The following is a 55774-nucleotide window of genomic DNA, read 5'->3' as shown; positions in this document are numbered from 1 at the left end:
GGCACCGGCGCCATTGCCATGATCGAGCGCGCGCTGGCGCTGACCATCGACTACGTCAAGGAGCGCAAGGCCTTCGGCAAGGCGATCATCGATTTCCAGAACACCCAGTTCAAGCTGGCCGAACTGAAGACCGAGGCAACCATCGGCCGCGTCTTCTACAATGACTGCGTGGCCCGCCACATCGCCGGCGGTCTCGATCCCGTCACGGCTTCGATGGCCAAATACTGGCTGTCGGACCTGCAAGGGAAAGTGGTCGACGAATGCCTTCAATTGCATGGCGGCTATGGTTACATGAATGAATATCCGATCGCCCGCATGTTCCGCGACGCCCGCGTCCAGCGCATCTACGGCGGCACCAACGAGATCATGAAATTGCTGATCGGACGCTCGCTCTAATGCATGTCGCCCCAACCCGGTTTTGGGGGATCGACATGCATCAGTCCAGAGCCGTTCGATAAACCCAAGGAGCAACAGAATGTCCGAAGCTTATGTCTACGATGCCGTGCGCACGCCGCGCGGCAAGGGCAAGAAGGATGGCTCGCTGCACGAAGTGCCGGCGGTGCGGCTGGCCGCCAAGACGCTCGAAGCGCTGCGCGACCGCAACGGGCTCGACACCGGCACTGTCGACGACATTATCTTCGGCTGTGTCGATCCGGTCGGCGAAGCCGGCTCGGTCATTCCGCGCGCCGCCGCCTTCGAGGCCGGCTATGACACCAAGGCGCCGGGTATGCAGATATCGCGCTTCTGCGCCTCTGGTCTCGACGCCATCAATTTCGGCGCCGCCAAGATCGCGCAAGGCGCAGATGACATCGTCATCGCCGGCGGTGTTGAGTCGATGTCGCGTGTCGGCATGGGCGCCTCTGGCGGCGCCTGGTTCATGGACCCCTCGGTGGGCCTGCCCGGCTGGTTCGTGCCGCAAGGCATTTCCGCCGACCTGATCGCGACGAAGTACGGTTTTTCGCGCGATGACGTCGACGCCTACGCGGTCGAGAGCCAGAAACGCGCCGCCCATGCATGGGAAAAAGGCCGGTTCAAGAATTCGGTCATCCCGATCAAGGACCAGAACGGCCTGACCATCCTCGACCATGACGAGCATATGCGGCCGTCGACCGACATGCAGTCGCTGGCCTCGCTCAATCCGTCCTTCGTCATGCCGGGTGAAATGGGTGGCTTCGATGCGGTCGCGGTGCAGAAGCATCCGGAGGTCGAAGAGGTCAACCATGTCCACCATGCCGGCAATTCGTCCGGCATCGTCGATGGCGCGGCGGCCGTGCTGCTCGGCTCCAAGAAGGCCGGCAAGGCGATGGGCCTGAAGCCCCGCGCCCGCATACGGACCTTCGCCAATATCGGTTCGGAACCGGTGTTGATGCTGACCGGCCCGGTCGACGTCACCGAGAAGCTCCTGAAGCGTGCCAAGATGAAGCTCTCGGACATCGACCTGTTCGAGCTCAACGAAGCCTTTGCCTCGGTGGTGCTGCGCTACATGCAGGCTTTCGACATTCCGCACGACAAGATCAACGTCAATGGCGGCGCCATCGCCATGGGCCATCCGCTCGGCGCCACAGGCGCGATGATCTTCGGCACTGTGCTGGACGAACTCGAGCGCCGTGATCTCAACACCGCCTTGGTGACGCTCTGCATCGGTGCCGGCATGGGCACGGCAACCATCATCGAACGCGTCTGACGGGGAGAGAGAAGATGACCTACACCAATTTCACCCTCGACATTGATGCGGACGGCATTGCGCTGGTCACCTGGAACAGCCCGGACCGATCAATGAACGTCTTCACCGAGGAGGTGATGCGGGAGTTGAACGCCATCGTCGACAAGGTGGCCGGCGATGCCGCCATCAAGGGCGCGGTGATCACCTCCGGCAAGGACACGTTCTCCGGCGGCGCCGATATCACCCTGTTGCAGAAGATGCTGACCACCTTCGCCACTGACAAGGGCAAGGATATCGAAAAGGCGACCAAGGCGCTGTTCGACAATGCCGGCACCATGACCGGCCTGTTCCGCAAGCTTGAGACGTCCGGCAAGCCGTGGGTGTCGGCGATCAACGGCACCTGCATGGGCGGCGCCTTCGAGATGTCGCTGGCCTGCCACGGCCGTGTCGCCGCCGATAGCGACAAGGTCAGGATGGCGCTTCCCGAAGTGAAGATAGGCATCTTCCCCGGCGCCGGCGGCACGCAGCGCGTGCCGAGGCTGACCGATCAGCAACAGGCGTTGCAGATGCTGACCTCCGGCCAGACGCTGTCGCCACAAAAGGCCAAATCCATGGGCCTGATCCACGAAATTGCCGAGCCGGCCAAGCTGGTCGAGACCGCCAAGGCAATGATCAGGAACGGTCTTAAGCCTGTGGCGCCGTGGGACGAGAAGGGTTTCAAGCTGCCCGGCGGCCAGATCTATTCGCCCGCTGGTTTCAATCTGTGGCCGCCGGCCATCGCCATCCTGCGTCGCGAAACCTATGGCAACTATCCGGCCGCGGCCGCGATCCTGAAATGCGTCTATGAAGGCCTGCTGGTACCGTTCGACACGGCGCTCAGGATCGAGCAGCGCTATTTCACCGAGATCATGCAGACCAGGGAAGCGGCGGCGATGATCCGCTCGCTGTTCGTGTCGCTGCAGGAACTGAACAAGGGCGCGCGCCGCCCGGCCGGCGTGGCGGAAACCAAATTCAAGAAGATCGGCATTCTCGGCGCCGGCTTTATGGGCGCCGGCATCGCCTATGTGACGGCCAAGGCCGGCATTCCGGTGGTGCTGCTCGACCGCGACCTGGAGTCGGCCCAGAAGGGCAAGGCGCATTCCGATGGCTTGATCTCGGATCAGGTCAAGAAGGGGCGTGCCAAGCCCGAGGAGAAGGACAAGCTGCTGTCGCTGATCACGCCGACGGCTGACTACGCTGACCTTGCCGGCTGCGATTTGGTGGTGGAAGCCGTGTTCGAGGATTCGGCCGTCAAAAAGGCCGCGACCGAACAGGCGGAAGCCGTTCTGAAGGCGTCAGCGATCTTCGCCTCCAACACCTCGACGATCCCGATCACCGGTCTTGCGAAGAATTCCACCCGGCCGAAGAATTTCATCGGCATCCACTTCTTCTCGCCAGTAGACAAGATGATGCTGGTCGAGATCATCCTCGGCAAGAAGACCGGCGACAAGGCGTTGGCTACGGCAATAGACTTCGTTCGCGCCATCAAGAAGACGCCGATCGTCGTCAACGACACGCGCGGCTTCTACGTCAACCGCTGTGTGCTGCGCTACATGTCGGAAGCCTACAAGATGCTGATCGAAGGCGTACCGGCACCCATGATCGAGAATGCGGCGAAGGCCGCCGGCATGCCGGTCGGTCCGCTGGCGCTGACAGATGAGACGGCCATCGACCTCGCCCAGAAGATCATGAAGCAGACCATCAAGGATCTCGGCGACAGTGCGGTCGACCCGAAGCAGATGGCGCTGATCAACACGATGGTCGACGACCACGGCCGCTTCGGCCGCAAGAACGGCAAGGGTTTTTACGATTATCCGGCGAAGCCCGCCAAGAAGAAGCTGTGGCCCGGCCTGAAAGACCTTTATCCGCAGCTGGCGCCTGAGAAGGTCGACTATGAGGAGCTGCAGCAGCGGCTGCTGGTCACCATCGCGCTCGAAGCGGCCCGAGTGATGGAAGAGGGCATCGTCACCGATCCGCGCGAGGCCGATGTCGGCTCGATCCTGGCCTTCGGTTTCGCACCCTTTACCGGCGGCGCCCTGTCCTACATCGACGGCATCGGCGCGAAGGAGTTCGTGAAGATAGCCAAGCGTCTGCAGAAGAAATACGGCGCCGAGTTCAAGGCACCCAAGCTTTTGCTCGACATGGCCGAGAAGGGCGAAACATTCTACCAGCGCTTCGATCCCTACGCGAAGGGCGACGTCAAGCAAGCCGCCTGACGCCGGCCGATGTATGTCTGGGCGCGCATGGCGCGCATGATGGCCACGGCGCGCAGCCGTGGCCCCTACGTGATGGGCGGCGAAAGCCGGCTGGCCTTTCGCTGCCTGCCGACCGACATCGATTTCAATGTCCATCTCAACAATGCGCGTTACATGATGCTGGCCGATCTCGGTCGCATCGACATCTTCCTGCGCGCCGGCCTCATCACGCTGGCGCGGAAGAACGGCTGGGCGCCGATGATGGGCGGGCTGCAGTCGGTCTACGCGCGCGAGATCAGGCTGTGGCGCCGCTTCGAAGTGGTGTCCTCGATCGAGACCTGGGAAGGCACCCAGGTTATCGGCAAGCATCGCTTCGTCCTCGACAATGGCGAAACGGCAGCCCTGATCCTGACGACGGCTGGCGTGTATGACCGCGGGGCACGCCGCTTTCTCGGCATTGACGAGGTCGTCGCCGCGCTTGGCCGTTCTGCTCAACCGCGCCCGCCTACCGAGGTCGAGCGGATGTTCATGGCCTCGCAGCGGGAACTGCGTGCCCAGGCCAAGCGACATTGATCAAGCTTTCGAAGGCTGTCTTCTTCTCTGTGACATGCGCTGATGTTAGATTAGCTATCGCTAACAAAAATGTTGGCGGAGGGAGGAAACGTCATGCGTACAATGCTGAGGATTTCTATTCCGACCGAGGAAGGCAATAGAGCGATCAGGGACGGCAGCATAGGAAAGTTCATCGAGCATACCCTGTCCGAACTCAAACCGGAGGCGACATATTTCACCGCCGAGAACGGCCGCCGGACGGCCTATTTGTTTGTCGACGTCAAGGACAGCTCCGAATTGCCCTTCTATGCGGAGCGGTTCTTTCTCGGGTTCAATGCCAGCCTCGAAATGATCCCGGTGATGAACGTCGAGGAACTCAAGAGAGGGCTGCCCAAGGCAATGGCGGCATTGCAATAGGCTCGCTTCAGGTCATGTAAGTTACCGGCGCGTCGGCGTGGTCGATGCCGGGTGCTCTGCACTCCGCGTGTGCCTCCGTGCTTGCGTCGCCCTGTCACTTTGTTGATGATCCGCCGCTCCGCCGGTGGACAAGCAGGCGGTCGCGCGTTAGACAGGGCAGAGGCATTTTTTCCTGTTTCGAAGGAGAGCGGACTTGCTCTCACACGACCGCGTATGGGCCGCCATCGACGCTCTTGCCGAGCGCTATTCGCTCTCGGCGTCCGGCCTGGCCAGGCGCGCCGGTCTTGATTCGACTGCTTTCAACAAGTCCAAGCGACTGTCCTCCGACGGCAGGCCGCGCTGGCCCTCCACTGAATCACTGGCCAAGATCATAGAGGCGACGGGCGCTTCGCTCGACGAATTCACCGGGCTGGTCGAGGGCAGGGGCGGCCTTGGACACGCAGTATCTCCCTCTCGCCGATCCTCGGTCCCGCTGCTCGGCTTCGCCCAGGCTGGCGCTGGCGGTTTCTTCGACGATGCCGGCTTTCCGGCCGGCCAAGGTTGGGATTTGATCGAGCTTCCGGCACAATCGACCGAAAGCTCCTATGCCTTGAAGGTGCAGGGCGATTCCATGCTGCCGCTCTATCGCAACGGCGATGTTCTGATCGTTGAACCCGGCGCCACCACTCGCAAGGGCGACCGGGTCGTGGTCAAGACCAATGGCGGCGAGGTGATGGCAAAGGTGCTGGAGCGCCAGACGACGACGTCGATCGTGCTGGTCTCACTCAATCCCGATCATCCGGACCGCGATATTCCGACGAGTGATATCGAATGGGTGGCGCGGATTGTCTGGGCAAGCCAGTAGGAGGCGCCGGTGATGCGTCCGCTTCATGCCGCCGTCGCGATTCTGGCGATCGTGACGATGGGAGCACTGGTTGTCGCCGGTGGCCGTGCCGTCCAGCGTGGCAGCGATGCCAGCGGCGATGATCAGCTTCAGGCCATTGCCGAGCAACCCATCGACGCCCCGGTCACGTCAGCCATTCCTCCGTCTGACAAGGCAACGAAATCCGCCCCGCCGTCGAGAGCGGTCGACCCTGAGGCCATCGATCCGCCGTCGCCGCGGTCCGAAGAACTCGAACGGGTCGACCCACGGCCGCCTTTAAGCAAGCTGGCGCTGGCCATGCCGCCAAAGCCGAAGATGCCTGACGGCTGGGACGGGACAAAGCTGTTCAACCCGGTGGCCTCCGCGGCCGGCCTGATTGAAGCCAAGGGCTATTCGGTCGCGATCTCTGGCGTCGACATCGTCAGGCAGGATGAAACCTGCTCCGACAACGACAAGTCGTGGGCGTGCGGGGTGCGGGCGCGAACGGCGTTCCGTGCTTTCCTGCGCGGTCGCGCGGTTATCTGCAAAGTGCCTCCCGAAGGCGGCCGCGACGTGATCGCCGCCGAATGCCGGATCGGCAAGCAGGATGTCGGTCAATGGCTGGTCGAAAACGGCTGGTCGCGCGCGGCCAAGGGCGGTCCTTACGAGGACGCTGGCGAGAAGGCACGTACAGCCAAGAAAGGTATTTTCGGGCCGGCGCCGGATCTTTCCGGCCTGTCGCCGGTGCCTGAGGCACCGAACCCGGCGCCTCAGGCGTCGGGTTCTATCCTGGAAGAGGTCGACGGCGTACTCAAGCCAGCTGACCCGCCAGCGCCTGCCGAATGAGCGCCCGCGTCTCGGCGATGCCGTAGAGCGCGGCGAATGAACCGAAGCGCGGTCCGCGCTCCTGACCGATCAGCACCTGGTAGATCATCTGGAAGAAGGCGCCGGACACGCCGGGGCCGCCTTCCGGGCTCTTCTTGGCATGATCCTGGTAGCGCTCGATCTGACGGGCGACGTTGAGCGAGGCGTTCTGGATCGCTTCGCCATTGGCGTCCGCCGGCAGATTGCCAAGCGCCGTTTCCAGTGCCTCCAGCGCTGAGCGCTCGACGTCGTCGGCCGGCCGGAAGGTTTTCGTCGGCTTCACGAAATCGTCGAAATAGCGGATCGCATAGCCGGTGAGCTTGTCCAGCTCCGGATGCGTCTGGGGTGTCACTCCGGCCGCATGGCGCGAAATGAAGCCCCAAAGCACGTCCTTGTTCTGCGCGTTCGAGGCGCTGACGAGATTGAGCAGCAGCGAGAACGGCACCGGCATGTCGACAACGGGTGGGTTGCCGTCATGCATATGCCAGACCGGGTTGCCCAGTCGCTCCTTCCAGTCCTGCCGGGGATAAGCGGCGAGGAAGGCGTAGTATTCATCCACGGCCCTCGGGATGACGTCGAAGTAGAGCTTCTTGGCCTGCCGCGGCCGCTGGTACATGTAGAGCCCGAGGCTCTCGGTCGGCGCATAGGTCAGCCACTCGTCGATGGTCAGTCCGTTGCCCTTCGACTTGGAAATCTTCTGTCCGTTCTCGTCCAGGAACAGCTCGTAGACGAAATGCTCCGGCGCGCGGCCGCCCAGAAGGTTGCAGATGCGGTCGTAGATCACCGCATTCGTCTGGTGATCCTTGCCGAACATTTCGAAATCGACGCCGAGCGCCGCCCAGCGCATGCCGAAATCCGGCTTCCACTGCAGCTTGACCTTGCCGCCGGTGATGGAAAGCGTGGTTTCGGTGCCGTCATCGTCGAAGGTTATGGTGCCGGCCTTGGCGTCGACATGCTTCATGGGAACGTAGAGCACGCGGCCGCTCTTTGGCGAGATCGGCAGGAAGGGACTGTAGGTCGCCTGGCGCTCGGGGCCGAGCGTCGGCAGCATCACCGCCATGATCTGGTCGAAACGTTCGGCGGCGCGCAGCAGCATGGCGTCGAAACGGCCGGCCTTGTAATATTCCGTGGCGCTTGCGAATTCGTAGTCGAAGCCGAACGTGTCCAGGAAGCGGCACAGCATCGCGTTGTTGTGGTCGGCAAAGCTCGCATAGTCGCCACCGAAGGGGTTGGGGACCGACGAGAGCGGCTTGTGCAGGTGGGGTTCGAGCGCGGCGCGATCCGGCACGTTTTCCGGAATCTTGCGCATTCCGTCCATGTCGTCGGAGAAGCACAAGAGCTTGGTCGCAACCTTGTCACCCGTGAGGACGCGGAAGGCATGGCGTACCATCGAGGTGCGCGCCACCTCGCCGAACGTGCCGATATGCGGCAGGCCCGACGGGCCGTAGCCGGTCTCGAACAGGACGGTCTCGGGGAAGTCGGTGCCTTTGTAGCGTTCGATGATCTTTTTGGCTTCCTCGAACGGCCAGGCTTTGCTTTCAGCCGCTGCCGCAAGTACCTCGGGATTGAGATCGATGATGTTTGATCCCGCCATGTCACTGTCTTCCAAATCGTTCGCCGGCATTGCCGCAAGAATGGTTTCAATCGGTCTCTATCGCATCGGCCCGAGAATCGAAATCGATTTTCGGAAAGCTGGTGCGAAGCGTCCAGGGGACGAACGTCGCTCTATGCGCGCACGCCATGGGCGTCAACGAGCGCGCCGCTTTTTCCTTGCGGCGTGGATGGTGCCTTCCTACGTTCGGAGCCCCGCATCGAGGAGTTGAGAATGCCAACGCTGACGCCGCATGAAGCCCTGATCTACCTGATGGTCATCACCTCGGCGTCCGATCGCGACATGACCGATGTCGAACTGGCGCGTATCGGCGACGTCGTCCGATCCTGGCCGGTGTTCGAGGACTTCAACCACGGCCGGCTGGTTGCGGTCGCCCAGGCCTGTCAGAAGGCGCTGCACGAGAAGGACGGGCTGGAAGGCGTCCTGGCCCTTGTTGCCGACATACTGCCGGAACGCTTGCGCGACACCGCCTATGCCGCGGCCTTCGAGGTTGCGGCCGTCGATCTCGAAATGCGGATGGAAGAGGTGCGGGTGCTCCAACTCATTCGCCGCCAGCTCGATATCGACACGCTGACCGTCGCCGCCATCGGCCGGGCGGCCAAGGCAAGGCTGCGGACGCTCACGTAAGCGCGGATCGAACGAAGTCAGAAAAAGCTGACCGGGAAATAGCGCAGGTAGAATTCGGCAAAAGCGCCTTTCACCGAAATCTCCTGCAGCGCGTAATCGAACGCGGCGGCCAGTGCGCGGTCGTCGGCCCTGGTGGCAATGGCCATGCCTGCCCCCAGATATTCAGGCGCCAGATACGGGCCGCCGGCAAAGCGGCAGCAGCCGGCTGCATCCGTGCCGCCCAGCCAGAAGGCGAAGCGCATGCCATCGCCAAAGGCGGCGTCGATCTTGCCGGCCTTCAGCTCGCCGTAGACGTCATCCGGCTTGCCGAAGGGAACGATCTGAACGGTGCCGAAATAATCGCGCAGCATCCGCTCATGCGCCGAACCCGCGATCACGCCAACGCGCTTGCCACGCAGCTTGTCGAGGATCGGCTCGGTCAGCGCCTTGCCCTTCGGCATGATGAAGCGTGCCGGAAACTGCAGGTAGGAGCGTGAGAAGGCATATTTCTGCCGCGACTCCTGCGTCGGCGCAATGCCGGCGATGATCGCTTCGCCTTCGCCTCTCTGCAGTGCTCCGTCGAGCTCGGCCCACGGCAAGGCCTGGATCTGGCATTTGTCGGCGACGCCGAGTTCGGCGCAGATGGCCCGGGCCAGATCGACATGGAAGCCAGACAGGCGGCCTGCATTGTCGAGGAAATTGAAGGGCGGGAAATCGGTGGTCGTGAGGAATCTCAGCCGCGGCAGCGCGGAAAGATCCGGCTTCGGCAGCCGTTCCTTGGCATCCCACAGCACCGGCACCTGCGGCTCCGCGGCCCGCGCGCCGCCAGCAAGCAGCTGCATCCCGATGAGTATCGGTACCATCCACCGAAACGCCACGACCAAGCTCCGACCACGCCTGCCTCTACCGGCTTTTCGTACGAAAATGCAGCAGGCACAACGGTTTTTGATTTCAACGCGCCGATTTAGGGATATGCTTTAGCAGGTTTGCAAATAGCTGCGGTTGCCTTGATGGGGGATCAAGGTCATCAGCGACAACAAAATGGTGAAGCATTTTGCAATCCGGGGTTGGTGGCGAATCCAGCTATGCATGGGCCATTGACGTCAATGCGGAAGGCAACATGGGGTTGATGTTGCGATGGGTCAGTTCGATCGGACGCTGGAATTTATCGACCAGCTGCAGCACGCGAGCACCGCGGCGGCGGTTTGCGAAAGGCTGCTCGGCATAACGTCGGATTTCGGCTTGACCGCGCTGATGGCCGGAACCGTCCCTCAGCCGGGAACACCGACGGGCCAGCAGAAGCAGCACGTGCTGCTTTGCGACTGGCCTGTCGAATGGCTCGAGCGTTACGTGTCACGCAACTATGTCGATCATGATCCCGTCGTCAGCCATATGAAGCAGCTGCAGGCCCCGTTCCAGTGGCGGGAGGCGGCGCAGGGCATTCGCACCGACAAAGGCAGCGGCGAAGTGATGGGCGACGCCGGCGCATTCAAGCTGCGTGACGGACTGGCCTTCCCGCTGATCACACTCGATGGCCAGATTGTCATGGTGTCGCTCGGCGGCGAAGCCGTGCAACTGTCGGCGGATGAGTTCGGCCTGGTGTCGCTGGTCTCGACCTATGCGGTCGGCCGGGCCATGCAGCTTCACACGATGGCGAACAAGACCATCGATCACATCGAATTGACACCGCGCGAGCGCGAATGCCTGCAATGGGCGGCTGTCGGCAAGTCCGAATGGGAGATTTCGCAAATCCTCGGCATCTCGGAACACACGTCAGAGAAACACCTTCTTAACGCCAAAGGCAAACTCGGTGCCGTCAACCGGGTCCAGGCAGTCGCGGAAGCGATCCGGCGCGGCTACATTAGTTAGGTCGGCCGTGCCGGCCTAGAAATTCTTGCCTACGTGATCACGTAATTTTCTCGGGAAAGCCCGGCCGTATCTTCCTCTGAACACAGGAGACGGCAGATGCTTTTTGCCCTTACAACCCAGGAATTGATGGAACGTCCCGATCTTTGGGAGGCCGTTCATCGCTTACGCCACCAGGTCTTCGTCGAGGAGATGGGGTGGGATGATCTGAGGCGCCCGGACGGGCTCGAAATCGACCAGTTCGATCATGATGAGGCAGTCCATCAGATCGTCATCAGAGGCGACGAAGTCGCTGGCTACCAACGGATGTTGCCAACGACGCGACCGCATCTTCTGACCGATGTACTGATGGATCTCTACGAAGGAACGCCGCCTTCCGGACCGAACATTTACGAGTTGACCCGCTATGCGGTCGCTCCCGGTTTCCGCGACGGCCGACGCGGCGTGTCCACGGTCGGCACCGAGCTTATCGCCGGCTTCGTCGAGTGGGGGCTGAAGCGGAACGTCAATCAGGTGATCATCGAGTTCGAGCCGATGTGGGTCTTGCGTGCGCTGCAACTGCATTTCCTGGCGACGCCGCTTGGCTACCAGCGCACCTACGGCAACCAGCAGGTCGTCGCCACCCTGCTGACCTTCACGCACCATACGCTCGATGTCGTGCGCTCCCGCCGCAATCATTTCGCACCCGTATTGGCCAGGGGATATCCCGACATGCTCGGGCAAAGGCGGGCGTCATGAGACCGGAGACAACCATGGGCATTCATCCCCAAGCGGAATTGCGCGGCCATGCGCTGATCGTCACCGTATCGTCGGATGACGGTCGGCCAGTGCTGGACAGGCGGGCCTACGAAAGCCTGGCAAGGACATTCCACGAGGCCGCCGATGACGATGACGTACGCGTCGTGGTGCTGCGCGGCCTGGCAGGCTGCTTCTGCCTTGGTGGCGACTTCTCCGAGTTCCTCGACGCCACCAAGCATCAACGGCTGATCGCGGCCGTCACCGACATGTTTCGCATGCTGGCGACGTTCCCCAAGCCGATCCTGGCCTGTGTCGATGGCGACGCCGTCGGTGTCGGCTGCACCATCCTGTTCCATTGCGACATGGTGATCGCGTCGAGCAAAAGCACGTTTCGGGTACCGTTCGTCGATTTCGGACTGGTGCCGGACGCCGCGACCAGCATCCTGGCGCCACAGAAGCTCGGCTATGCCGGGGCTTTCCGCTTCTTCTGCCTGGGCGATACGCTCGGTGCAGAAGATGCAAGGGCGCTCGGACTTGTCGCGGAGATCGTGGCGGAGGGAAGTGTCGAGGAGGCGGCCCTTGCCAGGGCGCGTCAGCTTGCCAAGAAGCCCGTCGCCGCCCTGCTGCAGACGCGCGGTTTGCTCAAGGGAGATACGGGCGTGCTCTGCGATCGCATCGATCGCGAGATTTCGCTGTTCCAGCAGGCGTTGCAGGACGACACGACGTTGCGGCGGTTGCAGCGGATTGCCCGGCTGGCCGCATGAGGTAAGAGCATGATCCGAAAGTGGAAGCCGGTTTTCTCGGACAGACGGTCCCCGTTTGTCCAGGGATCATGCTCAAACAAAAAGATAGAGCCCCCGTCCCGGTTCCACCGGGTTGGAACGGGCGCTGGATGAAATTGCGCTGCGCGTCCTTCCGGATGCGCGGCGCACAGTTTCAACCTTGTTTTGACAGGAATGACGGCCCTTCCCCGATGATCTTCTTGTCTTCCTTGCCGATGATCTCGAGATCGCGGCCTTCATAAGGAAGTGTCAGAAGCACGCGGCGGATGACGGCCAGCCGGGCGCGACGCTTGTCGTTGGCGCGCACGATGGTCCAGGGCGCGAATTCCTTGTGCGTGCGCTCGATCATGAGATCGCGCGCCTTGGTGTAGTCGTCCCATTTCGTGATGCCGGCGACGTCGATCGGCGAGAATTTCCAGCTCTTAAGCGGACTGTAGCGGCGGTCGTGAAACCGTTCGAGCTGCGTTTCCTGGCCGATGTTCAGCCAGAACTTGAAGAAATGGATGCCCTCGTTGCAGATCATCCGCTCGAAATGCGGTGTCTCTTCTAGAAATTGCTCATGCTGCTCGGGCGTGCAGAAACCCATCACCGGCTCGACGCCGGCACGATTGTACCAGGAGCGGTCGAAGGTAACGAACTCGCCGGCCGTCGGAAAACGTTCGACATAGCGCTGGAAGTACCACTGTCCGCGCTCCGTCTCGGTCGGCTTGGTCAGCGCTACATTGCGCGCGGTTCGAGGATTCATGTACTGGTGCAACACGAAGATCGTGCCGCCCTTGCCGGCGGCGTCGCGTCCCTCGAACAGCGCCACGACGCGCTTGCCTGTCGATTGCAGCCAAGCCTGCGCCTTTACCAGTTCGATCTGCAACTGTTCGAGCGTCTGGTCATACTCGTCGCTCTTCATTTTCTTGTCGTAGGGAAAGCCGCCGGCCGTCAGCTTGTTGTCCTCGATCCATTCGGGAAGCATGGGGTTCTCGATGTCGAACTCCCGCTCCGTGCCATCGATCCGGATCTTGAGCGGACCCGATGCCGGCACTACGGGAATTTCCTTGGCTTTTTTCATCAAGACGAACCTTTCCAGCTTGCGGACTCATGCTATTGGGAGCCTCCATATCGGTCCAGCGGGAAGTTTCCAACCGATCGGCCGACGGGGTGCGAGGCATGGGCGCGCGAATGGCTGACATGGGCGAAGAGGGGCGAAGCACGGGGCGCACCGTCGCCGATCGGCTTTGGACCAGCCGCTGGCTGCTTGCTGCCGGCATCATCACCATTGTCGCCGTTTACGTCTTCGCCGATGTGTCCGCCTATGTGCTGCTTCCGGCACTCGCCATGCTGTTTGGAGCAGCAATGCTGCCATCAGGCATCAGGCGGCAGTCGGCGGCACGCGCGGCGGCGATCGAGGCAAGCGGATTGCAACGGCTGTCAGGCGAGTACCTTGCGGCGGCCGTTGCCGACCCGCTGATCATCTTTGACCGGACCGCGACGATCGTCCATGCCAACGCCGCGGCTTTCGCGGCCTTCGGTGGCATAGCGCCGGGCCTGTCGTTGTCATTGAAATTCCGCGCGCCGGAAATGCAGGCGTTGTTGGACAGCATCCTGTCGGGCACGGTTGCCTCCGATGCGGTCGACTACACCGAAAAGCTGCCGGTCGAGCGCGCCTACAGGGTCAGTGCGTCCTCGGTTGGCCATGGCACCGATCTTTATGTGCTGGTGTTCAAGGACCAGAGCGAGGCGCGGCGGATCGACCGGATGCGCGCCGATTTCATCGCCAACGCCAGCCATGAGTTGCGCACCCCGCTCGCTTCGATCGCCGGCTTCATTGAAACGCTGCGCGGCCCGGCCCGTAACGATCCGGCGGCCCGCGAGCAGTTCCTGCAGATCATGCAGAACCAGACCGGCCGCATGGCACGCCTGATCGATGATCTGCTGTCGCTGTCGCGGCTGGAGATGAAGCCCTACCTGAAGCCGGGAACGGAGGTCGATCTTCGCCAGACGATCGAAAGCGTCATCGATTCCCTTGGGCCGATGGCCAGGGATAACGGCGTCGCCATCGAGCGCGAATTCGCCGAAGGGCCGATCAATGTCCCGGGGGATCGCGACGAGTTGTTCCAGGTTTTCGAAAACCTGCTGGAGAATGCCTGCAAGTACGGACAGTCGGGCGGACGCGTCGTGGTGTCGATGGCGCGCGGCGGCGACAGGTCGGAACCCGGCATCGATGTGACCATCAGGGATTTCGGGCCCGGTATTCCCGAAGAGCATATCCCGCGTATCACCGAGCGCTTCTACCGCGCCGATGTCGAGACGAGCCGTACCCAGAAAGGCACTGGCCTTGGCCTGTCGATCGTCAAACACATACTGACGCGTCACAATGCCAGGCTTACGATCAAGTCCGAGGTTGGCAAGGGCGCGGCCTTCTCGGTTCATTTGCCGGCTCGCTGACGCCGCACTATCTTCCCAACAGGCCGTTTCTTTTTTCTGTCATCGCGCTAGCGTATCAGCAGGGATTCGAGGGAACGACTCAACCATAAGAATCCGGGAAGGCATTGGCCCATGCAATCCGTACACATCATGAGCGCCTACGACGAGGAGCTGAAATATCTGTCGAAGCGCATCGCCGCGATGGGCGGTCATGCCGAACGCATGGTCGAACAGGCGATCGCGGCGCTCGTCAACGCCGATCCGGGGCTCGCCCAGAAAGTCATTCGCGATGATGTCGTTCTCGACGAGGGGCAGCGCGAGATCGACGACAAGGCGATCATCATCATCGCCAAGCGCCAGCCCATGGCGACGGACCTGCGCGAGATCGTCGGCGCCATTCGTATCTCGGCCGACCTCGAACGCGTCGGTGACCTCGGCAAGAACGTTGCAAAGCGTGTGGGCGCGGTCACGGACGGGCGCCAGCCGACCAGCCTGTTTCGCGGTCTCGAGGCACTGGCCGACCTGGCGCTGACGCAGCTGAAGGAAGTGCTCGACGTCTACGCCTCTCGCTCCGTCGAGAAGATAGGCTTCGTGCGCGACCGCGACGATCAGATCGATGCGATGTACACCTCGCTGTTTCGCGAGCTGCTGACCTACATGATGGAAGACCCGCGCAACATCACGCCCTGCACGCATCTTCTGTTTTGCGCCAAGAACATCGAGCGGATCGGCGATCACGCCACCAACATTGCCGAGACGATCTATTACATCGTCACCGGCGAACAGATGCCCGCCGACCGCCCGAAGGGCGACAAGACGGACAAGATCAGCGTTTCTGGAACATTGCCGGTGAATTGAACGGCCGCGGACTGTTGGCGTCAGCAGGCCGGATGGCGGGCAGCGGTCAAAATCAAAAACGGCCTGGCCCTTTCGCAAGGAGCCAGGCCGTTTCTATTCGCTATTCGCTATTCGCTATTCGCTATTCGCTCAGCGGCTGCGCCGGCGCTCCGAGGCGGGCTGGAACGCAAGGCGCGCATGATACTTGCAATAGGGGCCGGTTTCGGCCGCGTCGTTACCGCAGAAGTGAAAATCTTCCGACAGCGGATCGCCGTTCGGCCATTTGCAGGTACGTTCCGTCAGTTCGACGAGCTGAAGATGCCGGGAGATCGGCACCACGACGTTCTCCGCGACTGGCCGGATGTAGTGGCGTGCCACCGGTTCGGCGTCGAATTGCGTCTGCAACGCGGTCGCGCCGATCGACGTGGTGACATGGCGCACGGCACTTGCCGGGCGGGCCACTGATTTCTGCACCGTCGATCCCTGCACGGCCTTCTTCTGCCGCGCCGGGGTGGCGGTCGCGCGGCCGCGGCCCGACAGCTTCAGGCGATGCACCTTGCCGATGACCGCATTGCGGCTGACGCCACCGAGCTGTGCGGCGATCTGGCTGGCGCTCAGACCCTCCGACCACAGTTTTCTAAGAAGTTCTACCCGCTCGTCAGTCCAGTTCATGAGACCGCGCTCCTGCTAAGCGTGCGGCAATCGGAATCCCTTACCGACCCAGCACCACTGCTGGGGCAGACACCACATATATCTAGTGATTAGGTCCGCCGCACGAAATCTAGTTATTTCTCGTCTACAACTACCTTATGCGCTGACTCGGTGACAAGAGTCCCAAGTGCAACACGAATCGGTTTTTTCGGTTTTCCCCAACTTGCCCGGTCGCTTATGAGCCGGCGTCCTGCTGGAGGGCTTGCCGCGCGCCATACGCGACGTTTTCGTTGACTTCATGACCGAAAAACACCATAAGCCGCAAAGGCCGCCGCTTTGGCGGCTTTTTTGATTTTCCGGTTCCGGAGACGCATATAATGAGCGGTTCGGCGCTTTTCGATACCTTTGCTCGTGCTCCCCTGGCTTTTGACCGTGGGGAGGGCACTTGGCTGATCACCGACACGGGCGAGCGATATCTCGATTTCGCTGGCGGCATCGCCGTGAATTCGCTGGGCCACGGCCATCCGCATCTGGTCGCGGCCCTCACCGAGCAGGCCGCCAAGCTCTGGCACGTCTCCAATCTCTATGAGATCCCAGGACAGAGCCGGCTGGGCGAGCGGTTGGCCGATGCCACTTTCGCCGACAAGGTGTTCTTCACCAATTCCGGCGCCGAGGCGCTGGAATGCGCCATCAAGACGGCGCGGCGCTATCAATTCGTCAAGGGGCATCCCGAGCGCTTCCGCGTCATCACCTTCGAGGGCGCCTTCCACGGCCGCACGCTGGCGACCATCGCGGCTGGCGGCCAGTACAAATATCTCGAAGGCTTCGGCCCAAAGGTCGATGGCTTCGACCAGGTCGGCTTTGATGACATCGACGCCGCCGAAAAGGCGATCACGCCGGAAACCGCCGCGATCCTGATCGAGCCTGTGCAAGGCGAGGGCGGTATTCGCCCGGTGCCGACGCAATCGCTGAAGCGGCTGCGGCAGCTCTGCGACCAGCACGGCCTGTTGTTGATCTACGACGAGGTCCAGTGTGGCATTGGCCGCACCGGAAAGCTGTTCGCGCATGAATGGTCAGGCGTCACGCCCGACATCATGGCGATCGCCAAGGGTATTGGCGGCGGCTTCCCGATGGGGGCCTGCCTTGCCACCGACGAGGCGGCCGTCGGCATGACCGCAGGCGTGCACGGCACCACTTTCGGCGGCAACCCGCTGGCCATGGCTGTCGGCAACGCCGTGCTGGACGTGGTGCTGGAAGACGGCTTCCTCGAGGATGTCCAGCGCAAGGCGCTGCTGATGAAGCAGGGATTGGCGGCCGTTGCCGACGAGTTTCCCGAGGTCATCGAGGGCATCAGGGGCACCGGGCTGATGCTTGGCCTCAAATGCGCGATGCCCAACACCAAGGTGAACATGGCGCTGCGCGATCACCACCTGCTGGCGGTTCCTGCCGGCGACAATGTCATTCGCCTGTTGCCGCCGCTCAACGTCACCGATGCCGAGATCCACGAAGCGCTCAACCGCATCCGCGCCGGCGCCAAGGGGCTGTCTGACGCCATCGCCGCGGCCGCCGCGAAGTAACCCCGGAACCATTCCTGATGTCACTTCGCCATTTCACCGATCTTTCCGCCGTTTCCGAAGGCGATCTGCGCTTCATGCTGGACGATGCGGTGGTGCGAAAGGCACGCCTCAAGTCCGGCGAGCGGACAAAGCCGCTCGAGGGCAAGGTTCTGGCCATGATCTTCGACAAGCCGTCGACGCGCACGCGCGTCTCCTTCGACGTCGGCATGCGCCAGCTTGGCGGGGAGACCATCATGCTGACCGGCACCGAGATGCAGCTCGGCCGCTCCGAAACCATCGCCGACACGGCCAAGGTGCTGTCGCGCTATGTCGATGCCATCATGATCCGCACCACATCGCATGAGCGCCTGATGGAGCTGACCGAGAATGCCACCATTCCGGTCATCAACGGGCTGACCGATGATACGCATCCATGCCAACTGATGGCCGATATCATGACCTTCGAGGAGCATCGCGGCCCTGTTGCAGGCAAGACCATTGCCTGGACCGGTGACGGCAACAATGTGCTGCACTCGTTGCTGGAAGCCTCGGCGCGGTTCCGCTTCAACCTCAACGTCGCCGTGCCGGAAGGCAGCGAGCCGGCGCAGAAGCATGTCGACTGGTCGAAGGCGCATGGCGGCAAGCTCTATTTCACCCGCTCGCCCGAGGAAGCTGTGGATCAGGCCGACTGTGTCGTCACCGACTGCTGGGTGTCGATGGGCCAGGAGCATCGCGCCCGCGGCCATAACGTGTTCTCACCCTACCAGGTCAATGCCAAGCTGATGGCCCATGCCAAGCCGGACGCGCTGTTCATGCACTGCCTGCCGGCGCATCGCGGCGAGGAGGTGACCGACGAAGTCATCGACGGTCCGCACTCGGTGGTGTTCGACGAGGCCGAGAACCGGCTCCACGCCCAGAAGGCCGTGCTCGCCTGGTGCCTGGGCGCTTGATCTCCGGAGGTGTGATGCCTATCTGCGGCGCATCACGCAAAACAAGCGCGTTTCGACGCATGCTCCCGACAGGGCGGCATGGCCGCGCCCTGGAGCATTGTCATGTTGGAAACCCATCAATTGTCTGAACATCAACCCAAGCTTGGTGAATTCGGCTACGCCGGCGACGATCATGTCGTGCCGTTCGAGGTCGGTCCGCTCGACGTGCGCGGTCGCACCGTCCAGCTCGGCCCGATGCTCGACGCCATTCTCAGCCGCCACGATTATCCCGAGCCGGTCGCCCGCCTGCTGGCGGAGGCCTGCGTGCTGACGGTGCTGCTCGGCACCTCGCTCAAATTCGAGGGCAAGTTCATCCTGCAGACCCGCACGGATGGGCCGGTCGACATGCTGGTGGCGGATTTTTCCACACCCTCGGCATTGCGGGCCTATGCGCGTTTCGATGCCGATCGGCTCGAGGCTCTGGTTGCGGCAGGCGAGACGTCCCAGCAGACGCTGCTCGGCAGTGGCGTGCTGGCGCTGACCATCGACCAGGGCGCGCACACACAGCGGTATCAGGGCATCGTCCAGCTCGATGGCGAAACGTTGGAAGACGCGGCACGCACCTATTTCCGCCAGTCGGAGCAGATCCCGACTGATCTGCGGCTCTCGGTGGCCAAGCTGTTGACGCCCGGCGTCGGCGGTGCGCGTGAGCAGTGGCGCGCCGGCGGTATCCTGGCGCAGTTCCTGCCGCAGTCGCCCGAGCGCATGCGCGTCCCGGACCTTCCGGGCGGTGACGGCGATCCGCGCGATGAAGGGCATGATCCCGTCGATAATTCTTGGCAGGAGCTGCTGGCCCTGCTTGGCACGATCGAGCCGACCGAGTTGATCGACCCGACCATCGGGGCCGAGCGGTTGCTTTACAGGCTGTTCCACGAGCATGGCGTCCGCGTCTTCGGCGGCGTCCCGGTCGACGACCAGTGCTCGTGCTCCAGGGACAAGATCCGCGGCATCCTCGAGGGTTTCTCGGCGCAGGAGATCAAGGACAGCACCGAGGATGGCGGCATCCATGTCGCCTGTGAATTCTGCTCGAAGCAGTATGACTTCGACCCAGCCGAATTCGCTCCGGCCCAGTGACGGAGCTTCCTTCTCGCCGTTTCACGGGGAGGTGAGGAGTGGTCCGCACAGCGAACGAAAAGCCAATTGCTTGGCTTTTCGAACGACGAACGCCCAAAGGGCGGATGAGGCGCAGCGCGAACTTTGGCGAATGGCCGCTCGGCCGACTGTCCTAATTCACCGTCCGCCTTGTCCCCGGCAGGTCGAGCGAGAAGGCGGGGATGGCGATATCGAAGGTCTCGCCGCGCCTGTTGCGCATGGTGTAGTGACCGACCATGATGCCGGACGGCGTCGAGAGCGGGCAGCCCGATGTGTATTGATAGCTGTCGCCCGGATTGAGCTCGGGCTGGTCGCCGACCACGCCGGCGCCGCTGACCTCCTCGACCCGGCCAGTGCCGTCCGTGATGCGCCAGTAGCGCGACATCAGCTGCACGAACTCATCCGACTGGTTGTCGATCGTGATTTGATAGCCCCAGACGTAACGGTTCTCCGAAGGCTCCGAGCGATCCTCCAGGTAGAACGGTCTGACCTGCACTTCGATGTTGCGCGTCACGGCGCTGTACATGGGCTACTCCAAAACAATCTGGGAACTTTCGGGCGCTCGCCTAGCCTGGTCAATGGCGCGCATCGGTTCTTGCCAGCCTTGAAGGGCAGGTGCCGACAAACAATGTCATTTAAGTGACACATGACAGTGATGGTGTGCTCGGGATTGTGCCGGGCGACTCAGACGCTCTGTCGAACTGTTGGAAACGGCCTCATATGGCCGGTTTTTCTGGAGTGACCAGATCTCGATGGAACTGACGCTCATCGCCGCCCCGCTTTCCGCTGCTCTCATCCTTACAAATCTCGCGAGCATTCTGCTCGCTTCGCTCCAGTTGAAGCGACGGAGCATCATCGCACCGCCCGCCGGCATTGCGCCGGCGGTCTCGATCGTCGTGCCGGCGCGTGGCGTCGAGCCTTTCACCGAAGAGACGCTGGAGCGCGCCTTCTCGCTCGACTGGCCGCGCTATGAACTTGTCTTCTGCGTCGCCCATGCCGACGATCCCGTGGTCAGGCTGATCAGGAGCGCCATCGCGCGCTTTCCGGCGGTGCCCGCCCGGCTGCTTTTCGGCGACGACCGCATCAGCGGCAACCCCAAGCTCAACAATTGCGTCAAGGGCTGGGAAGCGGCTCGCCACGACTGGGTCATCCTGGCCGATTCCAACGTGCTGATGCCCAGGGACTACATCCAGCACATGATGTCGGCATGGCGGCCGGACACCGGCCTTGTCTGCTCGACGCCGATCGGCTCGCGGCCGGACGGGTTCTGGGCCGAGGTCGAATGCGCCTTCCTCAACACGCTGCAGGCGCGCTGGCAGTATGCCGGCGAGGCGCTTGGCCTCGGCTTCGCCCAGGGCAAGAGCATGTTGTGGAACAAACCCCTCCTCGACGCCAATGGCGGCATCCGGGCGCTTGCGGCCGAGATCGCCGAGGACGCCGCCGCGACCAAACTGGTGAACGGACTTGGACTGCGCGTCAATCTGGTCGCGGCGCCCTTTGAGCAGCCGCTTGGCCGGCGCACGCTCGGTGAGATCTGGTCGCGCCAGGCCCGCTGGGCACGGCTGCGCCGCGTCACTTTCCCGCTGTTCTTCGCGCCTGAAATCCTGACAGGCGTGGCGGTGCCGCTTGTGCTTGCACTGGTTGCCGCGGCCGACGCCGGTTTCAGCCTGCCACTGACCGCCATCGCCGTGCTGACGGCCGCCTACCTTCCGGAATGCGCCCTGGCCTCCGCCAAGGGCTGGTACCTGTCGTGGCGCATGATCCCCGCCATGATGGCGCGGGATTGCATCCTGCCGGCGATGTGGGTGCGCGGCTGGCTCGGTGGCGCCGTCGACTGGCGCGGCAATGCCATGACCATCCGCACCAAGACGGCTGAACTGGAAGAGACGCCGTCGGGCGCGTAGGAGGATGCGGGTCGGTTGCCCGCCCTCCTATTTCGCCGATTTCACCGCCTGCGCGATATCCTCGAGCAGATCGTCGGTGTCCTCGAGGCCAACCGACAATCTGAGCGTACCTGGCCCGATGCCGAGTTCGGCGCGCGCCTCGTCGCTCAGGTTCTTGTGCGTCGTCGTCGCCGGATGGGTGATCAGGCTCTTGGAGTCGCCGAGATTGTTGGAGATCAGCACGATGTCGAGAGCGTTCTGCAAGGCGAAGGCCGCCTGCTTGCCGCCCTTGACGTCGAGACAGATCAGCGTCGAGCCGCCCGACATCTGCTTCCTGACGATATCAGCCTGCGGATGGTCGGCGCGGCCCGGATAGATGACGCGGGCGATCTGCGGCTGTTCGGCGAGGAAGTCTGCGATCTTGCCGGCGCTTTCCGTCTGCTGGCGCACGCGCAGCGGCAGCGTCTCCAGACCCTTCAGCAGCGTCCAGGCATTGAAGGGCGACAGGCTCGGGCCGGTGTGGCGGAAATAGTCGTGCAGGTTCTCGTCGATCCACTTCTTGTCCGACAGGATCACGCCGCCCAGGCAGCGGCCCTGGCCGTCTATGTGCTTGGTCGCCGAATAGACGACGATATGGGCACCGAGTTGCAGCGGTTTCTGCTGCAGGGGCGTGGCGAAGACATTGTCGACGACAAGCCGCGCGCCGATCGAATTGGCGAGCGAGGCGACAGCGGCGATGTCGACCACTTCCAGCGTCGGGTTGGTCGGGCTTTCCAGGAAGAACAGTTTTGTGTTGGACCTGACCGCCTTTTCCCAGTTGGCGATATCCGTGCCGTCGACCAGCGTCGCCTCGATGCCATAGCGAGGCGCCAGCGTCTCGACCACCCAGCGGCAGGAGCCAAACAGCGCGCGCGCCGCCACGATGTGATCACCGGCCTTGACGCTGCACAGAAGGGCAGCGGTCACCGCCGCCATGCCTGACGCCGTGGCGCGCGCGTCCTCGGCGCCTTCCAGCGCGCACATGCGCTTTTCGAACATGTCGACGGTCGGATTGGCGTAGCGCGAATAGATGAAGCCAGGTTCCTCGCCCTTGAAACGGGCTTCGGCGGCCTGCGCCGTTTCGTAGACATAGCCTTGGGTCAGGTAGATCGCCTCGGATGTCTCGCCGAAGCCGGAACGCAAGGTTCCGCTGTGCACGAGTGCGGTCTGAGGCTTCCAGTTGCGCTTCTTGGTGCTCATCGCTTTTGTTCCAGACACAAAAAAACCGGTCGCGAAAGTCGCAACCGGTCCATACGGCCTTGCGGCCCGACGGTCCTTTAGCGACTTGTTTAACGTGGCTGCAAGCCGACCGGCCAAATCACCACGGGATAACGACCCTTTAGACCCGCGCCACGCTTGCGTCAATTGCCGGCTTCATTAAGAGGTTTGTACCAGCGGCATAGGAGCATAGCCTTGCGGCAGACAGGCATTCTTCCCGATCAGGACATTTCGGCGCTGTTCCAGTCCGGCGCGCTGAAGTCGTCGCGCGCTTTGGATGCCGACCAGATCCAGCCGGCCAGCCTTGACCTCAGGCTCGGCGACAAGGCGTGGCGGGTGCGCGCCTCCTTCCTGCCCGGCCCCAACCACAAGGTCTCGGAAAAGCTCGACCGGCTGAAGCTGCATGAGATCAGCCTGGCCGAGGGCGCCGTGCTGGAAACCGGCTGCGTCTACATCGTGCCGCTGCTCGAAAGCCTGGCGCTTCCCGCCGACATTTCGGCATCGGCCAATCCAAAGAGCTCGACCGGGCGGCTCGACATCTTCACGCGCGTGATGACCGACCGAGGCCACGAGTTCGACAAGATCGCCGCCGGCTATAACGGCCCGCTCTATCTGGAGGTCAGTCCGCGCACCTTCCCGATCGTTGCGCGCACCGGTTCGCGGCTGTCGCAGATACGCTTCCGCACCGGCAACGCGCTGCTGTCGGAAGCCGAACTGCACGACCTGCACCGCGCCGAGATGCTGGTCGCCACCGAGCCGCCGAACATTTCCGGCGGCGGCATCGCACTGTCGATCGACCTCAACGGCGACAAGGACGGGCTGGTCGGCTATCGCGGCAAGCATCACACCGGCCTGGTCGACGTCGACAAGCGAGCCGCGCAGGATGTCGTCGATTTCTGGGAGCCGATCCACAAGAGCGGTGCCGGCGAGTTGGTGCTCGATCCCGACGAGTTCTACATCCTCGTCAGCCAGGAGGCGGTGCACGTGCCGCCGCTCTACGCAGCCGAGATGACGCCCTTCGATCCGCTGGTCGGCGAATTCCGCGTCCACTATGCCGGCTTCTTCGATCCGGGTTTCGGTCACTCGGCCGCCGGCGGCACCGGCAGCCGGGCGGTGCTGGAAGTGCGCAGCCACGAAGTGCCGTTCATCCTCGACCATGGCCAGATCGTCGGCCGGCTGGTCTACGAGCATATGCTGAAGCGGCCGCAGGCGCTCTACGGCACCGATCTAGGCTCAAACTACCAGGCCCAGGGCCTAAAACTGTCCAAGCATTTTCGCGCCGCGCGCTGAGGCTCGCTGGTTCTGTCAGTGGCGGAAGAGATATTCTTCCGCAGCGCCGAGGCAGGCATGGAAATGGCCGATAAAGAGTAGCTCTCGCACGGTCAGACGCTTCCTGCCCCAAAATCCCTTAGTCTGCTTCATTTCATCAAGCGGAGAGCTTGAGCCCGCACCCAATGGGAACAATTGCCTGTCGAGGCATCCAAGGACATGCGCTCTCGCGGAGTCGATGCCGCAAGCCTGGCCGCTGTCGTTCAGCTCGTCGGTGCGCAGCGCGGATGTCATGCGATCCGCATTGCGCATGAGAAAGTTCACCTGCGTATTTGAATATCCGGTGGCCAGAAGGCGGCTCGATATTGCCGATCGGGCTTCACGGTAAGTTTTTGGACTGCATTTTCCGGAAGCGTAAGCGGTCGAGGAGGAACAGGCGAGCGCCAGCACTATCCCTGTGAACGCGAGGCTCGGTCGGATGCGTTTCATGCCTTCCTCAAAATCTCGGTCCTGTCCTACAGCGCCTTCACCGCGACCTTCACCGGCTTTTCGATCTCGAGCGGATTGCGCAGCGGAAGGCCGAAATCTCCGGCCTCGATCTCGAAGACATCGCCGGCCGCGGTGGTGATGCCGTCGGCGAAGGACAGCGTCGCCGTCCCGAACATGTGCACATGCACGTCGCCCGGCTGGCGGAAGGCCGAATATTTGAAGTGATGGTGCTCGAGATTGGCGATGGTGTGCGACATGTTTGCTTCGCCGGACAGGAATGGCTTTTCCCAAAGCACCGCGCCATCGCGGTAGATGCGTGAGGCGCCCCTGATGTCGGCAGGAAGGTCGCCGATCAGGATCTCCGGCCCGAAGGATGCGTTGCGGAGCTTGGAATGGGCGAGGAACAGATAGTTCACGCGCTCGGTCACATGGTCTGAGAATTCGTTCGACAGCGTGAAGCCGACGCGGAAGGGAGCGCCGTCGTCGCCGATGACGTAGATGCCGGCCACTTCAGGCTCTTCGCCGGCGTCCTTGGCGAAGGCGGGTGACATCAACGCAGCCCCTGGCGCCACGGCCATCGTGCCATTGCCCTTGTAGAACCATTCCGGCTGCACGCCGACCTGGCCTTTGGCGGGCTTGCCGCCCTCCAGCCCCATGCGAAACATCTTCATGGAATCGGTCAGCTGTTCCTCGCCGTCGGTGCTGAGCTTCTTGTGCATGGAATCGCGGGTTGCCGCCGAGCCGAGATGCGTCAGCCCTGTTCCGGTCAGGTGCAGATGCGCCGGGTCCGGGTGGTTGATCGGCGACAGCAGCCGTCCCTTCTTGTAGGCGGCGTCGAGATCGACTGTCTCGCCAAGTCCCTTGCGCTCGATCAGCGCGGCAAGGCCGACGCCGGTACGGGCAGCCTCCATGGCCAGCGAATAGACGCTGCGGGCGCCGTTGATGATCCGGGCCTTGCCGCCGCTGCGGGCAACGACACGAATGGTCTCGGCGTCGTCGAGAATCTGCGAGATCAGCATGATCAATCCTCTCTCATGTGTCTTGGCCTGGTTGCCTCTTGGCAAACCTTGACCTGCGCGGCCCGGAACTTGTCCACGCCACGGGTTAAATTCTCTGTCCGGATTGCGCTCGCGGGGCTTGGTCCCTCAGGGGATTTTTGGGCCGGCATGTCGCCGGCGTGCCGCGATGTGACCCGTATGCCTTCCTGCTTCCTTGGGCCTCAGCCCTTGTTCTTGTTGTAGACGTCGAAGATCACGGCGCCGAGCAGCACCAGGCCTTTGACCACCTGCTGCCAGTCGACATTGACGCCCATGATCGACATGCCGTTGTTCATCACGCCCATGATGAAGCCGCCGACCACGGCGCCGATGACCTGGCCGACGCCGCCCATCGCCGAGGCGCCGCCGATGAACACGGCAGCGATGACGTCGAGCTCTGAGCCCAGACCCGCCGCCGGCACGGCCTGGCCGAGGCGCGCCGCGATGATCAGGCCGCCGAGCGCCGACAGCACGCCCATATTGATGAACACCAGCAGCGTCAGCCGCTCGGTGTTGATGCCCGACAGCTGCGCCGCCTTGGGGTTGCCGCCCATCGCGTAGATGCGGCGGCCGATGGTCATACGCTTGGTGACGAAGACGAACAGCGAGATCAGCACGCCCATGACGAGCAGCACCACCGGCAGGCCCCTGTAGCTGGCGAACTCATAGACCAGGAACAGCGCCAGCGCGCTGGCGACCAGCGTCTTGATGACGAACAGGGGGAAGGGTTCGGCCTCATAGCCATGGCGCTCGCGCTTGCGCCGGGTGCGGAGCCCGAAATAGGCATAGGCCACCACGGCGATCAGGCCGAGCACGATCGTTGTCATGTGCAGCGTCAGGCCGCTGCCCATGATGGTCTTGCCGGCGGCATTCACCGTCGGCGGGATCAGCGTCAGCGGGCCGATCACGTCCGGGATGAAGCCGGAGCTGAGCATTTTGAATTCGTCCGGGAGCGGACCGACCGAGGAGCCGCCGCCCAGCAGCGCCTGGCAGATGCCACGGAAGATCAGCATGCCGGCTAGCGTGACGATGAAGCTGGGTATCCGGTGATAGGCGATCCAATAGCCTTGCGCCGCGCCGATCAGGCCGCCCACGATCAGGCAGACGATCGAAACCACCAGCGGATTGCTGAGCGGCCCGAGTTGCCAGATGACCATCATGTTTGCCGCCAGCGCGCCGATAAAACCGGCGACCGATCCGACGCTGAGGTCGATATAGCCGGAAACAATGACCAGCAGCATGCCCAGCGCCATTACGATGATGAAGGAGTTCTGCTGAACCAGATTGCTGAGGTTCACCGGCTTGAACAGCGTTCCCGACGTGGTGAACTGGAAAAACAGCATGATGACGATCAGCGCGATGATCAGACCGTACTCTCGCAGGTTCGTCGTTAGCGCCGAGACGGCGATGCGTGGACGCTGTTCTTCGGCGATGTTGCCCTGCGGGGCGGGCGCGCTTTCGGTGCTCATGCTGCTTTTCCTTCTCCCCGAACGATGGCGCGCATGATTTTTTCCTGGCTTGCTTCCGCCGCCGGCATTTCGCCGACGATGCGCCCTTCGTTCATGACGTAGATGCGGTCGGTGATGCCGAGGAGTTCCGGCATTTCCGACGAGATGACCACGATCGCCTTACCCTCCGAGGCGAGGCGCGCGATGATCGTATAGATTTCGTACTTGGCGCCAACATCGATGCCGCGCGTCGGCTCGTCGAGGATAAGCACTTCCGGGTCGGCGAACAGCCATTTCGACAGCACCACCTTCTGCTGGTTGCCGCCCGAAAGATTGCCGGTCAACTGATAGACGCTCGACGCGCGGATATTGGTCTTCTTGCGATAGTCGTTGGCGACGGCGAGCTCTCGCAAATCGTCGATCACGCTGTGACGCGACACGCCGCCGAGATTGGCCAGCGTGATGTTGTGCTTGATATGGTCGATGAGGTTGAGGCCGTAGGTCTTGCGGTCCTCCGTCACGTAGGCGATGCCGTGTTGGACCGCCTTACTGACCGACGAGACATCGATCGGCTTGCCCTTGAGCAGCACCTCGCCGCTGATGCGGCGGCCATAGGTGCGGCCGAACAGGCTCATGGCGAATTCGGTGCGGCCGGCGCCCATCAGCCCGGCAATGCCGACCACCTCGCCCTTGCGCACGTTGATGTCGATGCCCTTGATCACCTGCCGCTCGGCATGGATCGGGTGGTAGACCGACCAGTTCTTCACTTCGAACACGACCTCGCCGATGTCAGGCTCGCGTGGCGGATAGCGGTCGTCGAGCGAGCGGCCGACCATCGAGGTGATGATGCGGTCTTCGCTGATATCTTTCCTGGCCAGCGTCTCGATGGTGCGTCCATCACGGATGACGGTCACCTTATCTGCGACCCGGTTAATCTCGTTCAGCTTATGCGAGATCAGGATCGACGTCATGCCTTGCCGCTTGAATTCGAGCAGCAGGTCGAGCAGCGCCTGGCTGTCTTTCTCGCTGAGTGACGCCGTCGGCTCGTCGAGGATCAGGAGCTTGACTTCCTTGCTGAGCGCCTTGGCGATCTCGACCAGTTGCTGCTTGCCGACGCCGATATTGGTGATCAGCGTCTTGGGATCCTCCCTGAGGCCCACCTTCTTCAACAGCGCACTGGTGCGCTCCTCGTTGGCGTCCCAGTCGATGACGCCGAATTTCGCGTGCTCGTTGCCGAGGAAAATATTTTCGGCGATCGACAGCATCGGCACCAGCGCAAGCTCCTGGTGGATGATGACGATGCCCTTGTGCTCGCTGTCCTGGATGCCCTTGAACTGGCATTCCTGGCCTTGAAAGATGATCTGGCCGTCATAGGTGCCGGAGGGATAGACGCCCGACAACACCTTCATCAGCGTCGATTTGCCGGCGCCATTCTCGCCGACCACCGCGTGGATCTCGCCTTCCTCGACGCTGAGGTTGACGTTCGACAGCGCCTTCACGCCGGGGAACGTCTTGGTGATGTCACGCATCTCCAGAATCGTCGTCATCAGGGGCAAGCTCCTCCGAGGCCGGCAGAAACAATACCGGGGTCGCTTGTGAACGGAAAGGGGCCCTGCATTGCGCAGGACCCCTGTCTTTGTAACCGGGATTACTTCAGGTCTTCGGCCTTGATGTAGCCGGAGTCGACGACCAGCTTCTGGTAGTTCGACTTGTCGACTTCATGCGGCGTCAACAGGATCGAGGGAACGACCTTGACGTCGTTGTTGTACGTCTTTTCGTCGAGGCCGTCGGGCTTGCCGCCCGAGAGCACCTTGTCGACCAGCTGGACAGTGGCCTTGGCTAGGTCGCGGGTGTCCTTGAACACGGTCGAGTACTGTTCGCCCGTGATGATCAGCTTGACCGAGGCGGTCTCGGCGTCCTGACCCGTCACGATCGGCCAGGGCTGTGCCTCCGTGCCGTAGCCGACGGCGCGCAGCGAGGCGGTGATGCCGCGCGACAGGCCGTCATAGGGCGACAGAACGCCATCGACGCGGCTGCCGTCCGAGTAGTTCGCCGAGAGCAGGTTGTCCATGCGTGCCTGGGCGGTGGCCGCCAGCCAGCGCAACGTGCCGACCTTGTCCATGCCGGTTTGGCCGGACTTGATCTTGATCGAGCCGTTGTCGATCAGCGGCTGCAGGACGGAAATCGCGCCATTGTAGAAGAAGAAGGCGTTGTTGTCGTCCGGCGAGCCGCCGAACAGTTCGACGTTCCAAGGCTTGGTGTTCGGGAAGCGCTCCTTGAGGCCCTTGACCAGTGAATTGGCCTGGATCACGCCGACGCCGAAATTGTCGAAGGTGGTGTAGTAGTCGACATTCTTGGTCTTCTTGATCAGGCGGTCATAGGCGACGACGACGACGCCTGCGTCAGCGGCCTTCTGCAGCGCGTCCGACAAAGTGGTTCCGTCGATCGAAGCAATGATCAGCGCCTTCGGACCCTTGGTGATTTCGTTTTCGAGCTGGCTGAGCTGGTTGGGGATGTCGTCCTGCGCGTACTGCAGGTCGACGGTGTAGCCCAGCGCCTCGAGCTGGGACTTGACGGCGTCGCCGTCATTGATCCAGCGCTGCGAGGTCTTGGTGGGCATCAGCACGCCGACCAGGCCTTTGTCGGCTGCGTAGGCGGTGGCCGACATGGCCGCGATGCTGACCGCCAAGGCGGCGACTAACGTCTTGATGATTTTCACTTTAACTCTCCCTGTTTGATGGACGCGGCACCCCGGGGGTCGCGGGCCGCGCAATCGTGCAGAAGCGCCGAGGCACCGCTGCCGTCATATCGATCTCCGGTATCCTCCCATGGTCCCAAGACGCTGATTTCAATCGATACGATTTCTCGTTCCCGATCGTCGTGCCTCGGAACGCATGAAGGTTGTGTCCCTTTGCCATAACTGTCAAATGCGATCTCTGATGATTGCTATATCGAAACCGATATATGTTTTAGAGTGAGAGCGCTCCGACCCGGGCAATGGCCGGAGGCAAGGGGAAGTCATGGCGGCGTTGCGAAATCCAGGTGGAATTTCAGGCGGTTACGACGAGACCCCTGGCGATGGCGAAACCCTGCTGCGCAGCGGTCTCAGCCTGCGCCATATGCGCATGATCGTTGCCCTCGACGACCATGGAAGGGTAAGTGCGGCGGCGCAGGTCATGAACATCTCGCAGCCGGCGGCCTCGCGCATGATCGCCGAGATGGAAGCGGTGCTCGATGTGAAGCTGTGCGAGAGGCTGCCGCGCGGCATCACGCTGACTCCCTATGGCAAGGCGCTGGCGCGGCGCGCACGCTCCATCCTGCTCGAAATGCGCGAGGTCGACCGCGAGATATCCGAGCTCAAGGCAGGCAAGGGCGGTTCCGTGTTCCTGGGCGCGGTGACGGCGCCGGCGATCGAACTGGCCGTGCCGGCGATCCGTGAAATTCGCCGCATCTATCCGCGCATCGAGATCACCATGCAGGTCGAGACCTCCAACGTGCTGGCGCGCGAATTGATCGCCACACGCCACGATTTCATCATCGCGCGCATCCCCGACGACCTTAATCCCAGGCTGTTCGAATCGCGTGTGATCGGCGTCGAAAAGGCGTGCCTGATCGTGCGCCGCGGCCACCCGCTGACGAGGAACAAACTGGTGCGGCTCGAAGAGACCGCTGCCTATGACTGGGTTTTTCAGTCGGGCGGCTCGCCGCTGCGGCAGGCGATGGAAAGCAACTTCCTCAACCGCAACATCGCGCTGCCAGATCGCATCCTCAACACCAGCTCGCTGCTGCTCACCCTGGTCATGGTCGCGCAGTCGGACGCCATCGCCCCGGTGTCGATCCAGGTGGCGAAATTCATCCAGAATCCCGACGGGCTGGCCGGAGCCATCGATGTGGTCCAGACCGAATTCGATATCGAGGTCAGGCCCTACAGCCTGATCACTGTGAAGAACCGCGTGCTGTCGCCGGCAGCCAAGATGCTGCACGATTTCATTCTGCGAGAGGTGGGATGACGGTCGGGAACTCATCCTTGCGTGAAGGGGATTATGGCAGGCCAAGCGGATGGCGGCGTAGGCTCCACCTGCCAATGTAGTCCTTCAACGCTTCCCAAAACGGACAACGGATCGGACGGCGATGCCCTCTGCGCCACAGACTGGAGCAGGTGGCGGTAACTGAGCTCGCGCTGGTGTAACAGGCCGATCAAAAGGTTGATTAGCGTTGCCTTGTGTTAACCACCTTGATGCTGGCGTTGGCGTCGCAAGACGAATGCGAGACCACGAGATGAGTACAGATCAGACGACCGCATGGGGCGGATTGACATTGATGACCAGGGCGATTGGGTTCTTCGCCGCCTCCCTGATGGCGCTGCCCGCGAACGCGGAGACGGTGCGCGGCAATCCCGGTGGCCGGATCGTGAACTTCGCTTTGCGTGTCGCCGAACTGCGCGCCGCCGACGAGCCGGTGCGCTTTGACGGGGCGTGCGACAGTGCCTGCACGCTCTACCTGTCCCTGCCCGTCGAGCAGCTTTGCGTTACCCCACGCACATCCTTCGGCTTCCATCTGCCGTACGGCGTCGGCGCTCAGGAGAACCTGGTCGCGGCCAATTACCTGTTCTCGCAGTACCCCGATTGGGTGCGGCAGTGGATCAAGGAGCACGGCGGCCTGTCGCACACCATAATGCGGATGGGAGCCGACGAGGTAGCAAAGCACCTTCCCACATGCGCCGAGGTGTGAACGGGTTGCAATGGCACTTTTCGCCTTCGGATGGCGGATCGGGTCGCCGACCAATGTGCGACCTGCGGGCAGGGCGGTTCGAGGGCGAAGCGGTCTCGGCAAACGTATCGATGATGCAGTTTGGCCGTACTGAGGTCCGGCGGACCCGCGAAGAAGCGGCGGTCGGGCACCAAACCCGGGCTCGCGTCATGCTCCACTAACCACGGCGTGGCCGCGGAAGATCAGCCGGACGTCAGCTTCATCGTCCTGAGAGGCTGGCTCGCCGCAGCAGCCTATAGCTGACGGCGCCTGTGGGATACGGCAGCGGCAATCATTGCGGCGCGGGCCATCGGGGAAGCGGTCGGCGGTGACTGCGATTCTCTGCAGAGCAGACTCCGTAAGCCCGCCTGTAAAACGGTACGTTTCCGGCGGTTGCCAAATCAGCTGCAAACCCTTGTGGCATATGCTGGAGCGGGTAGCGGGAATCGAACCCGCGCGTTCAGCTTGGGAAGCTGACAGGCTACCATTACATCATACCCGCGCGGGCTCTCGTTATCATGACGACACGCCTTCGGGCAATCGCAAAGCTGCATTTGCGGCGGCATCGAAAATCAGGCGTCGGGCACATAGATCACGGCGTATTTGTCAGCATATGCCCGCTTCCAGCCCAATTCGTCGAAGAAGGGTTGGCGGCTGTCGTCCGCCGACAGCAGCGCCCAGCCTATCGCGTATTTCTTCAGTTGGGCTTCCAGGGCCGGTTTTCCGCCGCTGTGTCCCGTTTCGTCGTCGGCTTTTGTGAATCCCCCCAGGAACAACTGATCCGTCCGTCCGTCGATGTAGCTCTTGATCCCGTGGAAAATCAGCGTTCCGCCGAAATTGTAGGAATTGAGCACATTGCCTGACAGATGGTGGCTCTCGGCGAATGCGAGCGCCTCGCTGGCTGAGGTCTTCTGGCTTGGCATGACCTGATGCGTGCCGTTGAGCAACGAAGCAGCGGCTGTCACCAGGACAATGGCTGCGCCGCAGATCGGATAGAACCGCCTGGCGAAAAACCGCTCCAGCCCGTCGCGTTTTTCCGTCATCCATTTCCCAACCGAAAGCGAAGGATATTGCAGTGCGACCTCCACCGCCAGCACAAGCGGAACCAGCAGGAAGAACAGATACATGAAGCGCATATGGCTGAGGAACATATGCAGGGTGAAGATGATGAACACCGCCTTGGCCCAGCCAATTTGCAGCCGCGAGACCAGCAGGCCGAAAAAGACCAGCAGCAGCGCGATTTCCTGGGGAACCTGCTCCGCGGCATTGAACGGCCGCCATTCCAGGATCAGCGGCACTGCCTCATTGCCGTAGGCCACGCTGAGAGTGGCCAGAATGGCCTTGATGCCATACGGGTTGAGCAGGCTGACCAGCGGGCAAAGCAGTCCGAATGCAATCCATCTTGCCAGAAGCGCGGGTTTCGACAGGCCGACGCGCGCCAGCAGATCGAGGCCGGCGAAGGCGGCAATGACGAAGCCCAGGGTGAAGGTGGCGTGCAGGTTCGCCCACAGGGCAACCAGCACAAGCAGCCACCAGGGCGGCGCCCGCTCCTCGCTCGCCGCCCGAAAGAGCAGCGCCGTCCAGATGACGATGATCGGCAAGGTGAAGACATGGGGCCGCGCCGTATAGATCGGGCTGATCATGGATGCCGCGACAAAGGCCAGCGCCACCGCCAGCGTCGGCTTCAGCCATGCGCTGAGAAACCAGCCCATCAGGAAGACAGTCAGGGACACCGTGGCGATGATCACCGTGACCACCCCGTTCCAGCCTCCCGCCCGGTAGGCAAGAGCCAGCAGGACCTGCCCAAGCCATTCCTTGGCGATCCATGGCTCGCCCGCGAACGTGTGGGAATAGGGATCGACGGTCGGAAATGTCCGGTTTGCCAGGAAATCCAGCCCGACCTTCACCTGCCACCAGCTATCGGGGTCCTGCAGGATCGAATCGGCAAAAGCCGCGAGCGCGAATGCCATGACGCAGGCGATGAAGAGGCAGAATACCAACCTCACCCGCTGGTCGTGCGTCGTTGCCATGATGCTGGCCTGGGCGTTGTTCATATGGCTGCCTCCAACCTTCCGGATGACGGTCTGGTTCAAGGCGTTCGGCTGGCCGGCGCCTGCCGGGCTCCATCGGTCACCCGGATGTTCCGGTCGGCGCCGTCGTCACCGCGACCTCTAGGTCCCACGAACACGAAGCGGGACGAACCGAGGTAGAAGACAACTGAATAGACGCAGATTCCTGCCAGGTGAACCAGCGGACTCCCGATGATGCCTGCTGAACGGGCGGCGATCACGACTGCCAGGTTGATGCTGTAGGCGGACACAAAGACGATCCCATATCGCAGCGAGGTTCCCTGCCGAAAGCCGTCGGCGCTGGTGAAGGTCCATTGGCGGTTGAGGAAGAATCCGAGCACAAGGCCGGCGGCATAGCCGGTGGCATTGGAAACGATGTCGCCAAGACCCAGCGCAAGCCCGGCCAAGATGACCGTGTATCCCAGTGCCGTGTTCAAGAGACCGACAGCGCCAAAGCGCAGCATCCTCGGATAGTCAAACGGCAGGCTTGACCACATGCGCAAAATATTGGGCTCCGACAGGTATCTTGGTGAGGAAACGCTCGAACGGCCTCAGTCGCGCAAGCAGCCGAGGAAAGAAGATCCGGTAGTTGATGCGCGTTTTGGCAAGGCCCGCCGCCTCCAAGCGTCCGCGCATCTCGCGTGAGCTGATCAGAACCGCGTTCTCGTCGAAGGCGCAATTTCTTACGGCGTGCGTGGTCAGCGGATTCCACGGATTGTGCTCGAACAGAAAGAAGCTGCCGCCATCGGCCAGCACCCTGCCGATCTCGGCGAGCAGTCCGACCTGGAACGCCTCGGGAATGTGATGAAAGACGCAAGCCGCGAACGCCAGGTCGAAGCTGCCGTCGGCAAACGGAATTGTCTCGCCGTCGAAATGCGTGAATGCGGCTTGGCCGGGAAAGCGCTTGCGGGCGATGTCGAGTGATTCCCGCGAAGGATCGAGCAGGGTGATCTCGCTGTCGGGAAACGAGTTGCGCATATGGCCCAGCGAATTGCCGACGCCGGCGCCGAAGTCGAGTATCCGTCGCGGCCTGACACCCGCCCGCCCCAGTGTCGCGGCAACGTCGTCGATCTTGTATTTCGCGAAGAAGTCAGGCGTTTCGCCGCTCAGCCTTATGCTCGCGGCATGCTGTTCCTGATATTCCCGCGCAAACTGGTCGAACTCCGCCTCAAGCACGCGCGGCCCTCTTTGCTATCTCCTGCAGGCGATGGACCGGCAACTCCGTGTTCTCGGTTGCTTGGCTGCGTGCAACGATCTCGTTGACGAAGTAGAGCGGCCGCCGCTTCGTCTCCATGTACATGCGTCCCAGATACTCGCCGAAGATTCCAAGAACCATAAGCTGGACGCTGCCGAGTATCAGCATGATCGCCGCAAGGCTTGTCCAGCCAGGCAAGACGTTTCCGACGGACCATTCGAACAACGTATAGCCGAGCACGACCAGCCCGAGCAGGCCGAACATCATCCCCAGGAGCGAGGCAAACCGCAGCGGTGCCACGGAGAAGCTAGTCATCGCGTCCACGGCCAGGAGGATCATCTTCTTCAATGGATAGTGGGTGGTCCCCGCGAAGCGCCTGTGCCTCTCATAGGGGAAAGCGACCTGCTTCAATCCGATCCAGCTCACCATGCCCCGGATGAACCGGTAACGTTCGGGCATTGCGTTGAGGTGGTCGAGCGCGCGCCGGCTCATCAGCCGGAAATCGCCAGAATTCGGCGCGATCTCAACGTCGACCATTCGTCGCAGCAGGCGGTAGAACATTGAGGCGGAGGCTAGCTTGAACCAGCTTTCGCCGTCGCGCTTCAGTCTCTGGCCATAGACGACATCGAAGCCTTCATTCATCTTCGTCATCATGGCCCCGAGCAATTCGGGCGGATCCTGAAGATCGGCATCGAGAATGAGGATCCGCTGACCGCGGCAGAATTCCAGGCCGGCACTCAAGGCGATCTGGTGGCCGTAGTTGCGGGCAAGGTCTATGGCGACCACATGGTCGTCCGTTTCGGCCAGCCGGAAAACGGCTTCGCGCGTGCCGTCGGTCGCGCCGTCTATGACAAGGACGATCTCGTAGGAGGAGCCGTGTTCCAGGCATGCAGCCGTAACGCGGCGGTAAAGTTCAGCCACGCCATCCAGCTCATTGTAGCACGGGACGACAACCGACAGCATGACAGCGTGCCGCGCGGCGACTTTCTCGATCTCCACCAAGGGCCTTGCTCCCGCTTTGCGAACGGGAATAGCGCCAATTGGTTAGAAAACAGATAAGCTTGCGGGTTCCATCGAGGCCGCCGGCTTGCCAGTGCCGCCGCGAGCGAACGTGATCGCCTCGGATTACGAATCGTGCGTCATCCAACCTTCGATTGTCGCATAGCGAACAAGCGCCGCGCGGGTTCTCAGCCCAAGCTTTTCAGTTGCCCTCGCGCGATACGTCTCGACGGTCTTCACGCTCAGGGACAACTGTCCCGAAATTTCCTTGTTGCTGAAGCCCTTGGCGACCAGCTTGACAACCATGACTTCGCGTTCGCTCAGCGGGTCGGGGTTGGTGGCAGAGGACCGAGGTTCAGACAGAATCTTGGCGGCCACACCGGGATCGATGTAAAGCCCTCCGGCCAGGACAGACCGGATCGCGTGGATCAGTTCCTCGGCCGCCGAGCGCTTGAGAATGAAGCCACGTGCTCCGGCCTGGAGCAACTGGCGCACATAGGCGGCCTCTTCGTGCAATGTCAGGGCGAGTGCGGCGATCTGCGGAAAGAGTGTCCGCATCCGGTCGACCAGCACAATCCCGCTGGCACCTGGCAGCGAAACGTCGACGACGACGATATCCGGCAATGTTTCCGCGAGGCCGATCAGCGCGCTCTCCACGTCGCCCGCCGTACCGGCGACCTGCAGATCGGCCTGCGCCTCGACCATGGCCCGGATGCCCGACAGCACGACCGGATGGTCGTCGACAAGAAACACTCTGCGGCGGGAAGTCCATTGGGTTTGGGTCATTGTACGCTCACCTCGGCTTGTCGTGTCGCCGCTGGTAGAGATGCGTAGATGGTTGTTCCCTGCCCAGGTGCGCTCTCCACCGCGAAATATCCGCCAACCAGGGCCAGCCTTTCGCGCATGCCTGAAAGTCCAAAGCATCTGGACCGTGTTTCGTTGATGACCTCGGGATCGAATCCCTTGCCGTCATCCTCGACGACGATTCTCAACTGGCCGTCGGCATGTTGCGCGGTGACGCTGATCCAGCTCGCTTCGGAGTGCTTGGCGACATTGGTCAGCGCTTCCTGCACCACCCGGTAGATCGTCACCGAGCCCTCGTCGTCCAGTGGATCGGCCAGGGCCTCCAGATGCGCGTCCGCTGAAACGCTCAGGCGCTCGGCCCAGGTCGCGACCATGTCTTCAACGGCCTGCCGCAGGCCAAGGTCGCTGAGCAGCGTCGGCCGCAGCGTTGCCGCGGTGTGGTGCACCTGGATGCTCATATGCTCGACGATCTTCCGGATTCCGGCAAACGATTGCTTGAGGTCCGGCAGCTCGACCACGTCCTCCAGGGTTTTCAGTCCTAATGACAACGCGGTGAGGTCCTGCCCCATCTCGTCGTGAAGTTCGCGGGCGACGCGCAGCCGCTCATCTTCCTGTGCGTTGACAAGCCGGCGCGCAAGCATCGCGCGCTCCTCGGCCATCTCCTTGCGTTCCGTGACATCGGTAAAGGCCATCACCGCGGCCGATATGGCTCCCGAGGCGTCGAAAACAGGTGCCGAATTGATGGAAAGGCAAGCCTTGGTCCCATCTCCGCGCTTGACCCAGATCTCCTCATCGAGAACCACCTCGCCATCGCGGATGGCCCGGGTGATCGGCCAGTCGTCGTGCTCATAAGGCCGCCCGTCGGCGTGATATCCCTTTTGTCCACTCTGTTCCCAGAGGTTGACGCCGGAGGTCAGAGTGTACTTGAGCAGTCGTTCATGCTGGTCGTTGGCAAGGATCAGGCTGCCACTGGGAGCTTCGACCACCACGACGCCGACGGGCATGTACTTGACCACTGCCTGCAGGCGGGCCTGGCTGCCCTGAAAATCCTGGCTGGCGCGGGCCCAGTCGCGTTCGACACCGGCCATGCGGCTTGCCGACCGCATCAACGCGATCGCGAGCGCCATGATCAGCACGATACCGACGATCAGCAGCAACTCCACGGCGCCATAGTGTCGTGAGTGGTGCGCCAACACGGTTGCCCAGGCGAAGTTGCATATAAGCGCGGATACGCCAATCAGCAGCGTGGCGCCTGCAATCTGCTTGTGCAGCCCCAGCCAGTCACGGCTAGTCGTTGTTTTTACCGGCGGCATGTCAAGGTCCATGAGAGCCTCTGACTATGGGCGGCGACTACCTATCAAGGGTCGTGAAGCGTGAGTTTTGCCCGCGGATTGGCTGGAATGTGGGCTACCCCTAGCAAGAACGTCCCCAAGCGCCAGCTGAATTAATACACCTTTTTCCCCGGCGTGTCTGTCGGGTTTTTCCCGCAGGGCAGGCGGATAAACCGAAGAGTACCGCCAGCTTAAAACCTGACTCGCCGCATGGGTGAATTCCAATTGTTTACGTTTCGCATCGACGAGATGATGAGACCGTCAACTTGGCCATTTGAGAGTGGTTGTTGGCAACAGTAACAAGTACTCACATCTCAAAAAGAGGATACGGATATGAGAAAGATCATTCTCGCCGCGGCAATGTTGGCTGCTTTTACTCAATATGCCGGCGCTTTTTCTGTTGGAAGTGGCAATGGCAACGGTAATGGCAACGTCGGTATCGGCAACGGCAACTTGAACGGCAACGGCAATACCGGCGCCTTCAACGGCAATGGAAATGGTAACGGCAACTTCGGTATCGGCAACGGCAACGTGAACGGCAACGGCAATCATGGCGCCGTGAACGGCAACCTGAACGGCAACGGCAACCTTGGTATCGGCAACGGCAACGTGAACGGCAACGGTAACCACGGCTTCGTGAACGGCAACGCGAACGGCAACGGCAACTTTGGTATCGGGAACGGCAACGTGAACGGTAACGGTAACTGGGGCGGGTTCAACGGTAATGGCGGCGGCAACTTCAATCATTGACCGTTAGCATTCCGTTGAGGATCGGGATTCCTGCAGTTTCGCCCTCACCCCCGGCGACTCCATAGGGCGCTCCCCCAATCGCCCCGCCAGGGATCCCGGTCGTCGCTCTCTCAAATCTGTTCGAATCTGGTGTTTCGAACAGATCTCTTCGAACAAAGCTCAAGGAGACCGTCATGAAACGCTATATTACAGCACTCACGTGCCTGGCTTTGTGCGCGCCCGTTTTGCTGCCGCCTCAGTTTGGGACAGGGCTGGTCTTTGCCGGCACTGGCAATGGCAACGGCAATGGCAATGGCAATGTTGGTGCCGGCAACGGTAACGGCAACGGCAACGGCAATACCGGCAGCGCCAACGGCAACGGCAACGGCAACGGCAATTTCGGCAATGGCAACGGCAACGGCAACGGCAACGCCAACTCCGGAATCGGCAACGGCAACGGCAACGGCAACGGCAATGTCGGCGCCGCCAGCGGCAATGGGAACGGTAACCACAACACCGGGACCGGCAACGGCAACGGCAACGGCAACGGCAATTTCGGCTTCGGCAACGGTAACGCCAACGGCAACCACAATAACGGCATCGGCAACGGTAACGGCAACGGCAACGGCAATTTCGGCATCGGCAATGGTAACGCCAACGGCAACCACAATACCGGCATCGCCAATGGTAACGCCAACGGCAACGGCAAGCCGGACGCCCATGGCAACATAGGTTATCACAACACTGGGACCGGCAATATCGGCGCCTTCAATGGTAGCACCGGAAACGTCGGCGCCTTCAATGGTAACGGCAACACTTCCCCGACGAGCGGCAATGGAAATCTCGGCTCGTTCAACGGGAATTTCAACGGTGGGACGTACAACGGCAACGGCAACATCGGGTCCGGTAACGGCAACTTCAACGGTAATTGAGGCGGACGATGGCCAATCGCGCATCAGCTTCCATCGTTTCGCTGCTGCTTGCTGCCGCCTTGGCCGTAGCTTCTTCCAGTACCGTTTCCATGGCCGGCAGCGGCAATGGAAACGGCAACGGTAATGTCGGCAACGGCAACGGCAATGGAAATTCCGGAAACGACAACGGCAACGGCAATGTCGGCAACGGCAATGGCAATGACAATTCCGGAAACGGCAACGGCAACTTCGATGTCGGCAACGGCAATGGCAATGGCAATTCCGGAAACGACAACGGTAACTTCGGTGTCGGCAATGGCAATGGCAATGACAATTCCGGAAACGACAACGGCAACCTGGATGTCGGCAACAACAACGGCAACGGTAATTCCGGAAACGGGATGGGCAATTCCGTGACAGGCGACAATCAGGGTACGGTCCAGGTGCCGCCGCCCAGCCCTTAAATCTTGCGGGCTCTTTTGGTATTACCGAGTGACGGCTGCATATCGGCAGCGCCAATCAACCAGCTGGCAGGGGCAAGCGCACGTACCCGTGCGCTCGCCCCTGCCAGCTGGTGCCATTCCGATGTCCCGTTTGGTTCCCGTTGAAACTTGTCACGAACGAACAGGCAGCTGCATTCGGATGCGGGCGCCAGGCCATGAGCCGTTCAATATCCTGATCGTTCCGTCATGCAGCGAGGCTATCTGCCGGGCGAGGTTCAATCCCAGTCCGGCTCCGCGTGACTGTGGCTGCAGGCGGTAGAAGGGCTCGAAGACATTCTCGTGTTCCTCCGCCGGAATACCAGGACCTTCATCCCGGACTTCAATGCCGCCCGTCTCGTCGATCGCCACCGTGATCGTGCCCCTGGCCCCGCCGTGGTCGATCGCATTGCGAACAATGTTTGCCAGCGCGCGCTCGATCTGCAGCGTGTTCACCTCGACATGGATCGTGCTGGTGGAGGGTTCGAAGGCAAGGTCGTAGCCAGCTTCGATGGCGAGCGGCGCGAAATCGGCCGCGACCCGGCTGACAAGTTCGGTCAGGTCGACGATCTGGCGTTCGCTTGCCGGGCGGTCGAGCATTTGATGGTCCAGCAGTTGTTGCGCCAGATGCGACAGACGCTCGATATCCTGGACGAGGCGAACGCTCTGGGGCTCCTTCTTCAGCAGTTCGGCGCGCGTCCGCAGTATGGCGATGGGCGTGCGCAGTTCATGCGCCGCATCGGTAAGAAAGCGGTTGTGCCGGTCATAGCCTTGGGCAAGGCGCGCAAGCGTCTGGTTGAAGGCATGGACCAGCGGTGCGATTTCCTGGGGCACGCGCTTGACCGGGAGTTGCATCGCGCGTGTGTCGATATCGATGCGCGCGGCCTGGTCGGCGGTGTCGACAAGACCGGCGAAGGACCGGCGAACGACCGCTGGTGTCGTCACAAGGGTCGTCGCCCCCATGACCAGAATGATCGGCAGCAGCAATATTGCGATGATGACCGCAAGTGCTGGCAGGGCTTTTTCCCAGTTCCTGCTGCCGTCGGGATTCCTCGCCACGTCGACCGTGGCCGAGATGTTGACTTCAAGTCCTTCGGTTTCGCCGCGCGATGATCGTGTCGCCGCCATGATCTGCATCATGCCGGCCTTGGTCGCGGCTTTTTCGATATAGGCTTCCGGCCGCAGGTCATCCTCGGAAAATCCAAGGGTTGCATGGTCTACTTCGCTCAGCAGACCGCCAAAATCCTTGTTGTAGACGTCGGGCACGTTCCCAAAGCGAATGCTCTGGCCGCCGCTGTCGCGAATGATGTACCAGACATTGGGAAATTCCTCGCGAAAGGATCGCAGCTCCTCGGTTTCATGGACGATCAATTTGCCATTGCTGTCGCGATAGACCGCATTTTTCAGGGCGTCGACAGCTGCCTCGTTGTCAATCAGCAGCCGTGGATTGGCGATCCACAACGCGGCCACGCATAAGACGATGAATATGAGAAGCGTCGCCGCCTGCAGCAGGATCAGCCGCCGGACCAGGACCCACTGCAGCGAGCGGGCGCGCAACTCCTTCATGACGCGGCCCGTAAAAGATAGCCAAGGTTGCGGATTGCCCGGATCTCGATGCCGGCGGCGACGTCCTCGAGTTTGCGGCGTAGCCGGGATATATGCGCGTCCAGGGCGTTGGAGCCGATTTCGTCATCCAGGGCGTAGACAGCCTCCTCCAATGCGCTGCGCATGATGGTTCGGCCGGGCCGGCGAATGAGTGTTTCGAGGACAAGACGCTCACGCCGTGGCAATTCCAATGCCTGATCCTCGACCAGCGCTTCGCGGTGTCGGAAGTCATAGGTGAGCCGGCCGACCACTGTCTGGTTGGTGCGCGAGGTGAATGAACGCCGGCGCAGGGCATGCAGCCGGGCGACCAGCTCCACCGTGGCGAACGGCTTGACCATGTAGTCGTCTGCGCCGGCATCAAGCCCGGCGACGCGGTCATCGAGACCGCTCATCGCGGTCAGCGCGATCACCGGTGCCTCCAGATGCAGGGCGCGCAGGCGCGGTATGAGGCTGAGGCCGTCGCCGTCGGGCAGGCGGCGATCCAGAATGACGGCGTCATGATGCCCAAGCCGCGCCATGGCCTCGGCGTCGGCGAGTGTCGAAACATGATCGACAACGATGTCCTGACGCTCCAGCGCGGTCTTGAGGACCGAAGCCATTTCCGGCTCGTCCTCTACCAGCAAGATGCGCATGTGCATTCTCCGTCAGTTTGGACCGGCGGTCCCCCGGTCGGGGGAAGGAGCCTGAGCCGTGGCGTGGCGGTAAAACGGTTGCCCGGATGCGACAAGTGCCAGATGGCGCCTACGGTCTACTCACATTCAAGCTTCGGTTGGCGAAAATTGGTCACGAACCAGCGGCCTGCGGATGCTCGGGCATAGAAGGTGTAGAAACATTCCTGACGTTCCACGTACCCGGGCGTTTCGGTCGTTTGATATTCGGTGCCGTGCTTGGTGTGGCGAACCTCGCCACTCGATGAGCCGGAAACCACGTTGGTGGATATCTTTCGCCATTGATAGGCCCGTTCGCCTTGGCCGAGATCGACAATCGTGGTTGGTGGGCCATAGTCGAGGACGACCGATTCAATGGGCTGTCCAATATAGTTCTTCATGATGTCGGAGGCGCATCCCGTCAGCGCAAACACAGTTGCAACGACAAACGCACCCAGGACACCTCTGAGGCGACCCGCGCCATGTAGGGGCATGTCTGATTCCTGTCGTGAGGTTGGCGACAGGCAAGTAGATCGCGAAGATTACACCGACATTACGACGCGACATTTGGCGCGCTGCGGATTTTCATGACGAACGGAGAGAGCAGTTACGAGCGGATTGACCGTGGCCAATCCATCCCGGAAACTGCTCTCTCCATACGATGCCCTTCACTGAACCGGGACGCGGCGGGTATGCCGCGGCCGAGCGAGGCCGTGGTCTAAAACCGGTAGTTGACGCCGGCTTTCAACTCATGGCTTGCGATCGTCGACTTGGATGTGCCAAGCGCGGTCGTCGTCTCGACGTCCGGCGTGCGGATATAGTCATATTCGACCTTGGCAGAGAGGCCGCCGGCAAAGGCCTGCTCGATGCCAGCGCCGACCAGATATCCGGTTTTCCATCCGCTGCTGTCGGTCAGGTTATCGCCCTTCTCGAACTTGGTGAGCGCCACGCCGCCGGTTCCAAACACCAGCGTCTGATCGAAACTGAGGCCGGCCTTGGCCTTGGCGGCGGCGCGCCACTTTTCCTTGACCTTGCCGCCCCGAACATCGTGTTCGGCTCCGCCCAGATAGGAGCCTTCGACCTCCGCACCCAGAACCGCTGGTCCCATCTGGACGTTGTATCCGGCCTGGACACCGGCATCGAAGCCGTTCCTGTCGGCAAACGGGTTTGGCATTCTTGTGAACGCCGTGCCTCCATGGGCGCCGAAATAGGCGCCGCTCCACTGAAAGGCCGGGGCATCGTTGTAGGCAGGCGAGAGGTCGGCGGCCATCGCCGATCCATTCAAACAGGCGGCGAGCGCAAGGGCAGTTCCCGCCAGGGCAATCATTTTTTGAGAGGACATTGCATTACTCCAGACACACATGCGCAGCACTCAACGCGCGGATTTGATCCTTTGAGAGCGCGGCCATTTGGGGCGGGCCGTACTCCGGTTTCGTTGTCTCTCGCTTGGAATGATCGCTCGGCGCCGTGGTCACACGAACGGACGTGGCGCATATATCATTGGGAGCTGATTTGCCGTGCGATCCATCACGTGAAAGACACTGACTGTCTCGCAGGCGAAAATTGCGGGCACATTGCGGAAAATCGGAAAGTGAAGATTTTCTGCTTTATTTTCAATCAATTAAAGCGAATTTGTTTACGAATATTTAACCGTTTTGGTTTGCCCACCTGCGAGACAGGGCATCACTCGCGCACCCCTGTACAGAGGATGAAAGGCCGAGCCATTTCGCCTGCGTCACCGGTTGCTCTAACAGTGCAGTCTATCGCACGACATCAGAATGTAACAGTTTCGGGGGGCGACGCGGGTCGCCTCTCTCCCGTTATTTGTTTGTTTCACTTCGCCTTCGCAACCTCGGCGCTGGCGGCAAAGCTCGGCCAGTATTTTGAGACGGCCAGGATTGCCCCTGCCGTCGAGAAATGGCCGTAGTCGAAATAAAGGAACTGACCGGTGCCGGCATCGGCATATGAGCAGCCTTTTGTATCGCACAGCGACGTCAGCGGATCGATGAAGGTGGCTCCTTTGGTGAAAGGCTGCACCTTTTCGTTGATCCTGGGATCCATGGCCATGGGCCATTCCAGATTATCGGCATGCGCCCGCCTGGCGAAGAATGCGATTTTCTGGACGTCGGCGATGAATTCCGGTGATTGGCCGATGACATACACGCGCACGCCCAGACCGTGGAGCGTCTCGATTGTCTGCTGAAGGCCGCCAAACCCTCGGGTCTCGTAGTCGGTCCAGCGACCGCTGAGGATGACCGACTGGATTCCGGCATCTCGAATGACGGTCAAGGCCCGCTTGTTGAAACGGCTGCAGCTAGGGCGGGCGTAGGAAAAATACGAGAGGTCCGGCGGGCAGCCGGCGTAGGTGTATTGGACTACGTTGGCCTGGATCTTGTCGATGTTGGCTTCGAGCCCCGAAACATAATGCGCGGCGAAAGAATCTCCCCAAAGCATGACATTGGTGGCAAAGCCGTGTGTGAGTGTGCAATCCGCCAGGTTCCACGTTTCTATCGGGCTCGAGCCCTCGTTGAAACAGACACCGTTGCGCCAGCTACCGACAGCCACCTTCTGCGTGGAGAAATCGGGAAACCGTTGTGGAAACCCTTTGCCGAGCGCGCCGGCGGCGCCGAATGCGCACAGAATGGCAATCGCCGCGCTTGAAAAGGCGAAGATCGGCAACGGTGCCGTGAACGGCCGTTTCTGCCGAAAGGGCTGCTCGACATATTTCCAGGAGAATGTCGCAAGCGCAAGGCTGCCGACCATCATGGCGATGACCGTGGGCACGCTGACGTTCTGCAGGGAGAGATAATGGACAAACGAGTTGATCGGCCAGTGAACGAGATACAGCGAGTATGAGATCAGGCCTATCCAGACGAACGGGCTGAACTGGAGAATTCGCGTCGCGATCGTCGCCGGCCTGTCAGCGGTCGGTGGATTCTGGCCGACATAGATCAGCAGCGCCGTGCCGATGCAGGGAAACAAGGCGTTGTAGCCGGGAAACGGATCGCTCTCCGAGATCGTCAGGAACCCGTAGGCAATCAGGCCGAAGCCGGCCAGTCCCAGAAGCTCCATCGAGAGCCGGTTTCCGATTGCGGGCGGGCGTCTCAGCATGAGCACCGCGCCCAGCATGAGTTCCCATATGCGCGTCGGCAACAGGTAGAAACCGGCTGTCGGCGCCAGTGAGGTCGCCATGATTGCCAGCACGAAGCTGCCGATGATGATCGGCACCAGCACGAGCAGCCAGCGCTTGCCCAGATAGCGGTAGATCAGGAACATCAGGATCGGGGCGAAGATGTAGTATTGCTCCTCCACGGAGAGCGACCATGTGTGCAGCAGCGGTCGCAACTCGGCATCGATCGAGAAGTAGTTGGTCGTTTTCCAGAAATAGATGTTCGACCAGAAGGTGGACGCCGCAATGACGCTCAGGCTAAATTCGTGCAGGTCCGACGGCAGCAGGATGAACCAGGCCGCGATGCAGGTGAGCAGAATGACGAAGACCAGGGCCGGCAGGATGCGTCGCGCCCGGCGCCAGTAGAACCGTGCGATCGAGAACTGACCGCGATCGAGGTCATCCAGCAGGCTGCCACTGATCAGGTAGCCGGATATGACGAAGAAAATGTCGACGCCGGTGAAGCCCCCGGGAATGGCGGAGACTCCGAAGTGAAAGAGCACGACCGGAAGCACCGCAACGGCCCTCAGGCCATCGATGTCTCGCCTGTAGTTCATTCTTGTCGTCCATCCGCTGTGTTTGAGGGCATTTGCGCGGCAATCCTGGCGGAAGCGCCTGTGCTGCGGCGGCGAAACTGCGTAAGCCTGTATCCAGGCTGTACGAATGAAGCTGGCTGGTTGATCTCAACGGGCTGCCCTCGACACCCAGAGTTTGCTGCACTGCAACATGAGTGTCAAGGCTGAGGGACGCCGATTGGGAACGCGGGTCGGCGCGCTGGCTTCCCGGCGGCCTCGTCCCCCGGCCTGAAACCGCAAACTCGCGGGCATGGCTTGAAGCCGGGGAACCAAGTGCGTATTTCTGCACCTGTGTACCGAATCCGGGGCACCCGAATCTGGAGAGACAGCCCTTGTCCGCATTGACGCGCTTTCTCGGTGACTCGCCGTTCAGGGTGGTCCTGAAGTTGCTGGTGGTGTCGTTCCTTGTCGGCCTTGTGATGAACGCGTTCGGCTGGTCGCCGATGGATGTGTTCTACGGCATCCAGAAGTTCTTCATCGACCTCTGGAATCTCGGCTTCAACGCCGTCTATCGCTTCCTCGGCTATATCCTGCTTGGTGCCGCGATCGTCATTCCGGCCTTCATCCTGCTCAGGGTAGCCAATTACCGGAAGTGAGCTACCGGGCGTAGCTGGCTGCCACCTCGAACAGGGTGGCATGGCGCGCGGCGAGCGCGGGCACGTCCGTGGAATAGCCCCCGCCGATGACACCGCAGACGGGAATGCCCTGCGCGCGAAAGTGGCGGATCACCGTTTCGTCGCGGGCACGCACCCCGTCATCCGTCAGGGACAACCTGCCGAGCCGGTCTTCTGCATGGACGTCGACGCCGGCATTGTAGAAGACGATGTCCCAACGAGCCATGCCGGACAGTGTTGGCAAGATGCCGATGAGCCGCTCGATATAGGCCGCATCTCCGGTGCCATCCGGCAGGGCTACGTCGAGATCGGAATCGATCTTGCGCACCGGATAGTTGCGGTCGCCATGCATGGAGAAGGTGAACACGCGCGGATTGTCCCTCAGGATATCCGCCGTGCCGTCGCCCTGATGCACATCGAGATCAACGATCAGGATGTTGGCGGCCGCGCCTTCGGCAAGCAGCACCAGCGAGGCGACGGCGACATCGTTGAAGGTGCAGAAGCCAGCCCCTTGCGCATGCCGCGCGTGATGACTGCCGCCGGCGGTGTTGCAGGCGATGCCGTGTTGCAGGGCCAGCCGCGACGCCAGGATCGTGCCGCCAGTGGCAAGCTGCGCTCTGAGCGAAACGCGTGGGCTCACCGGAAAGCCGATCTCGCGCTCGATCTTCGCCGGCACTTCGCAGGCAAGCACCTGCTCGACATACCCAGCCGCATGGGCGAGCTTCAGCCATGATGCCGGCGCCGGCTCAGGCATGTTTAGTGCGTGGGGCTGCGCCAGTCCCCGTTGGCTCAAGGCCTCCATCAGCAGCGGATATTTGCTCATCGGAAAACGGTGGTTGACGGCAAACCCGGCGTCATAGTCGGGATGATGAACGATTTTCAGGGGCATGGATGTGTCCGGCGGGCTCGCGCCAGGCGAGGAATTCGATTGGCCGTTACGCGAGAGTATTTGCGCTTCGGGTGGAAAGTGGGGCACATCGGGCGCTCGATCAAGCCGCAATCAGCAAGGCAGCAATCCTTGGACAAGGGTGCATCCCCAGCCGACGCCAGCTCGTTTGTCGTCACCAATCGTTCCGTGCTCGCCATTGCCGTGCCGATGACGCTTGCCTATCTCACGACGCCGCTGCTTGGCCTTGTCGGCACGGCCGTGGTCGGTCAGTTCGGCGATGCGGCTCTTCTGGGCGGGCTCGCTGCAGGCGCACTGATCTTCGATGTCGTCTTCACCTCATTCAATTTCCTGCGCTCCGGCACCACTGGCCTTGTCGCGCAGGCTTTCGGGCGCGGCGATGCGTTGGAGGAGCAGGCGGTGTTCTGGCGCGCGGTGCTGATCGCGATCGTCGCCGGCATCGTGCTTGCGGCGCTCTCGCCATTGGTCGCCACGGGTGGCCAGTGGTTCATGGATGCCGGGCCGCGCGTCAGCGACGCGATGGGCGTCTACATCCGCATCAGGCTGCTGGCCGCACCCTTCTCGCTGATCAACTACGCCATCCTCGGCTACGTGCTGGGGCGCGGCGAGGGCGGGCTCGGGCTGATGCTGCAGCTGGTGCTGAACGGCATCAACATCGCGCTGTGCTTCCTGCTCGGCCTGGAGCTTGGCTGGGGTGTCGCCGGCGTCGCCTGGGCGACCGTCACTGGCGAATTCCTCGCCATGCTGCTCGGCCTGGCCATAGTCGTCATGCGCTTCCGGGTCGCACCTCGATTGCCCCGCCACCGCCTGCTCGACATGTCAGCCTTCTTGCGCATGCTGTCGCTCAACCGCGACATCATGATCCGCTCGTTCTCGCTGCTCGCCGCCTTCGCCCTGTTCACGCGCCAGGGCGCGCAGTTCGGCACAGTCACGCTGGCGGCCAATGCCGTGCTGATGAACTTCTTTCTCGTTGCCGGCTATTTCCTCGATGGTTTCGCCACGGCTGCCGAGCAACTGGCGGGGCGCGCCATCGGTGCACGCGCGGCCGCACCCTTCCGGCAAGCGGTGCGGCTGACCCTATTCTGGGGGCTCGGCCTTGCCGCCGTGGCGACGTTCATCCTGTTGCAGGGCGGCGCCGATCTCGTCGCCCTGGTCACAACCTCGCAGGATGTCCGCGACGTTGCCGATATCTATATGCCCTGGGCGGCGTTCACAGCGCTCAGCGGTGTGTTGGCTTTCCAGATGGACGGGGTCTTCATCGGCGCGACCTGGTCGCGTGACATGCGCAACATGATGCTCCTGTCATTTCTTGTCTTTGTCGCCGCATTGCTGACCCTGGCGCCTGCCTTTGGCAACAATGGCCTTTGGGCGGCGCTGCACATTTTCCTGCTGACACGTGGCTTCAGCTTGTTCGCAATATTGCGATTGCGGCTGCGCACGGCGTTCTAAGGTCGCTTTCGACTATAGCGGCTTAGACGCCCATTGATCGAGGCCGGCATCGCGCAGTTCCCGCAGCGACCTGAGCCGCTCCTTGTCTACGAAAGCAGCCATTCCGGCCACAATCCGGCCCGGCAGCGCTGGCCCGGCATAGATCATGCTGGTGTAGAGCTGGACGAGATCGGCGCCGGCGCGGATCTTCTCCAGCGCGGTCTCGGTGGAATCGACCCCGCCGACCCCGATGATGGCGCGGTCAGGGCCAAGCAGCTTCCGCATCCTTGCCAGCACAATGGTCGAGCGTTCGAACAACGGCTTGCCTGAAAGCCCGCCGGTCTCGCGCGCGACATCGCCGCTGCGCAGCGGCGGCCGGGAGATGGTGGTGTTGGAGACGATGACGCCGTCGATCCGCTTTTCGGTGACCTCGGCGGCGATATCCTCCAGTTCCGCCTCGACCAGGTCCGGCGCGATCTTGAGGAAGATCGGCGGCTGCGCCGACGCTGTCGCCCGCGCGGCCATGACGCGCGACAGGAGTTCGTCGAGCTGCTCGCGCGCCTGCATGTTGCGCAGGCCCGGCGTGTTGGGCGAGGAGATATTGACCGTCAGGTAGGTGGCATATCCGGCGAACCGCGCGACGCCGCGTTCATAGTCGCCGATGCGATCGGCGCTGTCCTTGTTGGCGCCGATGTTGACGCCTACGATCCCGCTGCGTCCCTTGCGGGCGGCGAGGCGCTTTTCAGCGGCCGCATGGCCCTCATTGTTGAAGCCCAACCGGTTGATCACTGCATTGTCCGCCGTCAGCCGGAAGATGCGCGGCTTCGGGTTGCCGGCCTGCGGCAGTGGCGTGATCGTGCCGACCTCGGCGAAACCGAAGCCGAGGCCAAGCAACGCGTCGGGCACCTCGGCGTTCTTGTCGTAGCCGGCCGCCATGCCGAGTGGATTGGGGAAGTCGATGCCGCAGATGCTGACTTTCAGCCTGTCGTTACGAATTGGTTGGCTAGCAACCGGCAGCCCGCACCGCAGCGCGGCGATCGACATGCCATGCGCGGTTTCCGGATCGAATGTGAACAGCAGCTTTTGGCCGACCCGGTCGAGCAAGCTCATCTGGCCTCCAGCGCCGGGAACTGGTGCAAGCCATCGGCACCTAGCGGCAGGGGGCGAACCCACAGGACGGTTTTCAGGTCCAGCACACCATAAAGATGCGGGAACAGGGCGCCGCCGCGCGAGACCTCGTATTTCAGCTGATCGCCCAGGCTGGACCCGTCGATGGCGACCAGTAGCAGGCCGGTTTGACCGGCGAAGTGCTTTGCCGCCGTTTCCTTGACCTGCCCTGCCGTGGAGAAATGGATGAATCCATCCGCCACGTCGATCGGTGCGCCGGTAAAGCGGCCATTGGCTTCGGCCTCACGCCACGGCGCTTCAGGGGTTATCTTGTAGATAATCTGAGACATGGCTGCGCTATAGTCCGAACCAGCGACGCGGGGAAGACCGTGCCAATGGGTCTTCCCCATTTCCGGCGCAAAGATGTGATAGATTGGTCTTAATGGCTCATGGAGGACACTATGCGTCTGCAGCACGTCTTGATCCCCGCCGCTCTTGTCTCCCTTGTCGCGGCATCAGCGTATTCCGAGGAAACCGACCGCTTCCGTCTCGAGAAATCGACCAACGGCTATGTCCGCATGGATACCCAGACCGGCGCGATGTCGATCTGCGAGGAGCACTCCGGCCAGCTGGTATGCAAAGTGGCGGCAGACGAGCGTGCCGCCTACCAGGACGAGATCGACCATCTTCAGACCTCGATGAAGGCGATGGACGAGCGCGTCACCAAGCTCGAGAATTCGCTGTCCGCCCGTCTGGAATCGAAGCTGCCCAGCGAGGAGGATTTCAACAAGACGATGAGCTACATGGAGCGCTTCGTGCGCGGCTTCATGGGCATCGTCAAGGATATGGACAAGGACAGCAGCGGCGACGGCGCCAAGCTCAATTCGCAAAAGACTTGAGCGACAAGCGCGGTCGCGAGTCTTGGGGAAAACCCGGCAAGCTGTCTTTGCCGCTTGAAAACAGGATGCATCGCCGCATAATCCGACTGGTCCCGTAAAAACATAAAATCATCAGGGATTAGGGGAGGAGCATTTGCCGTCGGGCTACACTTTCGTCATCGCTGACGATCACCCGCTGTTTCGCGGTGCGCTGAGGGAGGCGCTTGCCGGCATCGGCAATGTTGCCGCCATCCACGAGGCCGGCGATTTCGAAAGCGCCAAGGCCTTGGTCGTCGCCAATGAGGATGTAGATCTGGTGCTGCTCGACCTGTCCATGCCGGGAGCGAGCGGCTTGTCTGGCCTGATCTCGCTGCGCGGTATCCATCCGGCGGTGCCGATGATGGTGGTGTCGGCGCACGATGATCCGGTGACGATCCGGCGTGCGCTCGATCTTGGCGCCTCGGGCTTCATCTCCAAATCAGCCAGCATGGAGGAGATCCGCAACGCCGTGCAGTCGGTGCTGGCCGGGGATATTGCCGCGCCCGTCGGCATCGACCTTGGCGTTGAGCGCGATCCGGAGATTTCCGATCTGATCAAGCGACTGCAGGCGCTGACGCCCCAGCAGACCCGCGTGCTCGGCATGCTGGCGGAAGGGCTGCTCAACAAGCAGATCGCCTACGAACTTGGTGTGTCCGAGGCGACCATCAAGGCGCATGTTTCCGCCATCCTGCAGAAGCTCGGCGTCGACAGCCGCACCCAGGCGGTGATCCAGCTGTCCAAGATCGGCAGCGACCCGTTGCAGCCGGCGAACTGATCGAGGGGCGCAGCCGGCTCCCAAGGCTATCGTCATTGGCCCGACAGCCCGGAAGGCGATCGGTTCGCCAATGATCGCATCGCGTATCACTGTCCAGCATCGCGCTGCGTTCGCCCAATCGCGGTACCAAGACCAGTGATGTGAACGCCATGCCCGGGTGGACGCCCAGCGTCTAAACTGGATCGTTGCGCCGATTGTCGGCGTTGGAGAAACGGAGCTGACCATCGGAGCTTGTACAGTCACCGACGTTTTTCGCGGCGCGATTTCGTTCAGATGACAACCCCGAGCTAGTGACATGGTCGAGGACTGTCGTGACACGGCGACAGATGAAATCCTGGCGATGTCATGCGGGTCTGCGCTTGCGAGATTTCTAATATAAGAGCAAACTTAAAGGCGTTTGAGGGAAAACCCGGCTCATCAGCAAATTGGGAGGAAACCATGAATACCATGAGCCTCACAACGCTTGAACGTAGCAAGACGAAAGTCAATGCCGCAGCCTTGGAGGGGCTTGCAGCGCAGTTGCGCGGCACGCTGCTTCAGGAAGGCGATGCGGCTTACGACGACGCACGCACTGTCTGGAATGCCACCATCGATCGGCGGCCTGGGTTGATCGTGCGCTGCTCCGGCGCTTCCGACGTCATCAACGCCGTGAATTTTGCAAGGGAAAACAGGCTTCTTGTCGCGGTGCGCGGCGGCGGCCACAACATTGCCGGCAGCGCTGTCTGCGATGGCGGCATGATGATCGATCTGTCGCCGATGAAGTCGGTGCGGGTCGACGTAGCGGCGCAGCGCGCATGGGTCGGACCCGGCGCGACACTTGCCGATGTCGACAAGGAAACGCAGGCCTTCGGTCTGGCTGTGCCAACTGGCATCAACTCGACCACCGGCATATCAGGATTGACGCTGGGCGGCGGCTTCGGCTGGATCACCCGCAAATTCGGCCTGACCATCGACAATCTTGTGTCCGCTGATGTGGTCACCGCCGACGGCAAATTGCTGCGCGCCAGCCAGACCGAAAATCCCGACCTGTTCTGGGCGCTGCGCGGCGGCGGCGGCAATTTCGGCATTGTCACCGCGTTCGAGTTCAAACTCCACCAGATGGGTCCGCAGGTCCTGTCGGGGCTCGTCGTCCATCCCTTCGCCGATGCCGAAAAGGTGTTGCGGGAATATCGCAAGGCGCTCGAGACCGCGCCTGATGAACTGACCTGCTGGGTCGTCATGCGGCAGGCGCCGCCGCTGCCGTTCCTGCCAACCGAATGGCATGGCAAGGAGGTGCTGGTACTGGCCATGTGCTATTGCGGCGACATCCAGGCGGGCGAAAAGGCGACGCAGAAGCTTCGCGCCATCGGCACGCCGATTGCCGATGTCGTTGGTCCCAACCCGTTCACCGGCTGGCAGCAGGCATTCGACCCGCTGCTTGCGCCCGGCGCCCGCAACTACTGGAAGAGCCACGATCTCACCGAGTTTTCAGACAATGCCGCTGCGGCCATCACGGCGGCAATAGCCAGGCTTCCCGGCCCCGAATGCGAGATATTCGTCGGCCATGTCGGTGGCGCGGCGGGTCGCATCAAGGCGGATGCGACGGCGTTTCCACAGCGCAACTCGCATTTCGTCATGAACGTTCATGCCCGCTGGCGCGAACCGGCAATGGACAAGGCATGCATCGACTGGGCTCGCGGCCTTTATGAAGCGGTCAAGCCTTATGCCGCCGGTACGGTTTACGTGAACTTCATGCCTGAAGACGAGGCCGGCCGGGTTGAGGCCGCCTATGGCGGCAACTATCGGCGGTTGGTGGAAATCAAGCAGCGCTACGACCCGCTGAATCTGTTCCGGATGAACCAGAACCTGCGGCCGAAGGAGGGCCAGCGCGCCGCTTGAGGCGTGTAACCCGTGCGGGTGCCTTGGATATCAATTGCCCGCACGGGATATTGGCGCTCTGCGGCATCCTCTCGCTATGTTTGCCCGACGAGAGGCGATGACGGCAACCGAAAGCAACGGTATGATAATCGGGCATCACGCAATGCCCGGTCGCACCTGCCGGTGCGCCGAGATCGATGGCTGCGTTGGCTGGCGTGAACGCTTACGGCTGCGATGCCGGACGGTTGTCTCAGCGGTAATTTTCAACGACGAGGCGTTCCTGCGGCATTGATGGCTCGATGGTCGGAACCATCGGCCGTTCCGCTGGCTCGGAGATGTCACCACCGCGTCGGGAAAAGGACGGGTTCGAAGACTGCCATGCTCGCTCGATCGTTGCGCCATTCAGGTCGACCGCCAACAGGACCGGACTCGGCTTTGCGCGCCAGAAAGACAAGAATGGATTGATCATGACGTCACCTGCTCATGGGGACCTCGACTGATGTCCAAGGTCCGGAAATCGCGCGTTGGTTGACGTAAACGCTTACGGTCGCCCCTAGAGCGACATGGGTGCGAGCGACATGGGTGTTTGAGCGGTTGGCTCCATCGTGCGGGCGGTGGCCTCAACCAAGCCGCACGGACAGTTCGACATCCTCGCCGAAGGGCGTGGACATGTAGCCCGATGCCGGCGAGCGCACGCGCTCCAGATATTCGGGAGAGAAATCGGCGTTGTCGGCGATCACCAGCGCGCCTGGCCGCAAGCGGCTTTCGACCAGGCTCAGGATCTCCGGATAGAGCGCCTTGGCACCGTCGAGGAGCAGCAGATCGATGGTTTCTGGCAGGTCGTCACTCAATGTCTGCAGCGCGTCTCCCTCGCGGATTTCCACCAGGTCGATGAGGCCGCCCTCCTTCAAATTGGCCTTGGCCCGCATCACCTTGGACGGCTCGAACTCGGTGGTGATCAGGTGTCCGCCGCCATTGTCCCGCAGCGCCGCCGCAAGATAGAGCGTCGAAATGCCGAACGAGGTTCCGAACTCAATGACGATGCGCGCGCCGCTGCTTCGCGCCAGCATGTAGAGCAGCGTGCCGGTCTCCGGTGAAACCGCCAGCCAGAGATCCTTCAGCTGTCCGTAGACTTCGATATATTCGGTCTTGCTCCGCAGCAGGCGTGCGCGCTCTTCGTGCGAGAGTGCGGCCATTGCCGGACTGGTCGCGGTGCTCGCCTCTTTGAACAAGCGAGCGAGCAGAGGTGCGAGCGGGGCGTTGGTGAGCGTCGTCATGGGAGTCTCCGGTCGAGAATGGCTGCGTTCTTGTGTCGTGGTGAAAATACGAATAATCCTTCAGGTTTCCAATTCGCATTGCCGAGGCGAGACGTGGCCGAGCGCACAAGTCCTTCGATTTCTTCACGAAAACAGCCCAAACAGACGCGCGCCACGGAGCTTGTCGCCGCGATTTTGGAGGCTGCTGTTCAGGTTTTGGCGAGCGAAGGCGCGCAGCGTTTCACCACTACGCGCGTGGCTGAGAAGGCCGGCGTCAGTGTCGGCTCGCTCTATCAGTATTTCCCGAACAAGGCGGCACTTCTGTTCAGGCTGCAGAGCGATGAATGGCGGCAGACGGGAGGCCTGTTACGCAGCATCCTTGAGAACACCCGGAAACCACCGCTCGAACGGCTGCGTTCGCTGGTCCATGCCTTCATCCGCTCGGAATGCGAAGAGGCTGCCGTACGCGTGGCACTCAACGACGCGGCTCCCCTCTACAGGGACACACCGGAGGCGCGCGAGGCGCGAGCCTCGGGAGAACGAACCGCCC

At 61.9% G+C, this 55774-nt stretch carries 55 protein-coding genes, 1 tRNA gene and 1 riboswitch (2 of these 57 running past the window's edge); of the genes, 29 read left to right on the top strand and 27 right to left on the bottom strand.

The window, feature by feature from the left end; genetic code table 11:
- The 7 genes from ABVQ20_RS17370 to ABVQ20_RS17340 form a co-directional block, all read left to right on the top strand.
- Positions 1–396 carry the 3' portion of an acyl-CoA dehydrogenase family protein gene (locus ABVQ20_RS17370; RefSeq protein ID WP_227349057.1) on the top strand. It extends 777 nt beyond the left edge of the window, so the window shows 396 of its 1173 coding nt (coding positions 778–1173); the start codon falls outside the window, past its left edge; the stop codon is at positions 394–396.
- A gap of 79 nt (positions 397–475) precedes the next feature.
- Positions 476–1684, top strand: a complete 1209-nt coding sequence (locus ABVQ20_RS17365) for an acetyl-CoA C-acetyltransferase (protein ID WP_354460736.1) — start codon at positions 476–478, stop codon at positions 1682–1684.
- 14 nt (positions 1685–1698) lie between these two features.
- Positions 1699–3918, top strand: a complete 2220-nt coding sequence (locus ABVQ20_RS17360) for a 3-hydroxyacyl-CoA dehydrogenase NAD-binding domain-containing protein (protein ID WP_354460735.1) — start codon at positions 1699–1701, stop codon at positions 3916–3918.
- Between the two features lie 9 nt (positions 3919–3927).
- Positions 3928–4470 (top strand): thioesterase family protein, encoded by a 543-nt coding sequence (locus ABVQ20_RS17355; RefSeq protein ID WP_354460734.1) that lies wholly within the window; start codon positions 3928–3930, stop codon positions 4468–4470.
- A 93-nt stretch (positions 4471–4563) separates the two neighbouring features.
- Positions 4564–4866 (top strand): hypothetical protein, encoded by a 303-nt coding sequence (locus ABVQ20_RS17350; protein ID WP_354460733.1) that lies wholly within the window; start codon positions 4564–4566, stop codon positions 4864–4866.
- A gap of 193 nt (positions 4867–5059) precedes the next feature.
- The gene (locus tag ABVQ20_RS17345; RefSeq protein WP_354460732.1) at positions 5060–5710 is read left to right on the top strand and encodes a S24 family peptidase; all 651 of its coding nucleotides are present in this window, start codon (positions 5060–5062) and stop codon (positions 5708–5710) included.
- A gap of 12 nt (positions 5711–5722) precedes the next feature.
- Entirely contained in the window at positions 5723–6553 is an 831-nt protein-coding gene (locus ABVQ20_RS17340; protein WP_354460731.1) for a thermonuclease family protein, read from the top strand.
- Here ABVQ20_RS17340 and ABVQ20_RS17335 read toward each other — a convergent pair.
- A complete protein-coding gene (locus tag ABVQ20_RS17335; RefSeq protein WP_354460730.1) occupies positions 6519–8165 on the bottom strand; it encodes a lysine--tRNA ligase in 1647 nt (548 codons plus the stop codon). The two genes, ABVQ20_RS17340 and ABVQ20_RS17335, sit on opposite strands and share 35 nt — an antisense overlap.
- Positions 8166–8396: 231 nt before the next feature.
- Between ABVQ20_RS17335 and ABVQ20_RS17330 the strand changes: the two genes are divergently transcribed.
- Positions 8397–8810 carry a tellurite resistance TerB family protein gene (locus tag ABVQ20_RS17330; RefSeq protein ID WP_354460729.1) on the top strand — a complete coding sequence of 138 codons (414 nt, stop codon included), beginning with the start codon at positions 8397–8399 and terminating at the stop codon, positions 8808–8810.
- A gap of 17 nt (positions 8811–8827) precedes the next feature.
- Here ABVQ20_RS17330 and ABVQ20_RS17325 read toward each other — a convergent pair whose 3' ends face one another.
- Entirely contained in the window at positions 8828–9652 is an 825-nt protein-coding gene (locus ABVQ20_RS17325) for an ABC transporter substrate-binding protein (RefSeq protein WP_354460728.1), read from the bottom strand.
- A gap of 274 nt (positions 9653–9926) precedes the next feature.
- Here ABVQ20_RS17325 and ABVQ20_RS17320 point away from each other — a divergent pair, with 274 nt between their 5' ends.
- The 3 genes from ABVQ20_RS17320 to ABVQ20_RS17310 all read left to right on the top strand — a co-directional run bounded on the left by ABVQ20_RS17320 (position 9927) and on the right by ABVQ20_RS17310 (position 12157).
- Positions 9927–10658, top strand: coding sequence for a helix-turn-helix transcriptional regulator (locus ABVQ20_RS17320; RefSeq protein WP_354460727.1), 732 nt, complete (start codon positions 9927–9929; stop codon positions 10656–10658).
- Positions 10659–10754: 96 nt separating this feature from the next.
- Entirely contained in the window at positions 10755–11393 is a 639-nt protein-coding gene (locus ABVQ20_RS17315; RefSeq protein ID WP_354460726.1) for an acyl-homoserine-lactone synthase, read from the top strand.
- Positions 11394–11407: 14 nt separating this feature from the next.
- Complete coding sequence (locus ABVQ20_RS17310) at positions 11408–12157, top strand: enoyl-CoA hydratase-related protein (RefSeq protein ID WP_354460725.1); 750 nt, start codon at positions 11408–11410, stop codon at positions 12155–12157.
- A 172-nt stretch (positions 12158–12329) separates the two neighbouring features.
- On the opposite strand, the gene ppk2 is transcribed toward ABVQ20_RS17310, so the two are convergent.
- Positions 12330–13238, bottom strand: coding sequence for a polyphosphate kinase 2 (ppk2, locus tag ABVQ20_RS17305; RefSeq protein ID WP_354460724.1), 909 nt, complete (start codon positions 13236–13238; stop codon positions 12330–12332).
- A 110-nt stretch (positions 13239–13348) separates the two neighbouring features.
- Here ppk2 and ABVQ20_RS17300 point away from each other — a divergent pair, with 110 nt between their 5' ends.
- Together ABVQ20_RS17300 and phoU are read left to right on the top strand one after the other, a co-directional pair.
- Positions 13349–14614, top strand: a complete 1266-nt coding sequence (locus ABVQ20_RS17300) for a sensor histidine kinase (protein WP_354460723.1) — start codon at positions 13349–13351, stop codon at positions 14612–14614.
- 111 nt (positions 14615–14725) lie between these two features.
- On the top strand, positions 14726–15451 hold the full coding sequence (phoU, locus tag ABVQ20_RS17295; RefSeq protein WP_354460722.1) for a phosphate signaling complex protein PhoU: 726 nt from the start codon (positions 14726–14728) through the stop codon (positions 15449–15451).
- Between the two features lie 129 nt (positions 15452–15580).
- On the opposite strand, the gene ABVQ20_RS17290 is transcribed toward phoU, so the two are convergent.
- Positions 15581–16102, bottom strand: a complete 522-nt coding sequence (locus tag ABVQ20_RS17290; RefSeq protein WP_227349042.1) for a GcrA family cell cycle regulator — start codon at positions 16100–16102, stop codon at positions 15581–15583.
- Between the two features lie 356 nt (positions 16103–16458).
- Here ABVQ20_RS17290 and ABVQ20_RS17285 point away from each other — a divergent pair, with 356 nt between their 5' ends.
- The 3 genes from ABVQ20_RS17285 to ABVQ20_RS17275 all read left to right on the top strand — a co-directional run bounded on the left by ABVQ20_RS17285 (position 16459) and on the right by ABVQ20_RS17275 (position 19700).
- A complete protein-coding gene (locus tag ABVQ20_RS17285) occupies positions 16459–17658 on the top strand; it encodes an aspartate aminotransferase family protein (RefSeq protein ID WP_354460721.1) in 1200 nt (399 codons plus the stop codon).
- 17 nt (positions 17659–17675) lie between these two features.
- Entirely contained in the window at positions 17676–18587 is a 912-nt protein-coding gene (gene argF / locus ABVQ20_RS17280; RefSeq protein ID WP_354460720.1) for an ornithine carbamoyltransferase, read from the top strand.
- Between the two features lie 78 nt (positions 18588–18665).
- On the top strand, positions 18666–19700 hold the full coding sequence (locus tag ABVQ20_RS17275) for an Hsp33 family molecular chaperone (protein WP_354460719.1): 1035 nt from the start codon (positions 18666–18668) through the stop codon (positions 19698–19700).
- A gap of 151 nt (positions 19701–19851) precedes the next feature.
- On the opposite strand, the gene apaG is transcribed toward ABVQ20_RS17275, so the two are convergent.
- Positions 19852–20244: a Co2+/Mg2+ efflux facilitator ApaG/CorD gene (apaG, locus tag ABVQ20_RS17270; protein ID WP_354460718.1), complete on the bottom strand. Its 393-nt coding sequence runs from the start codon at positions 20242–20244 to the stop codon at positions 19852–19854.
- A 226-nt stretch (positions 20245–20470) separates the two neighbouring features.
- On the opposite strand from apaG, the gene ABVQ20_RS17265 reads away from it, so the two are divergent.
- Entirely contained in the window at positions 20471–21622 is a 1152-nt protein-coding gene (locus ABVQ20_RS17265; RefSeq protein ID WP_354460717.1) for a ceramide glucosyltransferase, read from the top strand.
- 27 nt (positions 21623–21649) lie between these two features.
- On the opposite strand, the gene ABVQ20_RS17260 is transcribed toward ABVQ20_RS17265, so the two are convergent.
- Positions 21650–22840 (bottom strand): O-succinylhomoserine sulfhydrylase, encoded by a 1191-nt coding sequence (locus ABVQ20_RS17260; RefSeq protein ID WP_354460716.1) that lies wholly within the window; start codon positions 22838–22840, stop codon positions 21650–21652.
- A 57-nt stretch (positions 22841–22897) separates the two neighbouring features.
- Positions 22898–22975, bottom strand: a riboswitch (SAM riboswitch).
- A 78-nt stretch (positions 22976–23053) separates the two neighbouring features.
- On the opposite strand from ABVQ20_RS17260, the gene ABVQ20_RS17255 reads away from it, so the two are divergent.
- Positions 23054–24148: a 2'-deoxycytidine 5'-triphosphate deaminase gene (locus ABVQ20_RS17255; RefSeq protein ID WP_354460715.1), complete on the top strand. Its 1095-nt coding sequence runs from the start codon at positions 23054–23056 to the stop codon at positions 24146–24148.
- 15 nt (positions 24149–24163) lie between these two features.
- On the opposite strand, the gene ABVQ20_RS17250 is transcribed toward ABVQ20_RS17255, so the two are convergent.
- From ABVQ20_RS17250 to chvE, 5 genes are all read right to left on the bottom strand, one after another.
- Entirely contained in the window at positions 24164–24616 is a 453-nt protein-coding gene (locus ABVQ20_RS17250) for a hypothetical protein (RefSeq protein ID WP_354460714.1), read from the bottom strand.
- Between the two features lie 26 nt (positions 24617–24642).
- On the bottom strand, positions 24643–25635 hold the full coding sequence (araD1, locus tag ABVQ20_RS17245) for an AraD1 family protein (RefSeq protein WP_354460712.1): 993 nt from the start codon (positions 25633–25635) through the stop codon (positions 24643–24645).
- A gap of 200 nt (positions 25636–25835) precedes the next feature.
- Positions 25836–27122, bottom strand: coding sequence for a multiple monosaccharide ABC transporter permease (gene mmsB / locus ABVQ20_RS17240; RefSeq protein WP_354460711.1), 1287 nt, complete (start codon positions 27120–27122; stop codon positions 25836–25838).
- Complete coding sequence (gene mmsA / locus ABVQ20_RS17235) at positions 27119–28651, bottom strand: multiple monosaccharide ABC transporter ATP-binding protein (protein ID WP_354462198.1); 1533 nt, start codon at positions 28649–28651, stop codon at positions 27119–27121. Before mmsA ends, mmsB begins: the two co-directional genes overlap by 4 nt.
- A 98-nt stretch (positions 28652–28749) precedes the next feature.
- Complete coding sequence (chvE, locus tag ABVQ20_RS17230; RefSeq protein WP_354460710.1) at positions 28750–29820, bottom strand: multiple monosaccharide ABC transporter substrate-binding protein; 1071 nt, start codon at positions 29818–29820, stop codon at positions 28750–28752.
- A gap of 301 nt (positions 29821–30121) precedes the next feature.
- On the opposite strand from chvE, the gene ABVQ20_RS17225 reads away from it, so the two are divergent.
- Positions 30122–31111, top strand: coding sequence for a LysR family transcriptional regulator (locus ABVQ20_RS17225; RefSeq protein WP_354460708.1), 990 nt, complete (start codon positions 30122–30124; stop codon positions 31109–31111).
- A gap of 268 nt (positions 31112–31379) precedes the next feature.
- Complete coding sequence (locus tag ABVQ20_RS17220; protein ID WP_354460707.1) at positions 31380–31832, top strand: hypothetical protein; 453 nt, start codon at positions 31380–31382, stop codon at positions 31830–31832.
- A gap of 446 nt (positions 31833–32278) precedes the next feature.
- Here the strand turns inward: ABVQ20_RS17220 and ABVQ20_RS17215 are convergent.
- The 7 genes from ABVQ20_RS17215 to ABVQ20_RS17185 all read right to left on the bottom strand — a co-directional run bounded on the left by ABVQ20_RS17215 (position 32279) and on the right by ABVQ20_RS17185 (position 38242).
- Positions 32279–32352: transfer RNA gene (locus ABVQ20_RS17215), tRNA-Gly, on the bottom strand.
- A 70-nt stretch (positions 32353–32422) separates the two neighbouring features.
- Positions 32423–33904, bottom strand: coding sequence for a hypothetical protein (locus tag ABVQ20_RS17210; protein ID WP_354460706.1), 1482 nt, complete (start codon positions 33902–33904; stop codon positions 32423–32425).
- 35 nt (positions 33905–33939) lie between these two features.
- Positions 33940–34383: a GtrA family protein gene (locus ABVQ20_RS17205; protein WP_354462197.1), complete on the bottom strand. Its 444-nt coding sequence runs from the start codon at positions 34381–34383 to the stop codon at positions 33940–33942.
- A gap of 10 nt (positions 34384–34393) precedes the next feature.
- Entirely contained in the window at positions 34394–35095 is a 702-nt protein-coding gene (locus ABVQ20_RS17200; RefSeq protein WP_354460705.1) for a class I SAM-dependent methyltransferase, read from the bottom strand.
- Positions 35088–36077 carry a glycosyltransferase family 2 protein gene (locus tag ABVQ20_RS17195; RefSeq protein WP_435528421.1) on the bottom strand — a complete coding sequence of 330 codons (990 nt, stop codon included), beginning with the start codon at positions 36075–36077 and terminating at the stop codon, positions 35088–35090. The genes ABVQ20_RS17200 and ABVQ20_RS17195 overlap by 8 nt, the downstream gene beginning before the upstream one ends.
- 162 nt (positions 36078–36239) lie before the next feature.
- Positions 36240–36899: a response regulator gene (locus tag ABVQ20_RS17190; protein ID WP_354460704.1), complete on the bottom strand. Its 660-nt coding sequence runs from the start codon at positions 36897–36899 to the stop codon at positions 36240–36242.
- On the bottom strand, positions 36896–38242 hold the full coding sequence (locus ABVQ20_RS17185) for a PAS domain-containing sensor histidine kinase (protein WP_354460703.1): 1347 nt from the start codon (positions 38240–38242) through the stop codon (positions 36896–36898). Before ABVQ20_RS17185 ends, ABVQ20_RS17190 begins: the two co-directional genes overlap by 4 nt.
- A gap of 339 nt (positions 38243–38581) precedes the next feature.
- On the opposite strand from ABVQ20_RS17185, the gene ABVQ20_RS17180 reads away from it, so the two are divergent.
- The 3 genes from ABVQ20_RS17180 to ABVQ20_RS17170 all read left to right on the top strand — a co-directional run bounded on the left by ABVQ20_RS17180 (position 38582) and on the right by ABVQ20_RS17170 (position 40352).
- Positions 38582–38998, top strand: a complete 417-nt coding sequence (locus tag ABVQ20_RS17180; protein ID WP_354460702.1) for a hypothetical protein — start codon at positions 38582–38584, stop codon at positions 38996–38998.
- A gap of 173 nt (positions 38999–39171) precedes the next feature.
- Positions 39172–39909: a hypothetical protein gene (locus ABVQ20_RS17175; protein WP_354460701.1), complete on the top strand. Its 738-nt coding sequence runs from the start codon at positions 39172–39174 to the stop codon at positions 39907–39909.
- 8 nt (positions 39910–39917) lie between these two features.
- Positions 39918–40352: a hypothetical protein gene (locus ABVQ20_RS17170; protein ID WP_354460700.1), complete on the top strand. Its 435-nt coding sequence runs from the start codon at positions 39918–39920 to the stop codon at positions 40350–40352.
- Between the two features lie 150 nt (positions 40353–40502).
- Here ABVQ20_RS17170 and ABVQ20_RS17165 read toward each other — a convergent pair whose 3' ends face one another.
- From ABVQ20_RS17165 to ABVQ20_RS17145, 5 genes are all read right to left on the bottom strand, one after another.
- Complete coding sequence (locus ABVQ20_RS17165) at positions 40503–41933, bottom strand: sensor histidine kinase (protein WP_354460699.1); 1431 nt, start codon at positions 41931–41933, stop codon at positions 40503–40505.
- Positions 41930–42604, bottom strand: a complete 675-nt coding sequence (locus tag ABVQ20_RS17160) for a response regulator (protein ID WP_354460698.1) — start codon at positions 42602–42604, stop codon at positions 41930–41932. Before ABVQ20_RS17160 ends, ABVQ20_RS17165 begins: the two co-directional genes overlap by 4 nt.
- 116 nt (positions 42605–42720) lie before the next feature.
- Complete coding sequence (locus ABVQ20_RS17155) at positions 42721–43113, bottom strand: hypothetical protein (protein WP_354460697.1); 393 nt, start codon at positions 43111–43113, stop codon at positions 42721–42723.
- Between the two features lie 224 nt (positions 43114–43337).
- Positions 43338–43961, bottom strand: coding sequence for an outer membrane protein (locus ABVQ20_RS17150; RefSeq protein ID WP_354460696.1), 624 nt, complete (start codon positions 43959–43961; stop codon positions 43338–43340).
- Between the two features lie 491 nt (positions 43962–44452).
- A complete protein-coding gene (locus ABVQ20_RS17145; RefSeq protein ID WP_354460695.1) occupies positions 44453–46345 on the bottom strand; it encodes an acyltransferase family protein in 1893 nt (630 codons plus the stop codon).
- 350 nt (positions 46346–46695) lie between these two features.
- Here ABVQ20_RS17145 and ABVQ20_RS17140 point away from each other — a divergent pair, with 350 nt between their 5' ends.
- Positions 46696–46959: a DUF6460 domain-containing protein gene (locus tag ABVQ20_RS17140; protein ID WP_354460694.1), complete on the top strand. Its 264-nt coding sequence runs from the start codon at positions 46696–46698 to the stop codon at positions 46957–46959.
- A gap of 1 nt (position 46960) precedes the next feature.
- On the opposite strand, the gene ABVQ20_RS17135 is transcribed toward ABVQ20_RS17140, so the two are convergent.
- Complete coding sequence (locus ABVQ20_RS17135; RefSeq protein ID WP_354460693.1) at positions 46961–47866, bottom strand: histone deacetylase family protein; 906 nt, start codon at positions 47864–47866, stop codon at positions 46961–46963.
- A 129-nt stretch (positions 47867–47995) separates the two neighbouring features.
- Here ABVQ20_RS17135 and ABVQ20_RS17130 point away from each other — a divergent pair, with 129 nt between their 5' ends.
- The gene (locus tag ABVQ20_RS17130; RefSeq protein ID WP_354460692.1) at positions 47996–49333 is read left to right on the top strand and encodes an MATE family efflux transporter; all 1338 of its coding nucleotides are present in this window, start codon (positions 47996–47998) and stop codon (positions 49331–49333) included.
- Between the two features lie 12 nt (positions 49334–49345).
- On the opposite strand, the gene ABVQ20_RS17125 is transcribed toward ABVQ20_RS17130, so the two are convergent.
- Complete coding sequence (locus tag ABVQ20_RS17125) at positions 49346–50422, bottom strand: quinone-dependent dihydroorotate dehydrogenase (RefSeq protein ID WP_354460691.1); 1077 nt, start codon at positions 50420–50422, stop codon at positions 49346–49348.
- Positions 50419–50769, bottom strand: a complete 351-nt coding sequence (locus ABVQ20_RS17120) for a DUF952 domain-containing protein (RefSeq protein ID WP_354462195.1) — start codon at positions 50767–50769, stop codon at positions 50419–50421. The genes ABVQ20_RS17125 and ABVQ20_RS17120 overlap by 4 nt, the downstream gene beginning before the upstream one ends.
- Positions 50770–50880: 111 nt before the next feature.
- Between ABVQ20_RS17120 and ABVQ20_RS17115 the strand changes: the two genes are divergently transcribed.
- The 3 genes from ABVQ20_RS17115 (at position 50881) to ABVQ20_RS17105 (ending at position 53989) form a co-directional block, all read left to right on the top strand.
- Entirely contained in the window at positions 50881–51318 is a 438-nt protein-coding gene (locus ABVQ20_RS17115; RefSeq protein ID WP_354460690.1) for a hypothetical protein, read from the top strand.
- Positions 51319–51451: 133 nt separating this feature from the next.
- Positions 51452–52111: a response regulator transcription factor gene (locus tag ABVQ20_RS17110; RefSeq protein ID WP_354460689.1), complete on the top strand. Its 660-nt coding sequence runs from the start codon at positions 51452–51454 to the stop codon at positions 52109–52111.
- A 438-nt stretch (positions 52112–52549) separates the two neighbouring features.
- Positions 52550–53989, top strand: a complete 1440-nt coding sequence (locus ABVQ20_RS17105; protein WP_354460688.1) for an FAD-binding oxidoreductase — start codon at positions 52550–52552, stop codon at positions 53987–53989.
- A gap of 599 nt (positions 53990–54588) precedes the next feature.
- On the opposite strand, the gene ABVQ20_RS17100 is transcribed toward ABVQ20_RS17105, so the two are convergent.
- Positions 54589–55245 (bottom strand): O-methyltransferase, encoded by a 657-nt coding sequence (locus ABVQ20_RS17100; RefSeq protein WP_354460687.1) that lies wholly within the window; start codon positions 55243–55245, stop codon positions 54589–54591.
- Positions 55246–55338: 93 nt separating this feature from the next.
- On the opposite strand from ABVQ20_RS17100, the gene ABVQ20_RS17095 reads away from it, so the two are divergent.
- Positions 55339–55774 carry the 5' portion of a TetR/AcrR family transcriptional regulator gene (locus tag ABVQ20_RS17095; protein WP_354460686.1) on the top strand. 200 nt of this gene lie beyond the right edge of the window, so 436 of the gene's 636 nt are visible here — the first part of the coding sequence; the start codon lies at positions 55339–55341; its stop codon lies beyond the right edge, outside the window.

This window comes from Mesorhizobium shangrilense (assembly GCF_040537815.1).
Taxonomy (GTDB): domain Bacteria; phylum Pseudomonadota; class Alphaproteobacteria; order Rhizobiales; family Rhizobiaceae; genus Mesorhizobium; species Mesorhizobium shangrilense.
The sequence above is the reverse complement of the archived record's forward strand: the minus strand, read 5'-3'. Positions and strand labels throughout refer to the sequence as shown.

Excerpts from the sequence above, each read along its gene's own strand:
- ABVQ20_RS17365 (WP_354460736.1), top strand. The coding sequence starts at position 476 with ATGTCCGAAGCTTATGTCTACGATGCCGTGCGCACGCCGCGCGGCAAG.
- ABVQ20_RS17330 (WP_354460729.1), top strand. The coding sequence starts at position 8,397 with ATGCCAACGCTGACGCCGCATGAAGCCCTGATCTACCTGATGGTCATC.
- ABVQ20_RS17180 (WP_354460702.1), top strand. The coding sequence starts at position 38,582 with ATGAGAAAGATCATTCTCGCCGCGGCAATGTTGGCTGCTTTTACTCAA.
- ABVQ20_RS17290 (WP_227349042.1), bottom strand. The coding sequence starts at position 16,102 with ATGAACTGGACTGACGAGCGGGTAGAACTTCTTAGAAAACTGTGGTCG.
- ABVQ20_RS17210 (WP_354460706.1), bottom strand. The coding sequence starts at position 33,904 with ATGAACAACGCCCAGGCCAGCATCATGGCAACGACGCACGACCAGCGG.
- ABVQ20_RS17320 (WP_354460727.1), top strand. The coding sequence starts at position 9,927 with ATGGGTCAGTTCGATCGGACGCTGGAATTTATCGACCAGCTGCAGCAC.
- ABVQ20_RS17150 (WP_354460696.1), bottom strand. The coding sequence starts at position 43,961 with ATGTCCTCTCAAAAAATGATTGCCCTGGCGGGAACTGCCCTTGCGCTC.
- argF (WP_354460720.1), top strand. The coding sequence starts at position 17,676 with ATGTCACTTCGCCATTTCACCGATCTTTCCGCCGTTTCCGAAGGCGAT.
- ABVQ20_RS17310 (WP_354460725.1), top strand. The coding sequence starts at position 11,408 with ATGGGCATTCATCCCCAAGCGGAATTGCGCGGCCATGCGCTGATCGTC.
- ABVQ20_RS17340 (WP_354460731.1), top strand. The coding sequence starts at position 5,723 with ATGCGTCCGCTTCATGCCGCCGTCGCGATTCTGGCGATCGTGACGATG.
- ABVQ20_RS17155 (WP_354460697.1), bottom strand. The coding sequence starts at position 43,113 with ATGCCCCTACATGGCGCGGGTCGCCTCAGAGGTGTCCTGGGTGCGTTT.
- ABVQ20_RS17135 (WP_354460693.1), bottom strand. The coding sequence starts at position 47,866 with ATGCCCCTGAAAATCGTTCATCATCCCGACTATGACGCCGGGTTTGCC.
- apaG (WP_354460718.1), bottom strand. The coding sequence starts at position 20,244 with ATGTACAGCGCCGTGACGCGCAACATCGAAGTGCAGGTCAGACCGTTC.
- ppk2 (WP_354460724.1), bottom strand. The coding sequence starts at position 13,238 with ATGAAAAAAGCCAAGGAAATTCCCGTAGTGCCGGCATCGGGTCCGCTC.
- ABVQ20_RS17170 (WP_354460700.1), top strand. The coding sequence starts at position 39,918 with ATGGCCAATCGCGCATCAGCTTCCATCGTTTCGCTGCTGCTTGCTGCC.
- ABVQ20_RS17165 (WP_354460699.1), bottom strand. The coding sequence starts at position 41,933 with ATGAAGGAGTTGCGCGCCCGCTCGCTGCAGTGGGTCCTGGTCCGGCGG.
- ABVQ20_RS17300 (WP_354460723.1), top strand. The coding sequence starts at position 13,349 with ATGGCTGACATGGGCGAAGAGGGGCGAAGCACGGGGCGCACCGTCGCC.
- ABVQ20_RS17250 (WP_354460714.1), bottom strand. The coding sequence starts at position 24,616 with ATGAAACGCATCCGACCGAGCCTCGCGTTCACAGGGATAGTGCTGGCG.
- ABVQ20_RS17120 (WP_354462195.1), bottom strand. The coding sequence starts at position 50,769 with ATGTCTCAGATTATCTACAAGATAACCCCTGAAGCGCCGTGGCGTGAG.
- phoU (WP_354460722.1), top strand. The coding sequence starts at position 14,726 with ATGCAATCCGTACACATCATGAGCGCCTACGACGAGGAGCTGAAATAT.
- ABVQ20_RS17355 (WP_354460734.1), top strand. The coding sequence starts at position 3,928 with ATGTATGTCTGGGCGCGCATGGCGCGCATGATGGCCACGGCGCGCAGC.
- ABVQ20_RS17360 (WP_354460735.1), top strand. The coding sequence starts at position 1,699 with ATGACCTACACCAATTTCACCCTCGACATTGATGCGGACGGCATTGCG.
- ABVQ20_RS17350 (WP_354460733.1), top strand. The coding sequence starts at position 4,564 with ATGCGTACAATGCTGAGGATTTCTATTCCGACCGAGGAAGGCAATAGA.
- ABVQ20_RS17115 (WP_354460690.1), top strand. The coding sequence starts at position 50,881 with ATGCGTCTGCAGCACGTCTTGATCCCCGCCGCTCTTGTCTCCCTTGTC.
- ABVQ20_RS17275 (WP_354460719.1), top strand. The coding sequence starts at position 18,666 with ATGGCCGCGCCCTGGAGCATTGTCATGTTGGAAACCCATCAATTGTCT.
- ABVQ20_RS17195 (WP_435528421.1), bottom strand. The coding sequence starts at position 36,077 with ATGCTGTCGGTTGTCGTCCCGTGCTACAATGAGCTGGATGGCGTGGCT.
- ABVQ20_RS17220 (WP_354460707.1), top strand. The coding sequence starts at position 31,380 with ATGAGTACAGATCAGACGACCGCATGGGGCGGATTGACATTGATGACC.
- ABVQ20_RS17185 (WP_354460703.1), bottom strand. The coding sequence starts at position 38,242 with ATGGACCTTGACATGCCGCCGGTAAAAACAACGACTAGCCGTGACTGG.
- ABVQ20_RS17260 (WP_354460716.1), bottom strand. The coding sequence starts at position 22,840 with ATGAGCACCAAGAAGCGCAACTGGAAGCCTCAGACCGCACTCGTGCAC.
- ABVQ20_RS17205 (WP_354462197.1), bottom strand. The coding sequence starts at position 34,383 with ATGCTGCGCTTTGGCGCTGTCGGTCTCTTGAACACGGCACTGGGATAC.
- ABVQ20_RS17105 (WP_354460688.1), top strand. The coding sequence starts at position 52,550 with ATGAATACCATGAGCCTCACAACGCTTGAACGTAGCAAGACGAAAGTC.
- ABVQ20_RS17145 (WP_354460695.1), bottom strand. The coding sequence starts at position 46,345 with ATGAACTACAGGCGAGACATCGATGGCCTGAGGGCCGTTGCGGTGCTT.
- ABVQ20_RS17100 (WP_354460687.1), bottom strand. The coding sequence starts at position 55,245 with ATGACGACGCTCACCAACGCCCCGCTCGCACCTCTGCTCGCTCGCTTG.
- ABVQ20_RS17335 (WP_354460730.1), bottom strand. The coding sequence starts at position 8,165 with ATGGCGGGATCAAACATCATCGATCTCAATCCCGAGGTACTTGCGGCA.
- ABVQ20_RS17190 (WP_354460704.1), bottom strand. The coding sequence starts at position 36,899 with ATGACCCAAACCCAATGGACTTCCCGCCGCAGAGTGTTTCTTGTCGAC.
- ABVQ20_RS17265 (WP_354460717.1), top strand. The coding sequence starts at position 20,471 with ATGGAACTGACGCTCATCGCCGCCCCGCTTTCCGCTGCTCTCATCCTT.
- araD1 (WP_354460712.1), bottom strand. The coding sequence starts at position 25,635 with ATGCTGATCTCGCAGATTCTCGACGACGCCGAGACCATTCGTGTCGTT.
- ABVQ20_RS17160 (WP_354460698.1), bottom strand. The coding sequence starts at position 42,604 with ATGCGCATCTTGCTGGTAGAGGACGAGCCGGAAATGGCTTCGGTCCTC.
- mmsB (WP_354460711.1), bottom strand. The coding sequence starts at position 27,122 with ATGAGCACCGAAAGCGCGCCCGCCCCGCAGGGCAACATCGCCGAAGAA.
- ABVQ20_RS17175 (WP_354460701.1), top strand. The coding sequence starts at position 39,172 with ATGAAACGCTATATTACAGCACTCACGTGCCTGGCTTTGTGCGCGCCC.
- ABVQ20_RS17325 (WP_354460728.1), bottom strand. The coding sequence starts at position 9,652 with ATGGTACCGATACTCATCGGGATGCAGCTGCTTGCTGGCGGCGCGCGG.
- ABVQ20_RS17315 (WP_354460726.1), top strand. The coding sequence starts at position 10,755 with ATGCTTTTTGCCCTTACAACCCAGGAATTGATGGAACGTCCCGATCTT.
- ABVQ20_RS17285 (WP_354460721.1), top strand. The coding sequence starts at position 16,459 with ATGAGCGGTTCGGCGCTTTTCGATACCTTTGCTCGTGCTCCCCTGGCT.
- ABVQ20_RS17125 (WP_354460691.1), bottom strand. The coding sequence starts at position 50,422 with ATGAGCTTGCTCGACCGGGTCGGCCAAAAGCTGCTGTTCACATTCGAT.
- ABVQ20_RS17225 (WP_354460708.1), top strand. The coding sequence starts at position 30,122 with ATGGCGGCGTTGCGAAATCCAGGTGGAATTTCAGGCGGTTACGACGAG.